Raw genomic sequence first — 57,479 nt, forward strand, 5'->3', positions numbered from 1 at the left:
TGTAACCCTCCCTGTTTTAGTGGCATTCTAAATTAGAGGTTTTCCTGTTTTCATGCCTTGCTAAATACTCCCAGGGAGTCAGATCATTCAGTGATTCATGAGGGCGTTCATCGTTGTACTCCCTCATCCAGTTTTCCGTCAGTTCCCGGACTTCACTCAGTGTTTTGAACACATACATGTCCAGAACTTCTGTCCGGTACGTCCGGTTAAAACGCTCGATATACGAGTTTTCTGTGGGCTTTCCTGGCCGAATGAACTCAAGTTCCACCTTGTTTTTTTCTGCCCATTCAGCCAAAGCGGTTGAGATAAACTCTGGCCCATTGTCCATTCGCAGTTTTCCGGGATAGCCTCTCCAGGCAATGATACGTTCGAGAACCCGTATCACCCGTGGAGCGGGCAGATTCAGGTCCACTTCAATCGCGAGTACTTCACGGTTGAAGTCATCCACGACATTGAATGTGCGAAAGCGTCTGCCACAGTTCAGTGAGTCACTCATAAAGTCGATAGACCAACAGCTGTTGACCCAGTCCGGGCATATCAGGGGCGCGGGCTCGCGCTTGGGTAAGCGTTTTTTGCCCTTGCGGCGCATGTTCAGTTTCAGAGAACAGTAAACACGATGAACCCGTTTATGGTTCCATGCATGCCCCCAACGCCTGAGCACGGCAAATACCTTGCCAAATCCGTATGCAGGATACCGCTCAGTTACTTCCTGAAGTTTGGCTATCACCTCATCATCCCGGTGAGGATCTGGCCGGTAGCGATATACCGAATCACTGATGCCAACTGCGCGGCAGGCCATTCTCAGGCTGGTTTGGAACTGTTTGCGAACATAATCGACCAGTTCCCGTTTAACCGCTGGCTTTAGAGCTTTTTTTCCAGAATGTCTTTGACAATGCGATGCTCAAGGCTGAGATCAGCAAACATCTGTTTGAGCCTTCGATTCTCATCTTCAAGCTCTTTCAGGCGTTTCACATCCGATGCTTCCATACCACCATACTTGGATTTCCAGTTGTAGTAAGTCGCATCAGAGATGCCATATTCACGGCAAACTTCATTGACCTTTCGGCCTGCTTCCACTTCCTTGAGGATCCTGACGATTTGTGTCTCTGTGTAGCGTGATTTCTTCATCATGCGTTCTCCGTTTGTTTCAGTGTAAACGGAAAAGCTCTAATTACTAGTGACCAGTTTTTTGGGGAGGGTTACACGATGATTGCTTTGATTTTGGGATCTTTGAGGAGTTGGTTTACGACGTAATGTGAGTCAACGCTGTTTTTTGTGTACTCTGCAACTAGCTTTGTGATTTGATTTTCAATTGTAGGGCACAAGCCATAAGCGATATCAAAGTCTTTGGTGATAGTGATCGTTTTCATTGTATTGCCTCGTGTTTAATCCTGCACTCCGGGTACATTTGAGGGTACATATACAAAAAAGGCTGAACGCCTAACAGGGTTCAGCCTTTTAAATTCAACTAGTTAGCTAACCGCTATTAGTTCATGCCGTATTTTTTCAGCTTCTTACGCAGAGTACCACGGTTGATGCCCATCATAGTTGCTGCGCGGGTCTGGTTGCCGCGGGTGTACTGCATGATGGTGTCTAGTAGTGGTTGTTCAACTTCAGCCAATACTAGTTCGTACAGGTCGTTGACTTCCTGGCCGTTTAGCTGAGCGAGGTAGTTCTTTAGAGACGCTTTTACAGAGTCACGTAGTGGCTTTTGAGTGATCTGGTCTTGTGAGGTCACTGTAGTTACTGTCAATGCTTCGGAAGTCAGATTTTGTTCGAACATATTCGGTCTAGCTCTTTCTGTAATTATGATGCAACGTTTTCAAAATAACCTTCGAGCGCATCAAGCTGCAGCGGAGCTGCATCGATAGCGTTGAAGGTACGGCGAAACTCACCGGCCTGATCCTGCTCTTTCAGGTACCATCCCACGTGTTTACGTGCGATACGTGGCCCCAGGTACTCTCCATAAAAGTCATGCAGAGCGCGAACGTGACCAAGCATAATGCCTTTGACTTCCTCAGTCGGAAGCTCAGGCATGGTGGTGCCGTTTTCCAAATAGTGACGGATTTCCTGGAAAATCCACGGACGCCCCTGGGCAGGGCGGCCAATCATTAAAGCGTCTGCACCGGTGTACTCCAGTACAAATTTGGCCTTCTCCGGGCTATCGATATCACCGTTAGCGATAACCGGAATAGAGATGGCCTCTTTTACCGCTTTAATGCTGTCATATTCTGCCTCACCTTTGTACATACAGGTGCGTGTACGCCCGTGAAGGGCCAGCGCCTGGATGCCGCAGTTTTCGGCCATTTTAGCGATAGCGACACAGTTCTTATTGTCTGTGTCCCAGCCTGTCCGGGTTTTCAAAGTCACAGGGACTTTAACCGCATCTACCACCGTGGTCAGAATCTTTTCGATAATGTCCGGGTATTGAAGCAGAGCGGAGCCGGCAAGCTTCTTATTCACTTTCTTGGCCGGGCAGCCCATGTTGATATCGATGATTTGCGCACCGTTCTCAACACTGTACTGAGCCGCTTCGGCCATCAGCCGGGGATCTGCGCCCGCAATCTGTACTGAGCGAATGCCCGATTCACCCTCGTGTACCATGCGTTGTTGGGACTTAGCCGTTTTCCACAGTTTGGGATTAGAGGACATCATTTCACTGACGGCCATACCCGCACCATAGCGGAGACACAACTCTCTAAATGGTCTATCGGTGACTCCCGCCATTGGGGCAACGATAAGGTTATTGTCCAGTTGATAGTTTCCGATTTTCAAAACAGCTTCACAGTTCTACACCAGCAAGGGCGCGCATTTTACGCATTTTTTCGCAAAGTGAAAAGCTTAATTTTTGAGCATTTACAATTTGTTTTTTAAATTGCCTGTTTTTCAGTCAATTAGCTCTGCACGCCCTTTTTTTGCTTGCTTTTATGCCGGTTTCTGGCCCGAAATCCGGCACCATTCCTGCATTTCGACAATCGGCTCAATCGCAAGTTCATCGCGGTAGTGGTTGGCAACGTCTTCCGCCTGGGTTTCCAGTACGCCGGACATCGCCAGCAGGCCGCCAGGCTTCACCAGACTCTTGATCACGCCGTTCAGGTCGCGCAGTGGGCCGGCCAGGATGTTGGCTACCACTACGTCGGCTTCCAGCGCTTCCGGCTGGTCCTGTGGCAGGTACAGCTCAAGCTGGTCAGCCACGCCGTTACGGGTCGCGTTATCGCGGGATGCCAGGATTGCCTGCGGATCGATGTCGATCCCGATCACTTTGGCCGCGCCAAGTTTGATCGCTGCGATCGCCAGGATGCCGGAGCCACAGCCGAAGTCGACTACGGTTTTGCCTTCCAGATCCAGACCTTCCAGCCACTCCAGACACAGAGAGGTAGTCGGGTGGGTGCCGGTACCAAACGCAAGACCTGGGTCAAGCATCACGTTGACCGCATCCGGTTCCGGGATGTCACGCCAGCTCGGGCATACCCACAGGCGCTCACCGAACTTCATTGGGTGGAAGTTTTCCATCCACTCGCGTTCCCAGTCTTTGTCTTCCAGCTGCTCTACTTTGTGGGCAAAGCCCTCTTCCAGCAGACCGCTGGACTTGATTTGTTCCACAATCCAGTTGGTATCCGCTTCAGCGTCATACAGCGCCACTACGTCTGTCTCACCCCACAGGCGGGTTTCACCCGGCAGTGGTTCGAAAACCGGCGTATCTTTGGCGTCAAGGAAGGTAACAGACAGTGCGCCGGTCTGTTCCATCAGTATGTCGCCGATCTGCTCTGCGTTGGTGTCGCTGGCGTTAAGTTTGATTTGAATCCAGGGCATGGATGCGCCCTCCTGGTTAGTGTAAATTTTGACGTGGAGTCTAGCCGATTTGGATAAAAAAAACACTCCGCAAAGGGAGTGTTTTTCAATTTGGTCAGAGCCGGGCTTAGTCGTGCATGCCCAGTTTCTTCTCCAGGTAGTGGATGTTGGCGCCACCGTGCTGGAAGTTCTCATCGTTCATGATCGCTTCCTGAAGCGGTACGTTGGTCTTAATACCTTCAACTACCAGCTCATCCAGTGCGTTCTTCATGCGTGCAATCGCTACGTCACGGTTCTCACCGTAAGTGATCAGCTTGGCGATCATTGAATCGTAGTGAGGTGGCACGCTGTAGCCGGTGTAGATGTGTGATTCCCAGCGAACGCCGTTACCGCCTGGCGCGTGGAAACGCTCGATCTTACCCGGACAAGGCAGGAAGCGCTCCGGGTCTTCTGCGTTGATACGACACTCAATGGCGTGGCCTTTGATTTTGATGTCGTCCTGGGTGTAAGAAAGCGGCTGACCAGCTGCAACGCGAAGCTGCTCTTTGATCAGGTCAACGCCGGTTACCATTTCGGTCACAGGGTGCTCTACCTGGATACGGGTGTTCATTTCGATGAAGTAGAACTCGCCGTTTTCGTACAGGAACTCAAAGGTACCTGCACCGCGGTAGCCGATTTCGATACATGCACGGGTACAGCGCTCACCGATGTACTTACGCATCTCTTCGGTGATGCCCGGAGCCGGTGCTTCTTCTACCACTTTCTGGTGGCGGCGCTGCATAGAACAGTCACGCTCACCCAGGTGGATAGCACCGCCCTGGCCGTCAGCGATAACCTGAACTTCAACGTGACGTGGGTTTTCCAGGAATTTCTCCATGTACACCATGTCGTTGTTGAACGCAGCTTTTGCTTCAGCGCGGGTCATTGCGATAGCTTCAACCAGGTCTGCTTCTGCGCGAACAACACGCATACCACGACCACCGCCGCCGCCTGATGCCTTGATGATCACCGGGTAGCCGATACGCTTGGCGTGTGCCTTGTTTTTCGCATCGTCGTCGTCCAGCGGGCCGTCAGAACCAGGTACACAAGGTACGCCGGCTTTCTTCATTGCGGTGATAGCCGATACTTTGTCACCCATCATGCGGATGGTTTCCGCTTTCGGGCCAACAAAGATAAAGCCGCTGCGCTCAACCTGCTCGGCAAAGTCTGCGTTTTCAGACAGGAAGCCGTAGCCCGGGTGAATCGCGATAGCGCCGGTTACTTCTGCCGCAGAGATGATGCGCGGGATGTTCAGGTAGCTGTCGATACTGCGCGCAGGACCGATACATACTGCTTCATCAGCCAGCAGTACGTGTTTCAGGTCACGGTCAGCGGTCGAGTGTACCGCAACAGTTTTAATGCCCAGTTCTTTACAGGCACGCAAAATACGCAGGGCGATTTCGCCCCGGTTTGCGATGACTACTTTATCTAACATAAGTCCGGGCCCCGATTATTCGATCACAACAAGAGGCTGGTCGAACTCTACCGGCTGGCCGTCTTCTACCAGGATTGCAGTTACAACGCCTGATTTGTCTGCTTCGATCTGGTTCATCATCTTCATCGCTTCTACGATGCACAGGGTGTCACCTGCGTTTACTGACTGACCAATTTCGATGAAAGATTTCGCATCCGGGCTTGGAGAGCGGTAGAAAGTACCAACCATAGGAGAAAGAACCTGGTGACCAGCTGGTACGGCAGGCGCTGCTTCTTCAGCAGCAGCCGGAGCTGCAGCAACAGGAGCCGCCGCTGGTGCAGGCGCTGCAACCGGAGCTGCTGCGTACTGTACAGGTGCTGCTACAGGAGCAGAGCCGTGACGGCTGATGCGTACCGACTCTTCACCTTCAGAGATTTCCAGCTCAGCAATGCCGGACTCTTCCACCAGTTCAATCAGCTTCTTAATTTTACGAATATCCATGTTAGCTTTCTCTTTTTATCTGTTGAATGACACGCCTGCACGGCAGGCTGTTCATAGCGATAGGTTACGCTTTTGAGCCCAGCTGATTGACCGCTGCGCTCAGTGCAAACTGGTAGCCCTGCGCGCCCAGACCGCAGATCACGCCGACCGCTTTATCTGACAGATAAGAGTGGTGGCGGAAAGGTTCACGGCTGTGCACGTTGGACAGATGTACTTCAATAAACGGAATCGCGACCCCAAGCAGCGCGTCACGGATGGCGACGCTGGTGTGGGTGAAAGCGGCCGGGTTGATGATGATAAAATCATAGCGGCCGTGTGCGGCATGAATCGCCTCAATCAGTTCATACTCACGATTGGACTGAAGATGCGCCAGCTCGATACCGAGCTCCTGCGCCTGGTTTTGCAGATTCGCGACAATTTCCGGCAGGCTTTGGCTGCCGTAGTGCCCCGGTTCACGCAGACCAAGCAGGTTCAGGTTAGGGCCGTTCAGTACCAGAATTCGTGATTTTGCTGACATCTTGGGCTTATCTTCCGTTAAATGGTGCGCATGTTGCGCCGATTCCGTTGGAGTGAGTCAGTGGCCTCATTTGGGCGCTTAAAACTGACCCGATACTCGAATTAACTGTCGATTATAGACAATTCAGCGCAAATGGCAGCATTTTACTGGTCTAATCTCACTGAAATTCCTGTCAGCAGCACGAGAATTGTGAGCCGGGTTGGGCTATGAGGGCAATTTTGTGGGAGAAAATCACAAAAGCCAGGACGAACCTGGCTTTTTGGTCAGTAATCTACTGTATGTCAGTTGGTTAACGCAGTTGCTGGTTCTCTTCGATGAGTTTATCTACCACACCCGGGTCGGCCAGGGTGGAGGTATCCCCAAGGTTGCCGGTGTCACCGGTGGCGATCTTGCGCAGGATACGGCGCATGATCTTGCCTGAACGGGTTTTGGGTAGAGAATCGGTCCAGTGCAGCACATCCGGGGTCGCTATCGGGCCAATCTCTTTGCGGACCCAGTCTTTGACCTCTTTGTGCAGTTCGGCACTCGGGATTTCGCCGTCATTTAAGGTGATGTAGGCATAAATCGCCTGACCTTTGATGTCATGCGGCACACCTACAATCGCTGCTTCGGCGATCTTGTCGAACGCCACCAGTGCGGACTCTATCTCGGCGGTACCCATACGGTGGCCGGAAACGTTGAGCACGTCATCCACCCGGCCGGTGATCCAGTAGTAACCGTCTTCGTCGCGGCGGGCGCCGTCACCGGTAAAGTACATACCGCGGAACGTGGAGAAGTAGGTCTGTTCGAAGCGTTCATGATCTCCGTAGACGGTACGCATCTGCCCCGGCCAGGAATCGAGGATCACCAGGTTGCCTTCGGTCGCTCCTTCCACAATGTTGCCCATGTTATCCACCAGCGCAGGCTGCACGCCGAAGAAAGGACGGGTCGCCGAGCCGGGTTTGAGCATGGTCGCGCCCGGCAGCGGGGTGATCAGTATGCCGCCGGTTTCGGTCTGCCACCAGGTATCTACGATAGGGCAGCGGCTGTCACCGATGGTTTTGTAGTACCACTCCCAGGCTTCCGGGTTAATTGGCTCGCCTACTGAGCCCATAATTCGCAGACTGGAACGTCTGGTGCCTTTGATGGCTTCGTCGCCTTTGGCCATCAGGGCGCGGATTGCAGTTGGAGCGGTGTAGAGAATCGAGACATTGTGTTTGTCGACCACTTCACTCATCCGGCTGGTATTCGGGTAGTTCGGCACGCCTTCAAACAGGATGGTTTTGGCGCCGTTGGAGAGCGGGCCGTAAACCAGGTAGGTGTGGCCGGTGATCCAGCCCACGTCTGCGGTACACCAGAAAGTTTCACCAGGCTGGTAGTCAAACACGTACTTAAAGGTCATGGTGGCGTACACCAGGTAGCCGCCGGTGGTGTGCAGTACGCCTTTTGGCTTACCGGTCGAGCCTGAGGTGTAGAGGATAAACAGCGGGTCTTCGGCTTTCATCTCTTCCGGCGGACAGTGGTCAGAAACCTGCGCCGTTGCCTCGTGCCACCAGACATCGCGGTGATCGTGCCAGTCGATATCGCCGCCGGTGCGTTTCAGCACCATCACTTTTTCGATGGTTTTCACTTCCGGGTTGGTCAGCGCCTCATCGACGTTTTTCTTCAGCGGAACCGCGCGCCCGCCGCGCACCCCTTCGTCTGCGGTGACCACCACTTTGGCATCCGAGTCGATAATACGCCCGGACAGGGCTTCGGGAGAGAAGCCGCCAAATACCACGGTATGCACCGCGCCGATTCGGGTACAGGCCAGCATGGCGATCGCTGCTTCCGGCACCATCGGCATATACAGACAGACCACGTCCCCTTTGTGTACCCCCTGCTCTTTGAGGGCATTGGAGAAGCGGCACACCTCCTGATGAAGCTGGTTAAAGGTGAGGGTTTTGTCGTCTGCCGGGTCATCGCCTTCCCAGATTATCGCCACCTCGTCGCCGCGCTCAGCCAAGTGGCGGTCGATACAGTTGGCAGAGACGTTCAGGGTACCGTCTTCAAACCAGCGGATATCCACATGGCCGGTATCAAAGGAGGTGTTTTTGACCTTAGTGTAAGGTTTTATCCAGTCGAGGATCTTGCCGTGCTCGCTCCAGAATCCTTCCGGATCGCGCACCGACTGCTGGTACATGCTCAGATAGGTATCGTTATCAGCGTGGGTTGAAGCCTGGATCTCCGGCCTGACGGAATAAACGTGACCTTCACTCATTGTTACTCTCCCTGTAGTTCTGACCGCCGCCGGCGCTCAAAAGAATGGTTTGTTACGCAATTGTTATATTACTTTCGGTCACAATCGCAGTTTGGGCAATTAGACTTTCGGATAACTGTTTGAAACCGGGCCGCCATCTGATGGATTTATCAGCTTTGGCCGTGCTTGAGGTGTTTAATCGCGCACGTAAGGGGAAGTGAGAGGGGGCAGGTCACCAAAGGTAAGCCTGACGTAGATAAGCGCCGCCGAGATGGCATCCTGCAGCGCGTCATGGCGCTCCTGTTCCGGCAGCTGCAGGTGTTTGCAGATCGCGTCCAGGCTGAGATCGAAGTAGGCGTTGGGCAGGTGGCGTTCGAGTTTCTGTTGATAAATCTGGCTCACTTCGATCAGCGGGTTGGGCAGGGGAAAGCCGAGCTGACGGCGGCAGGCGCGGTCTAAAATGGTCTTGTCGTAGCGGATGTGGTAGCCCACCACCGGCCGGTTACCGATGAACGCCAGCAGCGCTTCTATCGCCTCACGCTCATCCAGCCCCCCGGCCAGGTCCTGATGGCGGATCCGGTGGATCGTGACCGATCCCGAATCGAGCGACCCCGGCGCTTTCAGCCGGATATGGAAAGGATCACTGGTGATGATCCGGTTACCTGTGATCTTAGTCGCTGCTATTGTCACCAGCTCCGCACTGTGTGGATCCAGACTGGTGGTCTCACAATCCAGCGACACCAGTTCCCGGCTGTCAGGCGCATCAAACAGCGGCCGGTAGGGGCTGTGTTTGAGCTTGTGGCGCCACCAGAGGCGCTGAAACTTGTTCATATTTGGTTCTCTGTTTTTATTTTGGTCCTGGGTCCTGGGTCCTGGGTCCTGGGTCCTGGGTCCTGGATGCCCCGAGCCCAGCGCCCAGTGCCTTATATCTAGTCCCTTATCTGATAATGATACCCCAGCCACTGCTTAAACTTTTTCACTACGTGCAGGCTGTGGCGCAGGACGTCGCGCTCGGAGCGCTCCAGCGCGCGGATGTCGATGCGGTTGCTGTTCTGGTGCTCGGAGAGCTGCTGGTGGAGGCGCAGTTTGACGAACAGCTTCAGCGCTTCGCTGAGGTTGTCGGCGGTATCGCGTTCGAGGACTTTTTTTCTTACCAGCGCGTCGAGCCGGTCAAAGGTGTTTCGCTCATCCAGCGCGTAATCCAGGCTCAGTGCGCGTATCCCGTGGACGATGGGGAAAATGCCGCCCTGTTTGATCTCCAGTCCGTCTTTATCCGCTTTGACGTTGCCGAACAGGGTCAGGGGAGAAGAGAACTGCAGTGCCGGGCGGGTAAATTCAGCCAGGATCAGCTCCTGTCCGCTCATTTTCTCCAGCAGGTGCGCCCGCACGGGGTTCAGCAGCGATTTATTGCCCGCTACAGCGTGGGCATCGGCCATGATCGCCAGCTTCATCACCTGCTCAGGGCCCGCCTGCTCGACCCAGGCGGAGAGAGTGTTTTTCCACTGGGTCTGGTTTTTAACCCAGTCCGGATTGCTGACCATGACCTGACCCGGGCAGAGCGGGTAGCCGAGCTGCTGCAGGGTGTGGGTAAAGCGGGCCATTACTTCATCAACGCCGGGCCAGCTGACACCGTCTTTGAGGATAAGCGCGTTGTCCTGGTCGGTTTTAAGCACCTGCTCGCCGCGCCCTTCAGAGCCGAGCACCATCAGGCAGCAGTCCTGGCGGTGCTGCGGGGGGACTTCCAGCTCAAACGCTTTTTCGATGATCTGCTCATTGACGGCTGAAATCAGCTCCATGATGAAACGGGTGCGGATGCCATTGGAGACCAGGCTCTCGACCAGATTGCGCTGGCCATTGGCGGCGATTGCCAGCTCTTCGGTTGAGTCAGCACGGGCGATCGCCAGGGTCAGAACGTGGGAGTGGGTGGAAAAGCTCGACAGAATCTGAGTCATATCCAGCATGCCGACCGGCTGGCTGTCATCGCACACCATTACCCGTTTCATCCGGTGGCGGGTCATGCTGATCAGGGCGTTAAACAGAAAATCCTGCTCTTTAACGTAGTGAACCGGGTAGGTGGCGATCTCTCCCACCGGGGCGTTGAGCGGGTGGCCGTCGAGCATCACCGCGTGGAGCATATTGGTGCGGGTCACAATGCCATACGGCCACGGATGAGGATTTTCTGTCAGTCTGGGATCTGAGTCTGACAGGCGGATCAGCGCGCTGTCGGTCCCGAGCTCTTTCATCTGCCGGGTCACGCTGTCGATCGGCTCATCCGGGGTAAAGATCGCGACCGGGTGGTAGATGCCTTTATCGACTTTAGTCAGGATAAACTCGGCGAGATTTTTTTGCTGGTGGGCGGTCTCAAGCAACTGCTGGCGCTTTGCCAGGCTGGTATCAAAACAGGCGGCAAAGTCAGGGTTGGTATGGTACAGCTCCGAAAAAATCTCTTTGGGCAGCAGGTAGCAGAGGGTGTCTTCCAGCGCCTGATAGCGGTGTCGGCTCCTGCCTTCAAGCAGCGCCCGCACGTCAAACAGGTCATCCGGGGCGTAATGGGCGAATATTTCGTTGTCATCCGCCGAGCGTTCTTCTACGGCCCCCTTGATGATGATGTGCAGGCTGCCGGTTTCCCTGCCGGGCTCGATCAGGTTATCCCCGGCGCGGAAATAAGCCACATCCAGCGCGCTGCGCAGGCGGTGTTGCTGATCACGGGTGAGGCGGTCGAACGGGGCCGCCTGCATATTGAATTTGTCAGGCATAATGCGGAAGCCATAATCTCAGGGGGTATTATTAGTCTGGCAAACGAGACAAATCTGACCAGACGACTTTGGTCTAATACGGAAATAAACTTACCGCTTTCTACCCTTTTTCTGATGGGTAACCGCGGGCATAATGGCGCCAGTTTTTAACCGCTCAGGATCCGTTATGATTTCCCCGTCACCTTTTGGCTGGCTCTCCCAGTATTTTCTCGGTTACTTCTTTGCTTACGGTGTTTACCTGCCGTTCTGGGCGCTGTGGTTTGAAGACCAGGGCGTATCCGCGACCGATGTCGGTATGCTGATGGGTCTTGGCTTTGCCACCCGCTGTGTTGCTAACCTGGTGATCACCCCCCGCATTCACCGTATCGAACAGGTACTGCCGGCGCTGCGCTGGGCAACGGTGGCCTGTACCCTGTTTCTTGCTGCTCACCTTGGTGCCGGTGGTAATCTCTGGCTGCTGGCACTGGTGACTGTGCTGTTTAACCTCGCGTTTGGGCCGGTGGTACCGCTGTCGGATGCGATGGCCAACCACTACAGCAACCGTAAGATGCTCGACTACGGCAAGACCCGGTTATGGGGCTCGCTGGCGTTTATCGCCGGTTCAACCTGTGTGGGGTACCTGGCAGCGCAGTTTGGTGTCAGCATGATTGTTTATACTGCGCTGGCCGGTTTTGTATTCTCCATGCTGATGGTGATGCGTAACCCGGCGGTGATGCCGCAGCCGGAAGCGGACCACGAAGCGGAACGTCCAAAGCTGCTGAAGATGCTGATGGAAGGAGAAGTGCTGCGCTTTGTACTGCTGGTGGCGCTTATTCAGGGCAGCCACGCGGCGTACTACAGCTTCAGTGCCATCTACTGGAAAGAAGCCGGCCACGGGGAAGATATCATCGGCTTCCTGTGGAGCCTGGGCGTGGTGGCGGAAGTAGGGGTTTTTGCCCTCAGTGCCCGCCTGTTCAGCGGCTGGTCGCTGCGTAAGCTGTTTATGGCGGCTTCCTTTGGCGTGATGCTGCGCTGGGGGCTGACAGCTTCGACTACAGAAGTAGCAGCACTGGTGGTGGTTCAGGCCCTGCATGGCGTGACCTTTGCCATGGCGCATATTGCGGCCATCCGTTATATCCAGCAGCAGTGTGCCAGCCGTATGGTTGCCCTTCAGGCGATCTATAACGCCATTCCTCTGGGAGCTTTTATGGCACTGATGACCGCATTCAGTGGCTGGGGTTTCGAGCAGTGGGGTGCCAATGTCTTCTGGATCATGGCGGCGATGGGCGTGGTAACACTGTTTATTCGTCTTGAGTCACCGAAAGCTATGCCTGAGCCACAAATTCAGCGTTAAGGAATTGTGAACAAAAAAGCATCACCGCTAAAATGATAAGGCCAGCAATTTGCTGGTCTTTTTCATAAGGATTGCATGGAATGCAGGAGTGGATAGTGGTGCCGGTATCCCTGGCCTATCTCGGGGTACTGTTTCTGATCGCATGGTATGGAGACCGGCAGACCCGCTGGCTGGCGCGCTGGCGGCCATGGATTTACAGCCTCTCTATCGCGGTCTACTGCACTTCGTGGACCTTTTACGGCACTGTGGGCCAGGCGGCCAGCAACCCCTGGGCCTTTCTGCCTGTCTATATCGCTCCTGTACTGGTGTTTACCCTTGGCTGGCGGCTGCTGGCAAGGCTGATCGTCACCGCCCGGCGCGAACATATCACCTCTATCGCTGACTTTATCGCCGCCCGTTACGGTAAATCACAGGGGCTGGCTGTCACGGTGACCATTATCGCCGTTATCGGGATCCTGCCTTATATCGCGCTGCAGCTGCGCGGTATCACCATGGGGCTGGAGCTGGTCGCGCCGGATCTCGGCCGGGAGTTTGGCTACGGAGACAGTGAGATCTCCTGGTTTGTGGTGCTGGCACTGGCGGTGTTTACCATGCTGTTCGGCACCCGCCATATCGATAATACCGAGCACCACCGGGGCATGATGATGGCGATTGCGTTTGAGTCGCTGGTTAAGCTCGGCGCGTTTCTGGTGGTCGGGCTGTTTGTGGCGGGGCTGGTGATGGCAAGGCCGGAAATCAGCCTGTTGCAGGTCGCCGCAGATACGTATCAGTCTCCCAATCTGCCTTCCCTGACCATTCATATCCTGCTGACCATGACGGCCATCATCTGTCTGCCTCGGCAGTTTCATACCATGGTGGTGGAGAACGAACAGCCGAGAGACCTCCATACCGCACGCTGGCTGTTCCCGCTCTATCTGGCCCTGATGGGGCTGTTTGTACTGCCGATCGCCTGGGCAGGGCAGGGGCTGTTAAGTGGCCACCCGGCGGACAGTTTTGTGATCAGTCTGCCGCTGGCTGCCGGGGCAGACAGTATCGCACTGCTGGCGTTTGTCGGTGGTACCTCGGCTGCTTCGGGAATGGTGATCGTCTCGACCATAGCACTGGCGATCATGGTCTCTAATGACCTGGTACTGCCGCTGCTTTTGCGCCGGATAAAACTCAGCGGGCGCAGCCATATTCATTTTTCCGGGCTGCTGCTCAATATCCGCCGTGCGCTGATCCTGGTATTGCTGCTCGGGGCGTGGGGATTTTATCTGGTGCTTGGCGCCATTCCATCCCTGTCGGTGATTGGCCTGCTCTCCTTTGCGGCGGTGGCCCAGTTTGCCCCGGCGCTGATCGGCGGCATGTACTGGCGTACAGGTAACCGCAAGGGGGTCTATGTAGGGCTTCTGGCCGGTTTTACCCTCTGGCTGGTTACCCTGATGACCCAGACCGGCATGCTGGCCGGGGATGCGCAGTCTAACTTTCTGCTCTGGCTGGTGACCCCGCCCCTGTGGCTGGCCGAGTCTGGTCTGAGCGCTTCTGACTGGGGAATGGCACTCAGCCTGCTGGTCAATACCGCTTGTTACCTGCTGGTGTCGCTGCTGACCCGCGCCAGTCTGAGTGAACGGCTTCAGTCGGCGGCGTTTGTCGGAACGCCGCTGCCGGAAGGGGAAAACGTCAGCCTGTATCAGAGCCGGGTGACAGTTGCGGAACTGGAAATGCTGGCGTCGCGCTTTGTCGGCCGTCGCCGTGCGCGTAATGCGTTTCGTCAGTTCTGGCAGCAGCATGGCGGGGAGCTGATGCCCAATCAGCAGGCCAGCTCTGCTCTTATCCGCCATACCGAACGGGTGCTGGCCGGGGTGTTCGGCGCCTCGTCAGCCAGGCTGGTGCTGGGCTCGGCGCTGCAGGGGCGCAATATGCAGCTCGAAGAGGTGGCGACTATTGTCGATGAGGCTTCAGAGCTGTACGACTTCAGCCGTGGCCTGCTGCAGGGGGCGATTGAGCACATCAGCCAGGGGATCACCGTGGTGGACAAACAGCTGCGGCTGGTGGCCTGGAATCAGCGTTATCTGGAGCTGTTTGAGTTTCCACCCGGGCTTATTCAGGTCGGACGGCCGATAGCCGATGTGATCCGTCACAACGCGGCGATGGGGCTGTGCGGGCCGGGGGATGTGGACGAGCTGGTCCGGCGCCGGGTGGAGCACCTGGAGCGTGGCAGCCGCCATACCTCTTCGCGGGTCTATCCGGACGGGCGCTATATCGAAGTGCAGGGCAATCCCATGCCTGGCGGTGGCTTTGTGATGAGTTTTACCGATATCACTGCCTTTCAGCAGGCGCAGCAGGCGCTGAAAGAGGCCAATGAGAATCTGGAGAGCCGGGTTCAGGAGCGTACCCGCGAGCTGGAAAACCTCAACAAACGTCTTATTGCCGCGACACAGAACGCGGAAACCCAGTCTCACTCCAAAACCCGTTTCCTGGCGGCGGTCAGCCACGACCTGATGCAGCCGCTCAATGCGGCTCGTCTGTTTGCTTCTTCGCTGAGTGAAACCGCTGCCGATGACAACGCAAAGCGTCTGTCCGGTCATATCGAGAGTGCGCTGGGGGCGGCAGAGGACTTGATCGGCGACCTGCTCGATATATCCCGGCTGGAGTCGGGCCGGCTGGAAGCGCATGTGTACGCGTTTTCGCTCAATCAGGTGCTGGACAAACTCAGCGCTGAGTTCAGCGCGCTGGCCGGTCAGCAGCCGATTCAGTTCTCTATGGTGGCGAGCGACCTGCTGGTGGAGTCGGACCCCAAACTGCTGCGGCGGATCCTGCAAAACTTCCTGACCAATGCGTTCCGTTATAACCCCAAAGGTAAAGTGGTGCTGGGTGCGCGGCGGGTGAAAGGCCAGGTGCGTATCGAAGTGTGGGATAACGGCATTGGCATTGAGGAGTCAAAGCAGGCCGAAATTTTTGAAGAGTTTACCCGTGGGGATGCGGTCAGCACCGATCAGGGACTGGGCCTCGGGCTGGCGATAGCCAAAGGTATCGCCCGGGTTCTGGGGCATCAGATATCACTGCGCTCCTGGCCGGGGCAGGGAACGGTGTTCTCGCTGACCCTGCCGCGGGCAGAGAAGCCCGGCAGTGCGCCGCAGCCAAAACCGGAGCCGGCCGCTGGCGGTGATTTGCAGGGGATGCGGGTGCTGTGTGTCGACAACGAGCCGGACATTTTATTGGGAATGGAGACCCTGCTGGAGCGCTGGGGCTGCGAAGTGCGCCTTGCCGAAGACCTGGTGCAGAGCCTGAAAGCGCTGGAAGACGACTGGGCACCGGAAGTAATTTTCTCTGATTATCGTCTCGACCATGGCCGCACCGGTCTTGAGGTACTGCAGCAGTGTCGCCTGCGCCTGGGAGACAGTTTTGCCGGAGTGATCATCAGTGCCGACCGCAGCGATGAGATGCTCGATGCCATCCGCAGTAACGGCTTCAGCTTTATGCCCAAACCGGTAAAACCGCTTAAGCTGAGAGCGGTCCTGAACAGGTTTGGGTAGCTTTGGGTTACCCATGATCCAAATACCCCTTTCGCTGTACAGAAAAAGAGGTGTACGCCATTTTTCCACACACAACCCTCGTTCCCACGCTCCGCGTGGTAATGCATATCTGACTTCTGAACAGCTCCGGGCTAAAGGGTGTGTGATTGTGTTTTTGTGTTTATATTCAGGTGGTTATTGATTGTCTCTTTGCCCGGAGTTGAGTGAGGTCTGCATTCCCACGGGGGACCGTGGGAACGAGGGAACAGTGAGAACCTGGAAGGGGTTTTGACTATTGTGTACAGCTATCTCCAGGGAAGGTCACCTGTAACCCAAAAGCTCCCCGGGCTGTACAAAATGAAAAACCGGCGCGTTTGCGCCGGCTTTGTTCAGAGTGGATTAGTGGTCGTGGGCTGCGCCCGCGCCTTTTGGATAACGGATGGATTCCACCATCTCCTGTACATCGTCCGGTACCTCCGCAGTAAACTTGTTCACCACGATGGAGACCACAAAGTTCAGACACATACCCAGAGTACCGATGCCTTCCGGACTGATACCGAACCACCAGTTTTCAGGGCTGTTGGCTGCCGGGTTCACGAACTTGAAGTAGATGATGTACGCCGCGGTAAACAGGATGCCCGAAAGCATACCGGCAATGGCGCCCTCTTTGTTCATCTTCTTATAGAAGATCCCCAGGATAATGGCCGGGAAGAAAGAGGAGGCGGCCAGACCAAAGGCGAATGCCACTACCTGCGCGACAAAGCCCGGTGGATTGATGCCCAGATACCCGGCCCCGATGACAGCCAGCGCTGCACCTATCCGGGCGGCGAGCAGCTCCTGCCTGTCGGTCATATTGGGTCTGAAGCCTTTCTTGAGCAGGTCATGGGATATCGCGGTCGAGATCACCAGCAGCAGACCCGCCGCGGTTGAAAGCGCCGCTGCCAGGCCACCGGCCGCAAGCAGTGCCACAACCCAGTTTGGCAGTTTCGCCAGCTCAGGTGATGCCAGTACGATAATGTCGCGGTTGATCTTCATCTCGTTACGCGCGTCGCCGGAGTAGAACATCTTGCCGTCTCCGTTCTTATCATCCCACGCCACCAGACCGGTGCTCTCCCAGTTCTTATACCAGCCAGGTGCTTCGGTGGCGGCTACGCCCTGCATGTCCGGGCCGTTAATGGTATTGATCATATTCACCCGTGCGAACGCCGCGACCGCGGGAGCTGTGGTGTACAGGATGGCGATGAATACCAGCGCCCAGCCCGCAGAGATGCGCGCATCGGATACTTTAGGGACCGTAAAGAAGCGGATAATAACGTGTGGCAGTCCCGCTGTACCGACCATCAGGGCCGCACAGATAAAGAAGACATCGACCATACTCTTGGAGCCATCGGTATAGGCGGTAAAGCCGAGTTCCTGGGTGAGGCCGTCGAGCTTATCGAGCAGATAGGTATCGCTGCCCGCCATGGTTGAGCCAAAACCGAGCTGTGGAACCGGGTTACCCGTCATCATCAGTGAGGTAAAGATGGCCGGAACCATAAAGGCGAAAATCAGCACGCAGTACTGCGCCACCTGGGTGTAGGTGATGCCTTTCATGCCGCCCATTACCGCGTAAAAGAACACGATCGCCATACCGATAATGATGCCCATGTTGATGTCCACCTCCAGGAAGCGGGCGAACACCACACCAACCCCGCGCATCTGACCCGCCACATAAGTGAAGGAGACGAAGATGGCACAGAAGACCGCGACCATACGGGCGGTTTTGGAGTAGTAACGGTCACCGATAAAGTCCGGTACGGTGAACTTGCCGAACTTACGCAGGTACGGTGCCAGACAGAGCGCCAGCAGAACGTAACCGCCGGTCCAGCCCATCAGGTAAACCCCGCCATCGTAACCAATAAAGGAGATGATACCGGCCATGGAGATAAAGGATGCCGCTGACATCCAGTCCGCCGCGGTAGCCATACCGTTAGCGACCGGGTGAACACCACCACCGGCAACGTAGAACTCGCTGGTGGAGCCGGCGCGTGCCCAAATCGCGATACCGATATAGAGCGCAAAGGTCAGACCGACCAGAATAAATGTCCAGGTTTGAATATCCATTTCGTCAGCCTCTTACTCTTCGTGAACTTTGTATTTTTTGTCCAGCGCATTCATCCGCGCCACATAGACAAATATCAGTGCCACAAAGGTGTAGATCGACCCCTGCTGGGCAAACCAGAATCCGAGCTTAAAGCCCGCGAATGAAATGGTGTTGAGTGCGTCAACAAACAGGATGCCTGCCCCGTAGGAAACCAGGAACCAGATTGCCAGTAGTGTGCCCATCAGCCCCAGATTTTCCTTCCAGTAGGCCTGAGCTTGTTCAGTGGATTCGAACGCCATGTCCATCTCCTTGCGTTGTGCTTGGCTGTTGTTAATAAGATGTTGCGAGGTTAACCATAGCAGGGCAGGGGTGGGAAAGCTTTTCAACTTTAGTCGCGGCGTAAAAAACAAAAACCGGCTAAAAATCAGCCGGTTAGTAAATCGGGGCAGGATGCGGGTGATGTTAATTGATTGTTAAGTTAGCCTAAGGTCTAACATCCGGGCTGGTCTAGATATAAAAATCTTTGATCCCGGTAAGCAGATTTGTCACTGCGACTGCTGCCAGGATCAGGCCCATGACCCGGCTGATGATCGCCGCGCCGACGTTGCCGAGCCATTTCTGGATCCAGGCAGCGCTGAGCAGAAGCAGCAGGGTTATCAGCAGAACGCTGAGCATAACGCCGGCAGTAATTGCCTGATCAGTCAGTGAAAATCTGTGGTTATCGGTCAGCATGACGATAGCCATCATGGCGCCGGGCGATGCGATCGAGGGGATCGCCAGCGGATACACTGCGAGATCGGCCAGTTGCGAGCGGCTCACTTCTTCGCCCAGTTTCTGTTCCTGCTCTGGCTTGCTTTCGCCAAAGATCATCGTCAGGGCAAACAGCAGTAGTACCAGGCCTCCGGCAGCCTGAAACGCGGGCAGCGGGATCTGCATGGCTTCCAGCAGCAGTTGTCCGGCGACAAGGAAAAACAGCAGTACACCGGTTGAGATGGCGACGGCTTTGAGGGCCACCAGCCGGCGGTGTCTGGCATTAAGGTGCTGGGTTTGAGAGAGGTAGACCGGAACCGAGCCAACAGGGTCGATAACGGCCCACAGAACGACAAACTGGGTAATAATCAGGCTGAGCAACTGAGCGTCTCCTCTGGTTGGCGTGGTAGTTTAGCACGGCGCGGAAACTGCCCGGTTAACAGCAGGTTAAATATCCCCTTCCATCTGCTGCAGCAGGATCACTGCCTGAGTGCGGTTTTTCACTCCAAGTTTGCGGAAGATAGCGGTCATATGGGCTTTGATGGTGGCTTCCGAAACGTTGAGCTCATACGCGATCTGCTTGTTAAGCAGCCCGTCAGAGAGCATACCCAGTACCCGGTACTGCTGCGGGGTCAGGGCAGCGACCTTTTCTGCCAGTTGCTGGCTCTCTTCGCTTTCCACCAGCAGCTCTGCCGGAAAGAAAGGTTCACCGGCCAGCACCTGATTCAGCGCCGCAACCAGCTCACGCATGTCAGAAGATTTGGGGATAAAGCCAAATGCCCCGTGGTTTTTAACCTGGGTGACCACGCTGGCTTCTTCACTGGCGGAGATCACCACCACCGGCAGGTCAGGGTATTCGGCGCGCAGCTGAATAAGGCCGGACATGCCATTCGTGCCGGGCATTTTGAGATCCAAAAGCAGCAGATCCGGATCCGGATCTTTACGCAGCAGTTCCAGCAGGGCATCGAGAGAGTCTGCTTCGAGCAGGTTGGCACCACTGACCGCCATGTGCACCGACTGAAACAGGGCGTTGCGAAACAGCGGGTGGTCGTCTGCAATGATGATGGTGTAGCCGGAATCCATAATGTTATGCCTTATTTGTAAAGCTGTTAGCTAATTATTACCACCGGGATGGGCGGGCAACAACTAATACGCATGGATTTGCAGCTAAAGTGTGAAAGAGTCTGCTAATGATGGATGTGAAGTACAGAGGAGCCGGTTGGCTGTCGCCAGGCAAACTCTCCGCGCCAGGACGGCGCGGTGAAGCCCCATGGATGGGTTTATGCGTGTTTGCATGGCGGCTGCTGACCGGCGGACAGCAGGAATTGTTTAAAGGTTTTCAATATGCTCTGCAAAAGGCTCTGCAGGCATAAAACCGGTCAGGCGTTTGGCTTCCAGCCGGTTGCCGTCGGCATCCCAGAAGTCGATGGTCGGCAGGCCGAGTACACTGAGTGTGCTGAGCAGCTTGGTATCCTGCGGGCTGCTTTTGGTCACATCGGCCTGCAGCAGTACAAACTGATCCAGCTTCGCAGCAACGTCCGGCTGGTGGAAAGTGTATTTCTCGAACTCTTTACAGGCGACGCACCAGTCGGCGTAGAAATCCAGCATCACAGGTTTACCGGCGGCTTTGGCCGCGGCCAGTTGCTGGTTCAGCTCTTCAAGACTGCTGACCCGGATAAACTGACCTGGCTGGGCGGCTTCGGCCACGGCCTGTGGACGGAATACCTGGTCAAGCATTGGCTGGACAGACGCCAGCATCCCCAGCACAGCGATAATGCCGACCGTGGTCTGTTTCCAGCCGCCAAACGGCAGGCTGTTTTTGCTGTGGTAGAGCCAGCCAAAAGCCGTAATACCCAGCGCGCTCCACAGGGCCTGAGTCCAAATTTCCGGCAGGATACGCTCAAGCAGAAAGACAGGGGCGGCCAGCAGCACAAAACCAAACAGGATTTTGACTTTGTCCATCCAGCCACCGGCTTTTGGCAGTAGTTTGTTACCAAACACGGCTGCGCCGATCAGCGGGATACCCATGCCCAGCGCCAGTGCGTACAGGGCAACGCCACCGGTCAGCAGGTCACCGCTCTGGGCCACATACAGCAGGGCACCGGAAAGCGGCGCAGTGGTACACGGCGAGCACACCAGTCCGGAAATCGCGCCCATGGCAAAGACGCCTGCGCCCGAACCGCCCTGCTGGCGGTTACTCAGGCCACTGAGCCAGGTCTGCATACCGGCAGGCAGTTGCAGGGTATAGAGGCCAAACATCGACAGCGACAGCGCGATAAACAGCGCGCTCAGGCCGATAAGGACATAAGGGTGCTGCATCGCAGCCTGGAACTGCAGTCCGGCGGAGGCCACCACCAGTCCGAGCAGAGTGTAGGTCAGCGCCATGCCCTGAACATAGATAAAAGATAAGCCCTGCGCGCGGCGCTGACTGAGCTGACCGGAGCCAAGCACGATACTGGTCAGGATCGGGTACATTGGCAGTACGCACGGGGTAAAGGCCAGTCCCACACCTAATGCGAGAAACAGCAGCGGGGTCCACCAGTTATCGGCCAGGCTGGCTGCCAGTCCGGCGTGTTCTGTAACGGGTTTTTCTGAGGTCGTTTGGGCAGCCGGAGGCGTGGATGAGCCTACGCCGGTCAGCGCCGACAGCGGTACTTTTTTTACTTCCGGCGGGTAGCAGAATCCGGCTTTGGCGCAGCCCTGGTAGCGTACCGTGATTTCAGCATCCTGAGTCAGGGCTGGCAGGTCAACGGTCACCGTCAGAGGCTCGGTAAAGATCTTCACATCGCCGAAAAACTCATCGTGATAGTCCTGGCCGTCACGCATGGTGATGGCGCCAGGTTCAATGTCTTCTGAACTGATGCTGATCCTGTCCTGATAGAGGTAATACCCCGGCGTGATTTGCCAGCTCAGTTCGAGGGACTGAGCATTCTGAATAAAGTTAAACGCGAACGCCTGGTCAACAGGCAGAAACTGGCGGGTCTGCTCACCAAAACCGGCCGTGGGCGCCGGGTTAAAACTTTGCGCACTGACGGCAGAAGGCAGCATGCTGAAAAGCAGGCAGGAGAGCAGGGCAAAGCGGGAGAAAATCGGGGTCATGGTTCGTACTGGTAATCTTATCGGTTAACTATTCAGACCGGTGGGCCACCGGATTAGTTTCATCATATCGCCGCTTTTCAACGGGTGCAAAAAAGGGAGGCCGAAGCCTCCCTGGTTGTGATGTGCCGTCTGCTTACAGCAGAACACCTGACAGCAGCAGGCCGTAGGCGATACTGAAGCCCATGCTCAGCAGGCCCGGCAGCATAAAGCTGTGGTTAAAGATGTACTTACCAATCCGGGTAGTACCGGTGCGGTCGAAGTCAATCGAAGCGATGATTGGACCGTAGTTAGGAATGAAGAAGTAACCGTTAACCGCAACGAAGGTTGCGATGATGATCGCCGGTGGCAGGCCCAGGGTAATCGCAACCGGTACCAGTACTGCAGTGGTCGCACCCTGGCTGTTAACCATTACTGACAGGGCAAACAGAGCGATAGCGAAGGTCCATGGTGCTACTTCTACCAGGCCGGATACGGCTTCTTTCACCATATCTCCGTGACCACCGATCAGGGTGTCACCCAGCCATGCGATACCGAAGATAGCTACGATAGCACGCATACCGGCATGGAATACGGAGCCCTGGGTGATCGCGTAGCCATTTGGCTTACAGATCAGAATGATCAGGGCAGAGATTGACAGCATAACGATTTCGATGGTGTGAGCCATACCCATTGGTTTGCCGTCGAATGCCGGACGCAGGCTTGGGATTGCACCCATCAGTACCACAATCAGGGCACCAAACAGGAACAGACCAACAGACATTTTCGCCTGTGGGGTCACCACAACTTCATCCAGAGGCTTCTCTTCACCCAGTTCCATCTCTTTGATGAACTCAGGATCCTGAAGACGACGCTGATATTCAGGGTCATCTTTCAGCTCTTTACCCAGTTTGTTGACGATCAGACACGCACTTGCCAGACCGAAGAAGGTCGCCGGAATGGTTACCATCAGTACGTCTGCCAGGGTGATGCCCTGAGGTTCGAGGAAGGCTACCAGAGCAACTACAGCTGCCGCGATTGGGCTGGCAACGATAGCAAACTGAGAGGCGATAACTGCCATGCCCAGCGGACGCTCAGGACGGATACCACTGCGGCGGCTCACTTCTGCAATAACCGGCAGAACAGAGTATGCTACGTGTCCGGTACCGGCCATCATGGTGAAGAAGTAGGTGACCAGTGGCGCGATAAAGGTAATGTGGCGTGGATTTTTACGCAAAATGTTGGTCGCGATTTTGATCAGGTAATCAAGACCGCCTGACGCCTGCATAGCCGCAGCTGCTGCAACCACAGCCATGATCATCAGCATTACGTTGATAGGCGGACTGGTTGGCTGCAGTCCAAAAATAAAGCTCAGTATCGCAAGACCGATACCCCCCATAACCCCGAGTCCGATACCGCCAATTCGGGCACCGATCAGGATACATCCAAGCACGATGAGTAGTTCTACTGCAAACATGCAAGTCTCCTTGTATTGATAAAGTGAATAATTAAGGTGTAGATCTAAAAAAGGGCTCTGCCAGGCAGAACCCTTTTTGAATTAGTTAAAGCGTTTGGCTTTATACTTCGGATGCATCAGGTTCTCGGTAGAGAAGATGTCATCGAGCTCTTCTTCGGTCAGCAGACCGCGCTCCAGCACCACTTCGCGGACGCTCTTGCCGGTTTCGGCACAGATTTTACCCACGATGTCACCTTCGTGGTGACCGATGTAAGGGTTCAGGTAAGTGACGATGCCGATAGAACCGAACACGTAGCCTTCACACACTTCTTTGTTAACGGTGATGCCGTCGATGCACTTGTCGCGCAGGTTAACACACGCGTTCTTCAGGATTTCCAGAGATTCGAACATTGCCTGTGCGATTACCGGCTCCATTACGTTCAGCTGCAGCTGACCGCCTTCTGCGGCGAAGGAGATGGTGTTGTCGTTACCCAGAACTTTAAAGCACACCTGGTTTACCACTTCTGGTACAACCGGGTTTACTTTCGCCGGCATGATTGAAGAGCCAGCCTGCAGCTCAGGCAGGTTGATTTCGTTCAAACCCGCACGCGGACCAGAAGAAAGCAGACGCAGGTCGTTACAGATCTTCGACATCTTAACCGCCAGACGTTTCAGCGCACCGTGCACCATTACGTAAGCACCACAGTCAGAAGTCGCTTCGATCAGGTCTTCTGCCGGTACACACTCAAGGCCGGTCACATTCGCCAGGTGTTTCACTGCCAGACCCTGGTAGCCTTCCGCAGCGTTCAGGCCGGTACCGATAGCGGTCGCGCCCAGGTTTACTTCCAGCAGCAGTTTTGCGGTGTATTCCAGGTTACGCACTTCTTCGTTCAGGGTCACTTTCCATGCACGGAATTCCTGACCAACGGTCATAGGTACGGCGTCCTGAAGCTGGGTACGGCCCATTTTCAGAACTTCTGCAAATTCGTGTTCTTTGGCTTCGAACGCACCTTTCAGGTATTCAAGGGCTTCGATGGTCTTGCGAACGCTGTTGTAAACCGCGATACGGAAACCGGTCGGGTAAGCACAGTTGGTAGACTGGCTCTTGTTTACGTGGTCGTTCGGGTTACAGAACTCGTATTCACCTTTTTGCTTGCCCATCAGTTCAAGCGCCAGGTTAGCGATCACTTCGTTGGCGTTCATGTTGACCGAGGTGCCCGCGCCGCCCTGGAAGACGTCAGATGGGAACTGATCCATGCACTTTCCTGTGTCAAGGATCACGTCACATGCTTTAACGATGTGATTAGCGATATCAGACGGGATAACACCCAGCTCTTTGTTTGCCAGCGCAGCGGCCTTTTTGGTCATAACCATACCGCGTACAAACTCAGGTACGTCAGAGATGGTTGCATTTGAGATGTTAAAGTTCTCGATCGCGCGCAGGGTGTGGATGCCGTAGTAGGCATCGGCAGGAACATGACGTTGGCCCAGCAGGTCTTCTTCTATGCGGGTAGCTGCATTTTGAGTTGTTTGAGTAAGAGCTTCAGTCTTATTCATACTGGATTCCTTAGAATTAAATATTATTTATTAGCTGAATATGGGGCCAAATTCGTTAACAGGAATCCATTCTCTAGACTTTTTGGCTGTAAAACCTCTCCGGGTTTTCAGTCGCTCATCATATATCACTGGTCGCTTAATAATAGTAGCTGGATCACCTTTTCAGTTAATTTGTACAAATATTTACGGCGGAATCATATCCCGATCACGATGGGATTTTTGACGACAAAGTTTGTCGTTTCTGATGGGAAGCAATACACTGGCCAAAGAGACCAAGGAGGAGATGTGTTTCCGATTTTATTACTGCTTTTTATTGCCGTTCCCATGATTGAAATCGCCCTGTTTATTCAGGTTGGGGGCGTGCTTGGCTTCTGGCCAACCATGATTCTGGTGTTGATAACCGCGTTTGTCGGTGCATCACTGGTTCGCAGCCAGGGTATTCAGACCCTGATTTCGGTTCAGCGCCGTCTGCAGCAGGGTGAGATCCCGGCTCAGCAGATCGTTGAAGGGGTGATGCTGGCGGTGTCCGGCGTACTGCTGCTGACTCCGGGCTTTATGACCGACGCCATGGGTATGCTGGTACTGCTTCCGGCCCCGCGAGCCTGGCTGGCAAAACAACTGATGACCAAAGTGACGGTTCAGAACATGCACCGCACCGGCTTTCACTCCCATACGCACTTTGAGCAGGGCAACCCATTTGAGCGTGACAACCAGTCACAAAATGGTGGCTCGACGTTTGAAGGGGAGTATGAGAGGAAAGATGACGATCATAATGATCGGGACAGACTGAACTGATTTTCAGGCTCTGGGCCCTTGGCCCTGGGGGAGTGCGCTGAGGCAGGGGAGCCCTTGCTGATTAAAATGCGCACTCTGAGTGTTTTGAGTGTGTTTATCCTGGAACCAGGGATCTCTTCATTCACTACTGACTAAAGCTTGCTTTTGCAGGCATTCTCACCAAAGCTTTGCAGCGCCCAGCGCCCAGCGCCCAGCGCCCAGCGCCCAGCGCCCAGCGCCCAGCGCCCAGCGCCCTATACCGCCCCCTCAAACCCCAGCTGTCTCCACGCCTCATACGCAATAATCGCTACCGCATTCGACAGGTTCAGGCTGCGGGCGTCGGGCATCATTGGGATGCGGATGCGCTGGTTCATTGGCAGGCTTTCGATAAGGTCTGCGGGCAGGCCGCGGGTTTCCGGGCCGAACAGCAGTACGTCGCCGTCTTTATATTGGGCGTCGGTATGGTGGCCGGTGGTTTTGGTGGTGCAGGCGAACAGGCGGTAATCCTGACCGCGCTCTTCCAGATACTTTACAAACGTGCCGAAGTCTTTATGGCGCTTTACCCGGGCCAGGTCGTGATAGTCGAGACCGGCACGGCGCACTTTCTTCTCTTCCAAGTCAAATCCCAGTGGTTCAATCAGATGCAGGTTAGCACCACAATTGGCGCACAGGCGGATGATATTGCCGGTGTTCGGCGCGATTTCCGGTTCGTAGAGGGCGATATCTAACATGGTCTTTACCCGGGTGATGAAAAGTGTCCGGCAGTATAGGGGGAAAAGGCCTGGCCCCGCAACTTATACCAATTCCATCAATTATCTGAACATCCTGGCTGGTCCAAATGCCCATTAACCGTGTCAGAAATCGTATCCCTGGTCCCCGCCAGGCATAAGATTTCTTCCTTGCTACTGAGCATTTGTCCTGCGCCAATACTGAACACATAACTAATGGAACTGGTATTACGGAGCCATAGAGTCACAGAACCATAGAACCGCTTTTACAATGGCAGCTTAAGGATGACTTTCAGTCCACCCAGCTCTGAACGGCTGGCTTCAATGCTGCCGTTATGCTGGCGTACAGCGCTTTCGGTGATCGCAAGGCCCAGACCGGTGCCGCCGGAATGGCGGTCACGGGCGGTCGAAACCCGGTAGAAAGGACGGAAAATATCGCCCAGCTCGTCATCCGGCACCCCATCGCCATCATCTTCGACCAGGATCTGCAGTCCTTCCAGCTGGCGGGTGATCTGTACCCTGATCTGTGAGTGACTGTAGTGGATAGCGTTGCGCACGATGTTCTCGACTGCACTCATCAGCAGGTTAGGATTACCGGTGACAGAAAGCTCAGGCAGTGGCAAATAGCTCAGTGATTTTTCTCTCTGCTGCGCCTCAAACTGGGCGTCCTGGAGCAACTCTTCCCACAGTTCCGCCACACTCAGGGTTTCCCGGGTCTGGTGGCTGTTGACCTGCATGCGTGACAGTTCCAGCAGTTCGCTGATCATTTTCTCCAGTCTTTCTGCTTCGGTGTCGATCCTGCTCAGCTCATCGCTCTCTCCCTGTTTGCGGGTCGCCAGCGCGTTGGCCATTCTCAGCCGGGTCAGCGGTGAGCGCAGTTCGTGGGAAATGTCAGACAGCAGCCGCTGCTGGCCGCTGACCATCTGATTCACCGCTGCCACCATTTGGTTAAAGCTGGCCCCGGCCTGGCGGAATTCGCTGGTGCCTTTTTCAAGCTCCGGATCGGTGGCAAATTCTCCCTGTGACACCCGTTTGGCGGCTTTTTCCAGCCGGCGGGCCGGCTTGGTCAGCGCCCAGGCGAGCCAGAGCAGCAGTGGGGTAGAGACCGCCATCACCACCAGCAGCAGCTGAAATGGCCGGTCCAGCAGCTGGAGCAGAAACGGCGGGGTTTGCTCCCATTTCACCGCGCTGAACATCAGTAGCTCTGTGTTGGCAATGGTGACCGGGAATGGCCCGGCCAGCATGACCCGGCCGTAGAGCTTTTGTTGTGGCTTGCCGGTTAAATCCAGGTCACTGATAAAGTTCTGCAGTATCCGTCTTTGCCTTCCGCGCTCATTGCTGACCAGATTGCCCTCCGGATCGGTAAGGTAAAACTGAGGCTTGCCAGGCTGGTGGTCGCGATTTTCTGCCCGTTTTAATATCTGCTGGAGATCTCTGGCATCAGCAAACCGGCGCTCCAGGTGTTCTGTCAGCTCCTGAACCCGTTCGATATGGTTCTCGGTCACCTGGTGGGGCTGGCGCGGGTCGAAACGCGGGATCGCCAGTACGGCGATCAGCACCAGCAGCATGGTCAGCCAGAAAATGGCAAAGATGCGGCCGTACAGGCTGGAGATGGTCGGCAGGCGCATTATTCGGCCTCCACCAGCATATAGCCGCGTCCGCGCAGGGTTTTAATACGTGGTTTGTCATCCGGCCGCAGCGGCAGTTTCTTACGCAGGTTGGAGACGTGCATATCGATCGCGCGGTCAAACGGCGCCAGACGTTTTCCGAGCACCTCCAGGCTGAGCTGTTCTTTGGTCAGCACTTCGCCCGGGCTGGTAACAAAATGCTGCAGCAGGGCGAGCTCGGTGGTGGTCAGGTCGAGCAGGGTTTCTCCGCAGTATGCCTCCTGTTTACCCGGGTGTACCCGGATGTCCTGATAGGTTAGGGTGTCGGAGTTTTTGGCACCATTCCCCCTGTCAGAGCCGGTGCGGCGCAGTATTGCCCGGATCCTGGCAAGCAGCTCACGATCTGAGAACGGCTTGGGCAGGTAGTCATCCGCACCCAGTTCCAGGCCGATCACCCGGTCGATCTCTTCGCCTTTGGCGGTCAGCATCAGTACCGGTGTCTGCCAGTTTTCCCGCAGCTGTTTCAGCATTTCCATGCCATTGAGTCTTGGCATCATGATATCGAGCAGGATCAGGTCGGTCTGTTCATTGACAGCTTCAAGGCCGGCAAAGCCATCGTTGGCTTCGCTGACAGTAAAACCTTCAAAACTCAGAATATCTTTTAGCAGACCGGTCAGTTCGGTATCGTCATCAACGATCAGGATGTTGGCCATAATGCACCTTTAATAACGCTTTGTGTTCCTGTTAATCATACTTGCGCAGACGGGCAAATCTGCGCTCTTTACGATTCTTTACGCTTCCTAAACACCACTTTACACTCAGGTTTGTAATCTACACTCAACCGCTGTGAAAACAGCAGGACTACATCACAGACATTTGAGGAATTGATTATGAAACTGGCTAAAAAAATGATTATCGCTGCTGCTGTTCTTCCAATCGCGCTGGGCTCTGCAAGTGCCTTTGCTTTCGGCGGTAAAGGTGGCGGCCATAAAGGCGGCAACGACTTTGGCGGCAAGTGTGGCGGCTTTGACGGTAAAATCATGCGTCAGCTGGACCTGACCGATGAGCAGCACACCGAACTGCGCAAGATGCGTGAACAGGCACGCGAAGACCGTCAGGGTCAGCGTGGTGAAGGCTTTGCAGACATGCAGGCGCACCGTGAGAAAATGCAGTCCCTGATGCTGGCAGAGAACTTTGATAAAGCGGCCGCCCAGGAGCTGGCGAACGAAATGGTGGCTAAGCAGGCAGAGAAACGTGTTCAGCGCATGGAGAAACAGCATCAGATGCTGAGCGTGCTGACTCCTGAGCAGAAAACCAAACTGGCTGAGCTGCAGAATGAGCAGGCGGCGAAGTGTCAGCAGCGCTTTGAGCAGCGCCAGCAGTAATACTTAAAAGTATTTCTTAAAATTGATTCACGATCAGCAGCCTGCGGGCTGCTTTTTTTGTCCCCATGGTCCCGCTCACCGTTTATACTTGGCTGCACCATGCCTGAATTTTTTACGGATATGAAAAGCGAATACTCCCGTCTTGTAACCATGGCCGCCTGGCTGGCCACCGGAACTGCTACCATGTTGCTGGTGGTGAAAGTGATCACCTGGTGGATGACCGGCTCGGTCAGTCTGCTGGCTTCCCTGATCGACTCTTTTCTTGATATCGCGGCCTCCGGGGTTAACCTGCTGGCGCTGCGTTACGCCCTGCAACCGGCCGACAAGGACCATACCTTTGGTCACGGCAAAGCCGAATCGCTGGCGGCGCTGGCTCAGGCGATGTTTATCTCCGGCTCGGCGGTATTTCTTATTCTGAACGGGGTAGACCGTTTCTTCCGCCCGCACGAACTACAAACCCCGGAGCTGGGTATCTACGTCAGTATGTTTGCCATTGTGGTGACCGGTGCGCTGGTCAGCTTCCAGAAGTACGTGGTGCGCCGGACCGGCAGCCAGGCGATTGCGGCGGACTCGCTGCATTACCAGTCTGACCTTTACATGAACGTGGCGATCATGGTCGCGCTGGGGCTGACCTGGTATGGTCTGACTCAGGCCGATGCGGTATTCGCGGTGGGGATTGGCCTGTTTATTCTCTACAGCGCGGTCAAAATGGTTAAAGAAGCGGTGCAGTCCCTGCTTGACCGCAGGCTGCCGGATGAAGAGCTGGAAGAGATCCGTACCCTGAGTCTGGACGTGGAAGGAGTGCTGGGGGTGCATCAGCTGCGTACCCGGATGTCGGGACCGGTCCGTTTTATTCAGCTGCACCTTGAACTGGCAGATACCATCCCGCTGATTGAGGCCCACCGGATTTCCGATCAGGTTGAAGACGCACTTTTGGCGCGCTTCCCCCATGCGGATGTGCTGATTCATCAGGATCCGTTATCGGTGGTTCTGACCACCTCCCGCGAGCAGGATCAGAAGCCCGACTGGGAAGAGTAACCCCAGAGCAGGGCTGACTTTATGCAGGCCGGCGCGAAAGAGTAAACAATTCGCTATCTTTTGTTAAAATGACATAAACTCTATTTGATAGTGATATGAATCAACAAAGTTTGCAGGCATAATTGTAATACTCTTTCAGAAGTAAGAAAGTTTCAACCCAGTGGTGTATTGGTGTGAGCGAAGTGAAGGATGCACCGCTGGAACATAAAAAGATTTCGCCATGAATGGCATAAAAATTGATGTTTTGATTCCCAATTATTAGAGGGTGACCATGATTAAGAAGATTGGTGTTTTGACAAGTGGCGGTGACGCACCTGGTATGAACGCAGCGGTACGTGGCGTTGTGCGCACGGCACTTTCAGAAGGTCTGGAAGTTTACGGTATCTACGACGGCTACCTGGGTCTTTACGAAGACCGTATCGAGAAGCTGGATCGTTCAAGCGTATCAGACGTGATCAACCGCGGCGGTACTTTCCTGGGCTCTGCCCGCTTCCCTGAGTTCAAAGAAGTGGAAGTACGCGAGAAAGCGATTGAAAACCTGAAGAAACACGGCATCGAAGCCCTGGTTGTAATCGGTGGTGACGGCTCTTACATGGGCGCTAAGAAACTGACTGAGATGGGTTACCCATGTATCGGTCTGCCAGGCACTATCGATAACGATATCGCCGGTACTGACTACACCATCGGTTACCTGACTGCACTGAACACGGTTATCGATGCGATCGACCGTCTGCGTGACACCTCTTCTTCTCACCAGCGTATCTCTATCGTTGAGATCATGGGCCGTCACTGTGGTGACCTGACCCTGATGTCTGCGATTGCAGGTGGTTGTGAGTACATCATTACTCCGGAAACCGGCCTGAACAAAGAGGAGCTGGTCGACAGCCTGCAGGAAGGCATCGCGAAAGGTAAGAAGCATGCAATCATCGCTCTGACTGAGCTGATGATGGACGCAAACGATCTGGCGAAAGAGATCGAAGCGTCTACCGGCCGTGAAACCCGCGCGACCGTACTGGGTCACATCCAGCGTGGTGGTCGTCCGACTGCGTTTGACCGCGTTCTGGCATCCCGCATGGGTAACTACGCGGTTCACCTGCTGCAGGAAGGTCAGGGTGGCCGCTGTGTAGGTATCGTGAAAGAGCAGCTGGTTCACCACGATATCATCGACTGCATCGAGAACATGAAGCGCCCGGCGCGTGATGACCTGTTCCAGGTAGCGAAAGAGCTGTTCTAAGCCCTGAGTAAATTTTTAAAAACCGCTGAATATTCAGCGGTTTTTTTATACCTGCAGTTTTCCGTTATCAGACTGCGGGCACAAAAAAGGCCGGTATAAACCGGCCTTTCAGATTTTTAAGCGTTTAAATTACGCTTTTGCTTCAGCTGCTGCTTTAGCGATAGCTGCGAAGCTTTTCGCGTCCAGAGCTGCGCCGCCAACCAGTGCGCCGTCGATGTCTGGCTGTGCGAAGTATGCTGCTGCGTTTTCTGGCTTAACAGAACCGCCGTACTGGATCACAACGTTTTTCGCTACTTCTTCGTTCTGCTCAGCGATGTGAGCACGGATAGCCGCGTGGATGCGCTGTGCATCTTCAGCAGTTGCAGCTTTACCGGTACCGATAGCCCAGATTGGCTCGTATGCGATGATTGCGCCGTTCAGAGCTTCAACGCCCTGAGTTTTGATTACTGCGTCGATTTGACGGGCACATACTGCAACAGTTTCGCCAGCTTCGTTCTGAGCTTCAGATTCACCGATACAAAGAACAGGAGTCAGGCCGTTCTCTTTCAGGAATGCGAATTTCTTAGCTACGAACTCGTCAGACTCAGCGTGGTATTCACGACGCTCAGAGTGACCGATGATGATGTGGCTTGCGCCGAAGTCTTTCAGCATTTCCGGAGACATGTCGCCTGTGTATGCGCCGCTGTTGTTCACGTCAGTGTTCTGTGCGCCAAGGATGATTTTGCTGTCGCCTTCTTTGATCAGACGCTCAGCCAGGTCGATGTACAGTGCTGGTGGAGCTACTGCTACGTCTACACCGCTTACGCCTTCAAGTTCAGCGTTAAGTCCGTTTAACAGCTCAGTAACCATTGCTTTGCTGCCGTTCAGTTTCCAGTTACCCATAACTACAGGATGACGCATAGGATATTCTCCAGTTAATAACGATTAATGTAAAAAACTTCCGTTGATGCGAAAGAATATAACAGATTAATAAGCCAAATACATGACTCGTATCATGTCTTTTACGCTTCTTGTGTAAAGGTCAGACTAGATCATGAAACTCCGGGTTACAAACCGGTACCAGCTAAAGGCGGAGTCCGTGATCAAACAGGCAATTTATCCGTTCTGCCGTCGGTTTCAGCAGGGTTTTGCGCTAAGGTTAAACGCCCAACGCTGGATCTTGTTGTCAAGGAGAGAGAGATGCCTAATCTGGTTATGGAATACCCGAACTCAGTTGAGCAAAAGGTCAATATACAGGGGCTGCTTGAGGATCTGCACCAGGCGGTGCTCGAAAGTGGCCTGTTTGATGTGGCTTCTGTGAAATCCCGGGCGCTGCGCTGCCATCACTGGCTGGTGGGAGAGCGGGGAGACAGCGTTGAGTTTATTCATGTTAGTTTTGAGCTTTTATCCGGTCGCAGCGAAGAGCAGAAGCGGGAGTTATCCCGTCAGCTGATGGCGGTACTGCAGGATCAGGCAGCCCTGGTGCACAGCCTGACGGTGGATATCCGCGACATGGATAAAGCCTGTTTTCAGAGAGTGCTCAATTGAGCCAGGATTTTAAAGATGTCGATTAAAACGCTGTTATTTTCTTTTCAGGGCCGGGTTGGCCGTAAGGTTTTCTGGATCTGGAACATTGCTTATTACGCCTGTGTGATGGGCCTGTCGGTTGGGATTGCCAAACTGTTTCCTGCCTTTGCCGGCATTATTACCGTTATTCTGCTCAGCCTGCTGCTGGTGCCGGATCTGGCGATCACCGCTAAACGCTGGCATGACCGGGGTAAGTCGAGCTGGTTCCTGTTGTGCAATATTCCGCTGATCCTGGGCCGGGTGATGGTACCGCCGGGTATGCCGGGCGCAGAAATGGGTCAGCCTGATATGGTGCAGGTGGTGGTTTCACTGGTGGCGCTGGTATGTGGGGCGTGGATCTTTGTTCAGTGTGGTTTGCTGAAAGGAGATGAGGCGGACAACCGTTACGGTCCGCCACAGGTCTGATTGTTTCTGAGTTTAGTTACTTCTGGGCCGGAAAGGGATCACGGTGGCATCCTGTTCCGGCTCAACATCTCCCTCCAGGGCGCAGCGGAAGCGGCCCATCTGAGCGGACAGCTCGTTCATCAGGGTGACATTGGTATGTACCGGGTTCTTGCATGAGCTGATCACCCTCTCGATGTGGGTCTGCTGGGCTCTGAGCCTTGGCTGCATCTCCACTGAAGCGTAAGTGATCATCTCTTCACACATCTGCTGACGAAACTCGTCAAAAGCGGCCGGATCGTTCTCAGCCAGTTCAACCAGCTCATCAAATGGTGGCAAGGTTTGATCGTATTGCGCATGTGCCATAGGCCCTCCCCGCAAAAATCTCCTGAACTTCACTGTAAGCATAATTCATAATTTGCTCAATAATTGACCGATCTCAATATTGTCTTAAAAATGAAACGTGCCATCAGGTGAGTATTGGCGGGGGGGAGAAAGTGGAAGTTGCTCATAACTGTATGAGCAATATCAGGAATTATTCTCCCTGTGTGGGACGGATCTGATAACAGCAGCGGCGCTGGCCTTTTACGATGTGTTCCTGGCGCTCGATTTCGGCCTGTTCACCGAGCAGGCGGCGGAAGATGTTCAGCTCTGACTGGCACAGACTTGGGCTGCGCTCTGCGGCTTTACAGATAGGGCAGTGGTTTTCCACCAGAAGGTAGTCCGAGCCGCTCTGGCTCAGTTCAGCCATGTAGCCTTCGCTGTCGCGCAGGGCGCGGATGGCTTCGAGTTTGTCTTCCAGGCTGTGGCAGTCTTTAAGGGCCTGCTGGTAGTTTTGAAAGGTTTTGATTTCCCGTTCCCGGGCGACTTTTTCCAGCGCTTCGTTACCGTAGAGTTGTTCCACTGCATCGAGGACATGGATAGCCAGATCGCCGTGGCGGTCGGTAAAGCAGGCGTGGCCTTTGGCGGTCAGGCGCCAGTGACGGGTAGGGCGGCCGACTTTAACCCGGATATCTTCAAATGCCAGCAGGCCATCGTCTTCCAGACTCTGCAGGTGCTGACGTGCACCCATGGTGGTCATGGCCAGATCATCGGCCAGCTTTTTAGCGGTCAGTGGCCCTTCGCGTTTGATTTTGTCCAGAATTCGGTCGGTGGTTTTCATACTTCCCCTGCCTGCCGGTGCGTCACTGCTTCATTTATTCGTCTCTTTATTATTATGAAGTATGGATTTAATAAAGCAAATTATTGATAAAAACCAGGCTGCCGGGCAATAAAAAACGCGGCCGGAGCCGCGTTTGGGGTAAAGCGTCTTCTGTGTGGAATTACAGAATGATGTCGCGTACTTCCGGGTCTTTACGCTCAAGGTAGTGGGTCGACTTGATGCGGCGGATGGTGCGGCAGCGGCCACGGATCAGCAGGGTTTCTGTGGTGGCAATATTGCCCTGACGACTGATGCCTTCCAGCAGGTCACCTTTGGTGATACCGGTTGCCGAGAAAACAACGTTATCGCTGCGGGCCATGTCTTCCATCTTCAGAACCAGACCGGCTTCAACGCCCATCTCTGCGCAGCGTGACAGCTCCAGATCGCCCATCTTACGGTTCTCTTCGGTGTCGCCTTTTACTTCGTGGCGTGGCAGCAGACGGCCGTGCATGTCGCCGTCCAGTGCGCGGATAACCGCAGCAGACACCACACCTTCCGGCGCGCCGCCGATGCAGTACATCATGTCGACTTCACTGTCAGGCATACAGGTCAGGATAGACGCTGCTACGTCACCGTCCGGCACAGCAAATACGCGTACGCCCATTGCCTGCATCTCTGCGATCACAGCGTCGTGACGTGGCTTGGCCAGGGTGATCACTGTCAGGGTATCCAGAGATTTACCCAGCGCTTTTGCGGTATTTTCCAGGTTCTCTTTCAGTGGTTTGTTCAGGTCGATAATGCCTTTGGCACCCGGACCAACAACCAGCTTTTCCATGTACATGTCCGGCGCTTTCAGGAAGCTGCCTTTCTCGCCTGCGGCCAGTACGGCCAGTGCGTTAGACTGGCCCATAGCCGTCATGCGGGTACCTTCGATCGGGTCTACCGCGATGTCTACTGCATCGCCGCCACGGCCAACGTTTTCGCCGATGTACAGCATAGGCGCGTCATCGATTTCGCCTTCGCCGATCACGATTTCGCCTTCAATGTCAGTTTTGTTCAGCAGTGAACGCATCACCTCAACGGCAGCGCCGTCAGCGGCGTTTTTATCTCCACGTCCTAACCATTTGTATCCTGCTAGTGCTGCACCTTCTGTTACCCGTGAAAATGCCATCGCCAAATCGCGTTTCATGCTGACTCCAAAAAACTTTTGAAAGAGGAATTTCGATATCTGTACCTGTGCTTTATCTGCGCTTTTCCCGTCGTTTCGGGGCTCAATAAACACACAGCGCGGCGATTCTATCACAGTTTGGAGTAAACGTTTGCTTTTTTGCCGGCTGGCGGAGTTTCCTCTGGTAAACCCTTGTCCGGACTGGGTTGATGCCGCCGAGAGTGGACTGATTTGTCAAAATTTGCTCAAAATCGCAGTTTTTTTAACCAAATAGACAGCTGAGGCAAACTTTGGGCGTGAGTCCGGCGGGCTTGCTGAGTAGAATGGATAGCAATCAGTGACGCTGACCCGCAGCTCGGTCCGGAGTGTTCCGGTCAGCAGGCAGCAGTCACATCAACCGAATCAAACAGACAGGTGGCGCGAATGTCATTAGAAGTACTAGAAAAACTGGAAGCAAAAGTTCAAACCGCAGTTGACACCATTGCCCTGCTGCAAATGGAAGTGGAAGAGCTGAAAGAGCAGAACGAGCAGCTGGCGAACGAAGCGAACGAGCTTAAGGGTAACCGCGAAGAGCTGGAGCAGCAGAACCAGCGCATGCGCGAAGAACACACTGCATGGCAGGAGCGTATCCGCAACCTGCTGGGCAAAATGGATGAAGTTGAGTAATCATCCGTCGGAAATAAAAAAGGGAGCATCTGCTCCCTTTTTTTAATCTTCTGAATACTCTTCTTCGTCGTCTTCAGGCTCTTCATCTGCTTCGGCATCGAGCGGCTCCTGAGACAGAATAATGCCGGTGTTGTCGGCATACAGATAATCTTCCGGCAGGAAGGTCACGCCGCCAAAGTTCACCGCTACATCCACTTCACCGATCTCCTGGGAAGCGGCACCGACCGGGATGGACGCCAGCGCCTGAATGCCGACGTTCATGTCTTCCAGTTCGTCGACTTCGCGTACGCAGCCATAAACCACAATGCCTTCCCACTCGTTTTCTTCGGCCAGGGAAGCCAGTTCGGCGTCGATCAGAGCACGGCGCAGGGAACCCCCACCATCGATCAGCAGTACGCGCCCCTGTCCGTCCTGTTCAAGGACAGAGCGGATCAGGCCGTTGTCTTCGAAGCACTTCACCGTGGTCAGCTGACCGGCAAATGAGGCACTGCCGCCAAAATTGCTGAACATGGGTTCGACAACATCCACCTGGTCCAGGTAAATGTCACATAACGCTGAGGTGTTGTATTCCATACGCATCATCTTCTTTTGCAAGGTTCTTTTTCGAGTATATAACGCCGGTAAGTCATTGCAATGACAAGGCGCAATTATGTCATCAGAGTTTGACCGGTGATCACGATTGAGAACAGCAAGTTAGTCACCAGCGCGCACTTGACTATGACCGGCATCATAGGCGCCAGCTCCACCGGGCGGTTTGCCGCCATGACCGCGTGGCCGTGTTTAAACAGCAGGGTGAGGGCCAGCAGCATCAGCAGGGCCCAGCCTGAGAGCGCCTGTCCCAGCATCAGGTACAGGACAAATGACAGGCCACCGCCACCAAGCAGCAGCAGGTGATAGAGCTTGGCTTTGTCTGCGCCGAGGCGAACCGCCATGGTACGTTTGCCGCACTCACGGTCATTATCGATGTCGCGCATGTTGTTGATATTCAGCACCGCAACTGCCAGAAGACCGCAGCCGAGCGCGGGCAGGAAGATGTCAGCGCTGATGGAACCTGTGTGCAAAAAGTAGGTGCCGGCTACGCCCAGCAGGCCAAAGAACAGAAACACCGACAGGTCGCCCAGGCCGACATAACCATAAGGCCGGCTGCCGACGGTGTAAGCGATGGCGCTGATGATCGCCAGTACGCCGAGCAGCATAAAGGCGATGATGCTGCCAGGTGTCTGCAGGGCATAAAAAATCAGCCCGAGGCCGGAGACGGCGGTCAGAATGATATTGATGATGATGGCTTTACGCATCTCTTTGACGCTGACTGCACCGGACTGTATCGCCCGGGTTGGGCCGAGGCGCTGATCGTTATCGGTGCCTTTGAGGGCATCGCCGTAGTCGTTGGCCAGGTTGGAGAGGATCTGCAGCAAAATGGCGGTGACCAGCGACAGCAGCATTACCTGCCAGGAAAACCGGCCGCTGAGCAGTGCAAGGCTGCTGCCGGTGGTGATTGAGGCAATCGCCAGTGGCAGGGTTTTGGGCCTGGCGGCGTCGAGCCAGATAGCAAGGGATTGGTTCATAATGTGTAACAGTAAAGCTGACCGGGGTAAATTTTTGTGGCGACAGTATAACCAAAAAAAGCGCTCAGCCTGTATTGGGAGAGTAATAATTGATAATAAAAAAATGCCCGCCGGGTGGCGGGCACTGCAGTAACCGGAGTGATTACAGGATAAAGCGGCTCAGGTCTTCGTCTTCGACGAACTCACCCAGTTTGTCTGTCACGTACTGAGCGTCGATGGTGATGGTCTCATCACCCGGGTGCTCAGTCGCTTCAAACGACAGCTCTTCCATCAGACGCTCCATTACAGTGTGCAGACGACGGGCACCGATGTTCTCGGTGGTTTCGTTAACCTGCCATGCTGCGTCGGCGATCTTCTTAATACCGTCTTCGCTGAAGTCGATGCTCAGGTCTTCGGTTGCCATCAGGGCTTTGTACTGCTCGGTCAGTGACGCTTTCGGCTCGGTCAGGATGCGGCGGAAGTCATCGCTGGTCAGGGCTTCCAGTTCAACGCGGATCGGCAGACGGCCCTGCAGTTCAGGGATCAGGTCTGACGGGCTGGCCACCTGGAATGCGCCGGATGCGATAAACAGGATATGGTCGGTTTTCACCATGCCGTGCTTGGTCGAGACTGTGCTGCCTTCGATAAGCGGCAGCAGGTCACGCTGGACACCCTCACGGGATACGTCCGGGCCAGAGGTTTCGCCACGCTTGCAGATCTTGTCGATCTCATCGATAAATACGATGCCGTGGTTTTCCACGTTGTAGATCGCCTGCTCTTTCAGCTCTTCCGGGTTGACCAGTTTCGCCGCTTCTTCTTCGATCAGCGCCTTGAAGGCATCTTTGATCTTCATCTTGCGGCTCTTCTTGGTGTCGCCGGACAGATTCTGGAACATGGACTGAAGCTGGTTGGTCATCTCTTCCATGCCAGGAGGCGCCATGATCTCCACACCCATCTGAGGCGCAGCTACGTCGATGTCGATCTCTTTGTCGTCCAGTTTGCCTTCGCGCAGTTTCTTGCGGAAGATCTGGCGGGTATTTGAAGTATCTTCCTGGGCTTCGTTCTGGCCCCAGGCATCACGCGGTGGCGGCAGCAGCGCATCCAGTACGCGCTCTTCTGCTCGTTCTTCTGCGCGGAACTTCACTTTTTCCATTGCCTGCTGGTGTGTCATCTTCACTGCTACATCGGTCAGGTCGCGGATAATGGTTTCCACTTCTTTACCCACATAGCCCACTTCGGTGAATTTGGTCGCTTCGACTTTCATAAATGGCGCGTTGGCCAGTTTCGCCAGGCGGCGGGCAATTTCGGTTTTACCGACACCGGTCGGACCGATCATCAGGATGTTTTTCGGGGTCACTTCGACGCGCAGGCTCTCTTCGAGCTGCATACGACGCCAGCGGTTACGCAGCGCGATCGCAACCGCGCGCTTCGCTTTGTCCTGACCAATGATATGACGGTTGAGTTCGTGAACAATTTCACGTGGGGTCATTTCAGACATATTGAATTCCTTTGGTTACTCGGCTGCGATTTCAAGCTCTTCCACCGTGTGGTGGTGGTTGGTGAAGACACAGATGTCTCCGGCGATCTTAAGCGACTTCTCTGCAATTTCGCGTGCGTCCAGTTCGGTGTTCTCCAGCAGGGCGGTAGCCGCTGCCTGGGCGAAGTTACCGCCTGAGCCGATAGCGATCAGGTCGTTTTCCGGCTGAACCACGTCACCGTTACCGGTAATGATCAGAGAAGCGGTTTCATCGGCAACCGCCAGCAGGGCTTCGAGTTTGCGCAGCGCACGGTCAGAGCGCCAGTCTTTGGCCAGCTCAACCGCAGCTTTGGTCAGATGACCCTGGTGCATTTGCAGCTTGCTTTCAAAACGTTCGAACAGGGTAAAGGCGTCAGCGGTGCCACCGGCAAAACCAGCCAGTACTTTGTTGTTGTACAGGCGGCGCACTTTTTTGGCGTTGCCTTTCATTACTGTGTTTCCAAGAGAAACCTGGCCATCGCCCGCGATGACAACTTTATTATTCCGGCGTACTGATACGATTGTAGTCACGTTATTTACCTTTTAATTCGCCTGTCGATTAGTGGTTATATGTGGCTGCCGGGTATTTTTTCAAGGGGGAAGGGAAAAATTGACCCGGGGAGGCGGGGATAAAAAAGCCCCCGGCCGGATAGACCGCCGGGGGCTCTGAATTCTACTGATCTTTCCAGATCGCGCACGGTTCGATTTTGGCGCGCTGCAGTTTGTGCTTGTCGCGCTCAGCTTCACGCTTGCGCTCGTATGGCCCCAGCACCACCCGGTACCAGCTGCTGTCTTCCTTTTTGCGGATATGACTGCTGATCCCCTGGAAAGCGATCATGGCTTTGCGCTCTTCTGCCTGTGAACGCTTTTTGTATGCGCCGCACTGCATGATGTATGGCACATCCGAGATTGCCATCTCTTTGGCTTCGACGTGAACTTCCCGCTGGGGCAGGGTTTCAACGTACTCCCACTTCTCCTCAGGAGGGGGCGGGATCGGTTTTGATGGCTTCGGCTTTGGTTTGGGTTTGCTCTGAACCTGCGGCTGAGGCGGCTCAGGGTCCTGGCTTAAGGTATACAGGCCATAACCAAAGGCCCCGGTCAGCAGCAGTGCAAGCAAACCCGCTTTCCACGGCTTTTTCTTCGGCGTTGATCGCCGGGCCGGTTTTTTCTGTCCCCGGCCTCTTCTCACGTAATCTTTATTCGCCACGTTACTATGCTTGAGTTAAATGAAAAACGCCTGACATGGTAATCCAGGATCAGGCGTCACTTCCAGTGATGTGAGTCAAATGGGGAAGCCAATTGGCATTTTTTCCCCGTTTGAGGATTAGCTTCGGGGGGGCATGGCGCTGTTGCGTATCACCAGGGTGGTTTCAAGCAGGCGCGAGCCGGCGTGCACGTCACGCCCTTTGAGGATCTCCAGCAGCATCATCATCGCCTGGCGGCCGATTTCATATCTCGGCTGGGAGATGGTGGTCAGCGGCGGATCGCAGTACTGGGCAAACTGAATATCGTCAAAGCCGACGAATGAGATGTCCTGCGGGACTTTATAGCCCATTTGCTTGGCTTTCTGAATTGCACCGATAGCCATGATGTCGTTGTGGCAGAACACTGCGGTTGGCGGCTCTGGCAGTGACATCAGGGCGGTGATCGCCTCTTCCCCGGTTTCAAAGGTAAAGTCACCTTCAAACAGGTAGTCCGGATTCATGGCGATACCAGCGCGGCGCAGTGCCTGCTGATAGCCCTGATTGCGGAAGTGGCACAACTGGGTCTCTTTCGGGCCGCTTATCTGGGCCACGCGGCGGTGTCCCATCTGAGTCAGGTAGTTGACTGCTTCAAATGAGGAAGTGAGGTTGTCGATATGGACGGTCGGCAGCTCCAGCTCCGGGGCAAATTCGCACGCCATCACCAGTGGAGGCAGGTTTTTCTGCTCGGGCTTGCTCACGTCGAATGGCAACTGGGTGCCAAGCAGCAGCATACCGTCGGCCTGCTTGGTGAATACCAGGTTGACCAGCGAGCTCTCGCGTTTGGGTTGCTGGGCGCTGTTGCCAAGCAGAACCAGATAACCGTGTTCAGCAGCGGCGTCTTCGATACCGCGGATGATCTCACTGAAATAGGCATCACAGATGTCAGGCACTATGGTGACGATGGTTTTGGATTCATTGCGGCGAAGATTACGTGCCAGAGAGTTTGGTGAGTAGCCGGCTTCGAGTACCGCATCTTCAACTCTCTTCCTGGTTGAAGATGAGACTTTCTCCGGGTTCATCAGAGCCCGTGAGACGGTCGCCGTGGATACGCCAGCAAGCTGAGCAACATCCTTCATTGTCGCCATAGATTTTCCTCGTGGTCATTCATGGCTTAGCCGATTTGCCTTACTGACTAAGCAGGATAATGAAAAAGTAACTGGCCAAAGTTGGCACAAAAAATTTATAAATAATTGTTATTTCACAGGTCGTATAATCCGCCCTTGCGTTTATTTTATGTTCAAAGCGCTGAACGATTTACGGGCGGTTTAACAAAACTTACATCTGTAATGTGAACATTGTCACATCAAAACCAATCGGTTGGCAAATGCCGTTGCTCAGCTCATGTCCTGCGGTTCGATATCTATCGACCAGCGTACTTTTTTGGCGTTGGGCAGCAGGTCAATCACCGGTCTGGCGCTGTAGAGCAGTTTCTGCATTTGGGCACGCCCTGGTACCTGAAGCAGCAGCTGCCAGCGGTATTTGCCGGCGCGGCGTGCCAGTGGTGCCGGCATGGGGCCGAGAACCAGGCAGTTCTGGTCAAACAGGGGGTGGGCCTCCAGGGTCTGACGGACCTGGGTGAGGAACTGTTCGGTCACTTCGCTGTTATTGGACTCGGCGCGCAGCAGGGTCAGGTGAGCAAATGGCGGCAGCTGGGCCACACGGCGCTCAGAAAGCGCCACATCGGCAAAGTGGTCATAGTCTTTATACAGCAGCGCCTGCAGCAGGCTGTGCTCCGGGTGGTGGGTTTGCAGGATCACTTCGCCAGGCTTGCTGGCGCGTCCGGCGCGTCCTGCCACCTGGGTAAACAGCTGGGCAAGCCGTTCAGAGGAGCGGAAGTCACTGCTGTAGAGTGATGAGTCCACGTCGATCAGCGCCACCAGGGTGACGTCCGGAAAGTGGTGGCCTTTGGCCAGCATCTGGGTGCCGATCAGGATCTGATACTCACCGTCCCGGATTGATTTCAGCGCGCTCTCCAGACTGCCTTTGCGCCGGGTGCTGTCGCGGTCGATGCGCAGGGTTTTGTATTCAGGGAACAGCTCGCTGAGGTGGTTTTCAAGCTGCTCCGTACCCACGCCAACTGAGACCAGTTGGGTTGAACCACACTGCTGACACTGGTGCACCACAGGGTACTGGGATCCACAGTGATGGCAGCGCATTTCGCGGCTGTTCTGGTGAAAGGTGTAGTAGGCATCGCAGCGCTTACACTCAGCCAGCCAGCCACACTCGTGACACATCAGCGCCGGTGAATAACCACGGCGGTTGAGAAACAGCATCACCTGGTTACCTGCGTTGAGGTGTTTGCGCATCTCGGCGATAAGCGGGGCTGAGAGGCCGCTTTCCAGGTAGAGTCCCTTGATGTCCAGCACCTTGTTGGTCGCCGGCTTGGCATTGCCTGCCCGCTGACTGAGGTGCAGGTGATGATACTTACCACTGCGCGCATTGTGCAGGGTCTCCAGTGCCGGGGTGGCGGAGCCCAGAACTACCGGGATACCTTCTTTATGGGCACGCATGATTGCTACATCCCGGGCGTGATAACGCAGGCTGTCCTGTTGTTTGTAGGAGCTGTCGTGCTCTTCGTCGACGATGATGATGCCGAGCTTATCAAACGGGGTCATCAGGGCGCTGCGGGTACCGATCACGATACCAGCGCGGCGGTCGCGGGCGGCGAGCCAGGCGTTGAGGCGCTCGGTGTCATTGAGTCCGGAGTGCACCACCTCCACCGGTACGGCAAAGCGTCTGCGGAAGCGGTTGATGGTTTGCGGTGTCAGGCCGATCTCCGGCACCAGTACCAGCGCCTGCTCACCCCGCTCAAGCACCGGTTTGATCATGTTGAGGTACACTTCGGTCTTGCCCGAGCCGGTCACGCCCTGAAGCAGATAACAGGAAAAATGGCGCTGACTGTTGACCGCCGCGATGGCGACCGACTGCTCCTGGTTGAGCCGGGGCTTGTCAGCATCGGTTTCCACCGACTCCGGCCATGGGGCCGCTTTGGGCAGGGTCTGTTTTTGTTCCGCCCAGCCTTTTTCCTGCAGTGCTTTGAGTACCTGAGTGGTGATCTCTTCTTCTGCAAATTTCTCTGCCGCGACCGGCCCGTGTTGCAGCAGGTGCATGGCGCGGGCCTGTTTGACCGCCCGGCCAAATCCCTGCATCAGCTGATCGCGTCCGGCCGGGGTGATGTGCCAGCTGACCTGAGGCGTCAGCGCGGCAGGCTTGCCTTTGCGCAGCAGCGCCGGCATGGCATTGGCCAGGGTGTCACCGAGCGGGTGCTGATAAAACTGAGCGCACCAGTTTAAGAGCTCATACAGCGGGGTGGGCCAGAGCGGTGCGTTGTCGAGTACTTCTTTAACCGGTTTGAGCTGGTTAAAAGGGTAGTCGGAGTGGTCAGTCAGACCGGTGATGATGCCGACCAGGGCCTGGCGGCCAAATGAGACCGATACCCGTCCGCCCACCACGGGGCTCTGGCCCGGGGCTATCCGGTAGTCAAAACGCTTGTCGAGCGGGACGGGCAGGGCAACCTGGACGATGGTCGGGGACATAAACAACACTAAATAAAAGCAGAAAAAGTGGCGTCATTGTAGCAACGAATGCCGGGGAGCAAAAACAGCGGCTGACCAGCTCAGCGCAACTGATAAAAAAATGGACAAAAAAGTATCAAATTGGTTGATCCGCTGCACACTATTCATTACTATACTGCGCCTTGAACGACGCAACCTGCGTCACTGATTTGTAAATTACGTGTGGTGTCCGGCTCAGATTCGGATAGCGACACGGCCCAATTGAGGTTATCCCTATGAAAACTGGTATCCACCCAGAATACAAAGCTGTTAAAGCAACTTGTTCTTGTGGCAACTCTTTCGAGTTCAACTCAACTCTGACTAAAGAGTCTATCCACTTGGACGTATGTGACAAGTGTCACCCATTCTACACTGGTAAGCAGCGTATCGTTGACACCGGTGGCCGTGTTGACCGCTTCAACAAGCGTTTCGGTGCACTGTCTAGCAAGAAGTAATTCTGCTGAACGAATTCAAAAAGGACGCCCAGGCGTCCTTTTTTCGTATCTGATATTCCCTCTCTCCTTTCTGTCTGCGCATTGTTTGAACTGCGCCTGAATCCTTCCGGCTCCTCTTTCGTTTGAATCACAATTCAGGGCTATGGTTGTTGACTTTTTATCTGGGCACCCGGTCTGACATCCGGTATTATACAGCGCTCGTGTAACCTTTTCGTAACCTCACACAGCAGGATCCTGTCATCATGTCCGAAGACAACAGCCAAAATGATTTCCGCCAACAGGCACTGGACTACCACGCATTTCCGACCGCAGGCAAAATTGGTGTCGAGCTGACCAAGCCAGCCAATACCGCCGAAGACCTGGCACTGGCCTACAGCCCGGGTGTGGCTGAGCCGGTACGCGAGATCGCGCAGAATGCTGATAACGTTTATAAGTACACCGCGAAAGGAAACATGGTGGCGGTGATCTCTAACGGTACCGCGATTCTGGGTCTGGGTAATCTGGGCCCGCTGGCATCCAAACCGGTTATGGAAGGCAAAGCGCTGCTGTTCAAGCGCTTTGCAGGACTGGATTCGATTGATATCGAAGTGAAACACCGCACTATCGAAGAGTTTGTCGATACCGTAGCGAACATCGCCGATACTTTTGGTGGTATTAACCTGGAAGACATCAAAGCACCTGACTGCTTTGAGATTGAGCGCCAGCTTATTGAACGCTGTGACGTACCGGTTTTCCACGATGATCAGCACGGCACCGCGATTGTAACCGCAGCAGGTATGCTGAACGCGATTGAACTGCAGGGTAAAGAGCTGTCTGAATCGACCATCGTGTGTCTGGGCGCAGGCGCAGCCGCCGTGGCCTGTATGGAGCTGCTGATCAAATGTGGTGCGCAGCGTGAGAAGATCTACATGCTGGACCGCAAAGGCGTGATCCACACCCGCCGCGATGATCTGAATGAGTACAAGAAGCTGTTCGCCAATAATACTGACAAGCGTACCCTGGAAGATGTGATCGAAGGTGCCGACCTGTTCCTCGGTGTATCCGGCCCGAATTTGCTTCCTCCGGAAGCGCTGAAGCTGATGGCTGACAAGCCGGTGGTCTTCGCCTGTTCAAACCCGGATCCTGAGATCAAGCCTGAGCTGGCACACGAAGTCCGTGATGACCTGATCATGGGTACCGGCCGTTCGGACTACCCGAACCAGGTAAACAACGTTATTTGTTTCCCGTTTATTTTCCGTGGCGCACTGGATGTACGTGCCAGTGAGATCAACGATGAAATGAAACTGGCCGCGGTCGATGCGATCCGCCAGCTGGCCAAAGAGCCGGTACCGGCAGAAGTACTGACTGCCGCCGGTGTTGATGCGCTGGAATTTGGTTCGGGCTACATCATCCCGAAACCGATGGACCCGCGCCTGCTGCCACGCGTCGCCAAAGCGGTCGCCCAGGCGGCTGTTGATTCAGGCGTTGCCCGAATCGAAATGCCGGAAAATTATATGGCGTAATAAAAAAAGGTGCCCGGGTGGCACCTTTTTTTATGGTTGCGTGGTACGTGGTACGTGGTACGTGGTACGTGGTACGGAAAGCGGAACCTGTACCATTATCAGGCACACATAATGTTCAGCGCATTCCCCGCGTCCCCCGAAGCGAAGCGCCCGCGAACCGCGCACCAAGAGTTACTTACTCCTCATCAAACGCTTCGAACGCAATGCCCATTTCCGTCATCAGTGCTTTTACTTCTGCCGGGATGTCGTCAGGGCGGTCTTTACGCAGATCTTCATCGGTCGGCAGGGGCTGGCCGGTGTATGCGTGCAGGAACGCTTCACACAGCAGCTCGCTGTTGGTGGCGTGGCGCAGGTTATTGACCTGGCGGCGGGTGCGCTCGTCGGTCAGTATCTTCAACACTTTCAGTGGGATAGATACCGTAATTTTCTTAACTTGCTCGCTCTTCTTACCATGCTCGGCGTAAGGGCTAATGTATTCGCCGTTCCAGTCTGCCATTGCGCACCTTTAATTATGCTTGTCGTAGATATGAGACCGGGTCGGCCATAAGGCGGCTCAATCTCTGAATAGGGGGTGATTTTAGCGACTTTTACCGCCACAAGCAAAGACATATAGACGTCCAGAAGTGTTGACGTCCAGTTTTGTGACCGGTACAGTGTTGGATAACGCGACTGACCGCGAGAAAGTATTACGCCGTATGTTGTCCGGCAGCCATTACTGGTATAACAGATAACAATGAACATGGAAAGGAAGACCAGTCTTATGAGTGAGCGTAAGCCAGCAACCATTGCTGTCCGCACCGGCATAGAGGAAGACAGCCAGTATCATGCCGTTGTTCCCCCGATTTATCTGTCCACCAATTACGGTTTTCCCGCCTTTGGTGACGTCCCCAAGTATGACTACACCCGTTCAGGTAACCCTAACCGCTCTCAGCTGGAGCGGGCGCTGGCCGGGCTCGAATCCGGCGAAGGAGCGGTGATCACCAATACCGGTACCGCTGCGATCAACCTGTGGGTGACCAGTCAGCTTGGTCCGGATGACCTGATTGTTGCTCCTCACGACTGCTATGGCGGCACATACCGTTTACTCAATACCCGCGCCCTGAAAGGGGACTTCAAAGTTGCTTTTGTGGACCAGTCTGATCAGCAGGCACTGGCCGGCGCACTGGCGAAAAAGCCAAAACTGGTGCTGCTTGAAACCCCGTCCAACCCGCTGGTGCGGGTCGTGGACATTGCTCATGTGTGTGAGCTGGCCCATGACGCAGGCGCGCTGGTGGCGGTCGATAATACTTTTCTGACACCCGTGTATCAAAAGCCGCTGGAGCTGGGTGCGGATTTCGTCATTCATTCCACCACCAAGTACATCAACGGTCACTCGGATGTGATCGGCGGGGTGGTGATCTGCCGCTCGGCGCAGCAGGCTGAAGAGCTGGCCTGGTGGGGCAACTGCCTCGGCGCGACCGGTACTCCGTTTGACAGCTATATGACCCTGCGCGGCCTGCGCACCCTTGGAGCGCGGATGCGCCAGCACGAAGAGAACGCCAATCTGATCCTGGCGTACCTGCAGGGCGAAGCGCTGGTGGGAACCCTGTATCACCCGAGTCTGCCGGACCATCCTGGCCATGAGATCGCAAAGCGTCAGCAGAGCGGTTTTGGCTCGATGCTGAGCTTTGAGTTTGCCGGTGACCAGCCGCAGCTGGAGTGTTTTGTCGGTGCGCTGAAACTCTTCTCGCTGGCAGAGTCGCTCGGCGGAGTGGAGAGTCTTATCTGTCACCCAAGCTCGATGACGCACAGGGCGATGAGCGATGAAGCTCAGCTGGAAGCAGGTGTGACCACCAGACTGCTGCGCCTGTCGGTCGGCCTGGAAGACAGTGATGATCTGATCGCAGACCTGAAGCAGGCATTTGAACAGGCCAGGGAGGCAAACTGATGAGTGAACTGAGACAGCTGCACAAATTTGGCGGCAGCAGCCTGGCGGATGCTGAGTGTTATCAGCGGGTGGTTGGGATCCTGCGTGAATACTCACGTCCGGACGACCTGGTGGTGGTATCGGCTGCCGGCAGTACCACCAACAAGCTGCTGGCCTGGCTGGCTGCGCTGGATAAAGACGGCCGGGTAGCGCATGAACACCTGCAGGCGCTGCGTCAGTTCCAGACCGGGCTGGTGGAGTCACTGCTCAATGAGGCGTATGCGGAACCTTTGCTGGTCCAGCTGGCTCAGGAGTTCAGCGCACTGGGTGAGCTGACCGCTCCGCTGACGGAAGCGCAGAAAGCGGCCGCTCTGGGTCACGGTGAAGTCTGGTCGGCCCGTTTGCTGGCTGCATTGTTGTGTCAGTCGGACCTGGAGTCTGCCTGGCTCGATTCGCGCGATTTTCTGCGCGCAGAAGCCGGTGCCCAGCCAGAAGTGGACCGGGCGCGCTCCTGGCCGCTGATCAAAGCCTCACTTGCCCAGCATTCACACCGCCGGCTGGTGATCACCGGCTTTATGGCCCGTAATGAAAGCGGGGAGACGGTGCTGCTGGGCCGGAACGGCTCTGACTATTCGGCCACTGTTATCGGCGCGCTGGCAGAAGCGGGCCGGGTTACCATCTGGAGTGATGTGGCCGGGGTATTCAGTGCGGACCCGCGTAAAGTGGAAGATGCCTGCCTGTTACCGCTGCTGCGCCTGGATGAAGCCAGTGAACTGGCGCGCCTCGCTGCACCGGTACTGCACAGCCGTACCCTGCAGCCGGTCGCCCAGAGCGCGATGGATCTGCATTTGCGCTGCAGCTATCAGCCAGAGTCCGGTTCGACCCGTATTGAGCGGGTACTGGCGTCTGGTCGCGGTGCGAAAATTATTACCTCCCTGGATGAAGTGCTGCTGCTTCAGCTGCGCTTTGCCCACGGACACGATTTTGAGCGACAGCAGCAGGAAGTGCTGGCCTCGCTGACCCGGGCTCAGATCCAGCCGCTGGCGTTTGAAGCCCAGGCGGATCAGGGTTGCCTGCTGCTGGCCTATACCGCTGAAGTAGCGGGTGAGGCGCTGCGCTATTTGCAGGATCTCAGTATCGAAGGCGAACTGAGACTTAAAGAGGGCTACTCGCTGGTGGCTGCCGTTGGAGCCGGGGTGACCAGTAACCCGAATCACTGCTACGGCTTCTATCAGCAGCTGAAAAACGCGCCAGTGGAGTTTATCCACGAAGCAGATTCAGGGCTGAGTCTGGTCGCGGTACTGCGCCGGGTGGATACCGATCCTCTGCTGACAGGTATTCATACCCAGCTGTTCCAGGCGCAGAAGCGTGTGGCGCTGGCGCTGTGTGGTAAGGGTAATATCGGCTCGGCCTGGGTAAGTCTGCTGGCTGAGCAGAAAAGCGAGCTGGCCAAACGCCACGGCATGAGCTTTGACCTGGTGGCGGTGATCGACAGCCAGACCTGCTGGATTGATCTGGACGGCATCGAGGTGTCCGAAGTGAACACCCGTTTTGACGATGAGGCCGCGCCGTACAGTGAAGGCGAATGGCTGGAACGATTGTCTGATCAGTCACGTTACGATGAAGTCATCGTACTGGACGTGACCGCCAGCCACGAGCTGGCAGAGTGTTACCCGCAGATCGCTGAGCATGGTTTTCACCTGATTTCGGCCAACAAGGTCGCCGGCTCTGCGCCGCAGCACTTCTACCACCAGGTACAGGATGCGTTTGGCAAGACCGGCCGTCACTGGCTGTACAATGCGACTGTAGGGGCAGGCCTGCCAATTAACCATACGGTGCGCGACCTGCGTGAAAGCGGTGATGAGATCCTGGCGCTGTCGGGGATCTTCTCCGGTACGCTCTCCTGGCTGTTTCAGCAGTTTGACGGCAGCGTACCGTTTGCTGACCTGGTGGATCTCGCCTGGCAGCAGGGGCTGACTGAGCCCGATCCGCGCAGTGACCTCGATGGCTCGGATGTGATGCGCAAGCTGGTGATTCTGGCGCGTGAGTCCGGCTTTGATATTGAGCCGACTCAGGTAAAAGTGGAATCCCTGGTTCCTGAACCCCTGGCCGGGCTGAGTCTGGATGATTTTCTGGATAAGGGCCATCTGCTGAGTGAGCTGCTGGCAGAGCGGCTGGAGAAAGCCCAGCGTGACGGTAAAGTGCTGCGTTATGTGGCTCGCCTTGAGCGGGATGGCAAAGCCACCGTAGGGGTTGAGGCGCTCAATCCTGAACATCCGCTGGCAAACCTGCTGCCGTGTGACAATATCTTTGCCATTGAGAGTAAGTGGTACAAGGATAACCCGCTGGTGATCCGCGGTCCGGGTGCCGGGCGGGAAGTGACCGCCGGGGCACTTCAGTCTGACCTCAACCGTCTGGCAGCTATGCTGTAAAGATGAAGATGAGTTGAGCTCACTCCCAACATGAGGAACTTTCATGTTGGGAGTATTGACTTCAATTCTGATCCAAGAGATATTTTGGACATATAGACGTCTAAATGATTATTGACGCAGGGATAATAACAGGCCGCAAGGCGGCACAGGGAGAAGTGGTATGGGTTACACACACGCGAGCCATCTGGACGCTCTGAATCAGAACATTGCTGAGCTGTCGGACGACATCAACGTATCGTTTGAGTTCTTTCCGCCGAGTTCTGAAAAGATGGAACAGACCCTGTGGAACTCGGTCCACCGTCTGAAAACACTGCAGCCGAAATTTGTATCGGTCACCTACGGCGCCAACTCTGGCGAACGCGACCGTACTCACTCCATCATCAAGGAAATCAAAGCGCAGACCGGCCTGGTCGCTGCACCGCACCTGACCTGTATCGATGCCAGTCGTCAGGAGCTGATTGATATCGCCGAGGACTACTGGGCAAACGGGATTGAAAGTATCGTCGCTCTGCGTGGTGATATTCCACCGGGTGGTGGTCATCCGGAGATGTATGCTTCGGATCTGGTTGAGCTGCTGAAATCGCGCCATGATTTTGATATTTCAGTGGCGGCGTTTCCGGAAGTACACCCGGAAGCCAAAAGCGCCCAGGCGGATCTGCTCAACCTGAAACGTAAAGTCGACGCTGGTGCCAGCCGCGCTATTACTCAGTTCTTTTTTGATGTGGAGTCTTACCTGCGTTTTCGTGACCGCTGCGTAGCGGCCGGGATCGACGTGGAGATCGTACCGGGCATTCTGCCGGTGTCGAACTTTAAGCAGGCTTCGCGTTTTGCCGGGATCAACAATGTGAAAATTCCGGGCTGGATGAGCAAACAGTTTGAAGGCCTGGATGATGACCCGCTGACCCGTCAGATCGTTGGTTCCAGTCAGGCGATTGATATGGTACGCGTGCTGAGCCGTGAGGGCGTGAAGGATTTCCACTTCTATACCCTCAACCGGGCAGAAATGACTTACGCGCTGTGCCACACTCTGGGCGTTCGTCCACAGCAGGGCGCATAAACGGATATATTGCGAATACAAAAAGGGAAGCCGTAATGGCTTCCCTTTCTCTTACCCCTTCTGCACGTCTGGCTTACGCCATAGCTTCTAACTCTGTCAGGACTTCTTCTGCCCATACAATCCATGCTTCACGAAGCAGCAGGTTGCGGCGCAGGGTCAGTCGCTCCAGGCGAGCCTGCTTGTCCAGCGTTTGTGGCTGGGCATAGTACAGGTTTTCGATTTCCTGGTAGTGGTTGATCAGCTGACGGGACTCTTCGATCAGGCCTTTCATCTGCTCGATGAATGACGCAGATTCTTCTACGGAACAAGCCATCAGCTTGGCTGAGAACTCGTCGCGTACCGTCGGGTGTGCAGTTGGTTGTTCGAACCACTCGCCCAGTGCCTGGCGGCCAGCGTCAGTAATGGAGTAGACCTTGCGGTCCGGTTTACCTTCCTGTGGCTCTAATACACATGTGACAAGTTGGTTCTGAGCCATTTTGTTCAGCTCGCGGTAAACTTGCTGATGGCTCGCTTTCCAGAAATAGCCAATACTGTATGAGAACTCTTTAGTGATGTCGTAGCCTGTAGCATCTCGTGTGCTCAAAACAGTAAGGATTACGTGCGGTAATGACATGTCTTCAATCCAATGGTCAATCAAAACTCAAATTCGTTGCCGGACACCTAATCGTGCTTCTGAGTCACTATTTAGTCAGTGTGTTCGGCAAACTCCCGCGTAAAAACACGGCGGGTTCTGTCACCAATTAAGCCATTATGTCACCTAGAGGGAGGGCGGGTGTCTTGTATTAGCCTGACACTTGTTTTGTCGCCCCCGAATGCTGCTGCGGATTGTTATTAGTCGGATTTACAGCGGGCGTAAAGCATATCAATAATAATAAGCATAAAGTAGAATAGAGGGACAAAATTTCCTAAAAAACTGACAAAATTCTCAATATGCTACTACGGTAAAATAAAAAGCCGCATAAAGCGGCTTTTTGTCTCACTTGCAGGATTAATCGCTGCTTAACCGGTGTTTCGCATACCGGCTGCGATACCTGCAATGGTCACCATCAGGGCTTCTTCCAGCTCAGCTGACGGAGTTTCGCTCTGGCGGGTACGGTAGAGCAGCTCAGCCTGAAGCAGGTTCAGTGGCTCAACGTAGATATTACGCAGGCGGATGGACTCAAGACCCCACGGGTCGTGCTGCATCAGGTTTTCTGCGTTCTCTACATTCAGTACCGCTTTGATGTCGGTTTCCAGCTGGGCACGCAGTTTGTCGCCCAGCGGCCACAATGACTTGTCAGCCAGTTTCTGATCGTACAGGCGGGAGATCTCAGCGTTGCACTTGGAGTAGACCATTTCCAGCATACCCAGGCGGGTAGAGAAGAACGGCCACTCACGGCACATTTGCTCCAGCAGCGCCTGATGGCCCTTGTCGACGGAGTACTGGATCGCTTCACCGGCACCCAGCCAGGCTGGCAGTACCAGACGGTTCTGGCTCCAGGAGAAGATCCACGGGATAGCACGCAGGCTTTCCACGCCGCCTTTCGGGTTACGCTTGGCCGGACGTGAGCCCAGAGGCAGTTTGCCCAGCTCCAGTTCCGGTGTGGCGCTGCGGAAGTAAGGTACGAAGTCTTCTTCACCACGGACCACATTGCGGTACGCTTCACAGGAGACTTCAGACAGTACGTCCATCAGGTCGCGCCAGTCCTGCTGTGGTTCCGGTGGTGGCAGCAGGTTCGCTTCCAGGATCGCGCTGGCGTACATGTTAAAGCTGTTCACCGCCACTTCCGGCAGACCCAGTTTAAAGCGGATCATCTCGCCCTGCTCGGTTACGCGCAGGCCGCCTTTGAGGCTCTTCGGTGGCTGAGACAGCAGCGCCGCGTGCGCAGGTGCGCCACCACGACCAATGGTACCGCCGCGGCCGTGGAACAGGGTCAGCTCGATATCGGTTTCTTCAGATACCTGAACCAGGGCTTCCATCGCACGGTACTGAGCCCAGCCTGCCGCCATAACACCGGCGTCTTTGGCGGAATCTGAGTAACCGATCATGACCATCTGGTGGTTCTGGATAAAGCCACGGTAGAGGTCAATAGACAGCAGCTGACGGACCACGTCCTCTGCGTTGTTCAAATCTTCCAGGGTTTCAAACAGCGGGCACACATCCATGCGGTACGGGCAGCCGGCTTCCTGCAGCAGCAGGTGAACGGCCAGTACGTCGGAGGCGGTGCGCGCCATGGAAATCACGTAAGCGCCAAACGCTTCACGTGGCTGGGAGGCGATCACTTTACAGGTGTCGATCACTTCCTGAACTGCTTCAGATGGTTGCCAGTCCAGTGGCAGAAGCGGGCGTTTTGAGCTCAGCTCATTCACCAGGAAGGAAATTTTGTCCTGCTCGCTCCACTGATCGTAGTCGCCGATACCCAGATAACGGGTCAGCTCAGACAGTACGTCAGAGTGACGGGTACTTTCCTGGCGGATATCCAGGCGTACCAGGTGAACACCAAACGCTTTAATGCGGCGCAGGGTATCGAGCAGGGAACCATCGGCAATTGAGCCCATGCCACACTCGTGCAGTGACTGGTAACAGGCATACAGCGGATCCCACAGCTGATCAGCGCTTTTCAGGGTTGCCTTGTTCGGAACCTCGGTCGCGTTGATCTTGGCATCAAGAACTTCGATGGTGTCAGTCAGCAGGGTGCGCAGGCGCTTGAGGATAGCGCGGTACGGTTCGTGCTCATCACCGGCCAGGGCGCGTACTTCATCGTTGCATTTGGTCATCGACAGTTCGCTGACCAGTTCCTGAATGTCACCAAGGTAGAGGTCTGCCGCTTTCCAGCGTGACAGGCGCAGTACTTCCTGCGTAACTGAGTGGGTGACAAACGGGTTACCGTCGCGGTCACCGCCCATCCAGGATGAGAAGTGTACCGGGCGGGCGTCGATAGGCAGGCCTTCACCCAGGTGGCTCTCAACGCGCTCATCGAGTTCGCGCAGGAACTCCGGCACAGCTTCCCACAGTGAGTTTTCAACTACTGCGTAGCCCCATTTGGCTTCATCGAGCGGGGTCGGGCGCTGCTGGCGGATAACGTCGGAATGCCACATCTGGGCAACCAGCTGATCCAGGCGGCGTTCGGTTTTATGGCGCTCTTTGTTTGAGAGATCAGAGAGTTCCAGCTTGGAAAGACACTTATTGATCTTAACCAGCTTGTTGATCATGGTACGACGGGTGATTTCCGTCGGGTGGGCGGTCAGAACCAGCTCAATGTTGAGATCCTGTACTGCTCGCGCAACATCCGGTTTGGAGATGTTGTTCTGATTCAGTTTGGCAAACAGGGTATTGATAGCGTCTGGTTCACAGACATGAGCGTCACAGTGACGTGAAATAGTGTGGTACTGCTCAGCAATATTGGTGAGATTCAGAAACTGGTTAAACGCCCGTGCGACCGGGGTGAGTTCATTGTCGCTGAGGTTTTCAATTTCTTTGTTCAGGCGCGTCCTGTCGTCCTGATTACCACCGCGAGCTGATTTAGACAGCTGGCGAATCGTCTCGACTTTATCCAGAATGGCATCGCCGTGTGCTTCCTGAATGGTCTGGCCCAGGATCTGGCCCAGCATACGCACATTGCTTTTCAGCGCGGCATATTTCTCGTTCATTCTTCCCGCCTCGTAATAAAATTACATCCGTTGTTTCGTCCTAAGGAAACAATCTAGCGAAAAAATTCGGCCTGAGTCAAATAAAGTCCGGGGTATTTATAATTAATCCGCCTCATTTTGATACTGGTCATTTTATGTGCTGGGCATGTTTCGAGACTGTGAAAATAAATTACATTTTCTGCCATAAAGGTGACAAACCGCCTACATATCAGGCGGTTGTCATAAGAAAAGAGTCAGAAGCAGTAACGCTGAATGGCCCGTTTGAGCAGGCTGATAGTGGGGTCAATAAACTCAAAGGCCAGGTATTCATCCGGCTGGTGCGCCTGGTCGATGGAACCCGGGCCGAGCACCAGAGTCGGGCAGAGCTGCTGCAGGAACGGCGCTTCGGTGCAGTAGTTGACGGTCTCGGAAGCCGAGCCGGAGAGCTCTTCCATCTGATGGATAAACGGATGGTTATGCTGACACTCGTAGCCCGGGATCGGATCGTGCAGTGAACGGATACTGACTTTACCCGGCCAGCGGGCTTCAACATCTTTAAGGGCGTCGCGCAACAGGTCTTCCAGCCCGTCCAGGCTCATGCCCGGCAGCGGGCGGACGTCATAGTGCAGCTCGCAGCAGCCGCAGATCCGGTTTGGGCTGTCACCGCCGTGGATATGCCCCAGGTTCAGGGTCGGGGACGGGATCTCAAAGCCCGGGTGGCGCCACTCTTTGATCAGCCTGTCGCGAAGCTGCATCATGGCAAACAGCACTTCGTGCATGATTTCGATGGCGTTAACCCCCAGCGCCGGATTGGAAGAGTGGCCGGATTTGCCGGTCACCCGGATGGCGTTGGCCACGTGGCCTTTGTGAGCGCGGACCGGCACCAGGCTGGTGGGCTCGCCAATCAGACACTGGTCCGGGGTAAACGGGCTGTTTTCGGTGAAATAGCGCGCGCCGGACATGGTGGTCTCTTCATCACAAGTCGCCAGAATCCAGAGCGGTTTTTTCTGGTCCTGCCAGCGGGTCTCTTTCACCGCTTCGAGAATAAAAGCAAAGAAGCCTTTCATATCTGCGGTGCCAAGTCCGTAAAAACGGTTGTTGGCTTCGGTCAGGGCGTGCGGGTCGAAGTTCCAGCGGCCTTCGTCAAATGGCACGGTATCGCTGTGTCCGGCCAGCAGCAGCCCGCCGTCGCCTTCTCCCATACGGGCAATCAGGTTGTGTTTGTTGTCCGCCACCTGCTGGATCTGGACAGCAAATCCAAGCGTTTCCAGCCAGCCGGCCAGTTTGGCGATCACTTCGGTATTGCCCTGGTCCCAGCCAGGGTCACTTGAGCTGATGGACGGGGTTGCGATCAGCTCGTGATAGGTCTGTTTAAATCCGGGTATTTGCATTGATTGTCACTTCCACTGTTGACAGCGTATCCATAAGAGGATAAAACACATATTAAATCACATTTAATGAATAAAAACTCAATCTGACGCGATAGTAAAGTATTTATAGTCATTTTGAGTCGCATGACGGACGTGTTGAGATGTTGAAAACCATAATTATCGGTGCAAGCGGTTATACCGGTGCAGAGCTGGCGCAGCTGGTTCACAAACACCCACAGCTCAAGCTAACAGGTTTGTATGTATCCGCCAACAGCGTTGATGCAAACAAATCCCTGAGCTCGCTGCACGGTCACCTGACCGGGGTGGTGGAGATGCCGGTACAGCCCCTGACTGACCCTGCCGCCGTTGCCAGAGAAGCCGACGTGGTGTTTCTGGCGACGGCGCATCAGGTCAGCCATGACCTGGCGCCGGTATTTATGGAGCAGGGCTGCCGGGTGTTTGACCTGTCCGGTGCCTACCGGGTGACCGGGGATGCTTTCTACCGCGATTACTATGGTTTTGAACATCAGCACCCTTACTGGCTGGAGAAAGCGGTCTATGGTCTGGCGGAGTGGAACGCCGCAGAGATCGCAGAGGCAGAGCTGGTGGCGGTACCT

At 55.0% G+C, this 57,479-nt stretch carries 50 protein-coding genes (1 of these 50 running past the window's edge); 15 read left to right on the forward strand and 35 right to left on the reverse strand.

What is annotated here, in order from left to right; translation table 11 throughout:
- Window positions 1–16: 16 nt before the first annotated feature.
- From ACVB80_RS21125 to ACVB80_RS21170, 10 genes are all read right to left on the reverse strand, one after another.
- A protein-coding gene (locus ACVB80_RS21125) for an IS3 family transposase (RefSeq protein WP_481081072.1) occupies window positions 17–1,128 on the reverse strand; the annotation gives its coding sequence in 2 pieces (ribosomal slippage) (window positions 17–876 and window positions 876–1,128; 1,113 coding nt in all).
- Window positions 1,129–1,486: 358 nt separating this feature from the next.
- Window positions 1,487–1,783, reverse strand: coding sequence for a DNA-binding transcriptional regulator Fis (gene fis / locus ACVB80_RS21130; RefSeq protein WP_002542007.1), 297 nt, complete (start codon window positions 1,781–1,783; stop codon window positions 1,487–1,489).
- 23 nt (window positions 1,784–1,806) lie between these two features.
- Window positions 1,807–2,775, reverse strand: a complete 969-nt coding sequence (dusB, locus tag ACVB80_RS21135) for a tRNA dihydrouridine synthase DusB (RefSeq protein ID WP_481083268.1) — start codon at window positions 2,773–2,775, stop codon at window positions 1,807–1,809.
- 150 nt (window positions 2,776–2,925) lie between these two features.
- Window positions 2,926–3,813 (reverse strand): 50S ribosomal protein L11 methyltransferase, encoded by an 888-nt coding sequence (prmA, locus tag ACVB80_RS21140; RefSeq protein ID WP_481083269.1) that lies wholly within the window; start codon window positions 3,811–3,813, stop codon window positions 2,926–2,928.
- Between the two features lie 106 nt (window positions 3,814–3,919).
- Window positions 3,920–5,266 (reverse strand): acetyl-CoA carboxylase biotin carboxylase subunit, encoded by a 1,347-nt coding sequence (accC, locus tag ACVB80_RS21145; RefSeq protein WP_481083270.1) that lies wholly within the window; start codon window positions 5,264–5,266, stop codon window positions 3,920–3,922.
- Between the two features lie 15 nt (window positions 5,267–5,281).
- Complete coding sequence (gene accB, locus ACVB80_RS21150; protein WP_481083271.1) at window positions 5,282–5,746, reverse strand: acetyl-CoA carboxylase biotin carboxyl carrier protein; 465 nt, start codon at window positions 5,744–5,746, stop codon at window positions 5,282–5,284.
- A 64-nt stretch (window positions 5,747–5,810) separates the two neighbouring features.
- Window positions 5,811–6,263, reverse strand: coding sequence for a type II 3-dehydroquinate dehydratase (gene aroQ, locus ACVB80_RS21155; RefSeq protein ID WP_481083272.1), 453 nt, complete (start codon window positions 6,261–6,263; stop codon window positions 5,811–5,813).
- 289 nt (window positions 6,264–6,552) lie between these two features.
- Window positions 6,553–8,502, reverse strand: a complete 1,950-nt coding sequence (gene acs / locus ACVB80_RS21160; RefSeq protein WP_481083273.1) for an acetate--CoA ligase — start codon at window positions 8,500–8,502, stop codon at window positions 6,553–6,555.
- A gap of 174 nt (window positions 8,503–8,676) precedes the next feature.
- Window positions 8,677–9,312, reverse strand: a complete 636-nt coding sequence (locus tag ACVB80_RS21165; protein ID WP_481083274.1) for a 3'-5' exonuclease — start codon at window positions 9,310–9,312, stop codon at window positions 8,677–8,679.
- A 98-nt stretch (window positions 9,313–9,410) separates the two neighbouring features.
- On the reverse strand, window positions 9,411–11,237 hold the full coding sequence (locus tag ACVB80_RS21170) for a DUF294 nucleotidyltransferase-like domain-containing protein (RefSeq protein ID WP_481083275.1): 1,827 nt from the start codon (window positions 11,235–11,237) through the stop codon (window positions 9,411–9,413).
- A gap of 166 nt (window positions 11,238–11,403) precedes the next feature.
- Here ACVB80_RS21170 and ACVB80_RS21175 point away from each other — a divergent pair, with 166 nt between their 5' ends.
- Window positions 11,404–12,570 carry a 3-phenylpropionate MFS transporter gene (locus tag ACVB80_RS21175; RefSeq protein WP_481083276.1) on the forward strand — a complete coding sequence of 389 codons (1,167 nt, stop codon included), beginning with the start codon at window positions 11,404–11,406 and terminating at the stop codon, window positions 12,568–12,570.
- 80 nt (window positions 12,571–12,650) lie between these two features.
- Window positions 12,651–16,085, forward strand: coding sequence for a hybrid sensor histidine kinase/response regulator (locus ACVB80_RS21180; RefSeq protein WP_481083277.1), 3,435 nt, complete (start codon window positions 12,651–12,653; stop codon window positions 16,083–16,085).
- Window positions 16,086–16,463: 378 nt separating this feature from the next.
- On the opposite strand, the gene ACVB80_RS21185 is transcribed toward ACVB80_RS21180, so the two are convergent.
- The 7 genes from ACVB80_RS21185 to aspA form a co-directional block, all read right to left on the reverse strand.
- Entirely contained in the window at window positions 16,464–18,167 is a 1,704-nt protein-coding gene (locus ACVB80_RS21185) for a sodium:solute symporter family protein (RefSeq protein WP_481083278.1), read from the reverse strand.
- 12 nt (window positions 18,168–18,179) lie between these two features.
- Window positions 18,180–18,446, reverse strand: a complete 267-nt coding sequence (locus ACVB80_RS21190; protein ID WP_481083279.1) for a DUF4212 domain-containing protein — start codon at window positions 18,444–18,446, stop codon at window positions 18,180–18,182.
- Between the two features lie 208 nt (window positions 18,447–18,654).
- A complete protein-coding gene (locus tag ACVB80_RS21195) occupies window positions 18,655–19,278 on the reverse strand; it encodes a MarC family protein (protein ID WP_481083280.1) in 624 nt (207 codons plus the stop codon).
- 66 nt (window positions 19,279–19,344) lie between these two features.
- Window positions 19,345–19,980, reverse strand: a complete 636-nt coding sequence (locus tag ACVB80_RS21200) for a response regulator transcription factor (protein ID WP_481083281.1) — start codon at window positions 19,978–19,980, stop codon at window positions 19,345–19,347.
- Between the two features lie 246 nt (window positions 19,981–20,226).
- Window positions 20,227–21,996 carry a protein-disulfide reductase DsbD gene (locus ACVB80_RS21205; protein WP_481083282.1) on the reverse strand — a complete coding sequence of 590 codons (1,770 nt, stop codon included), beginning with the start codon at window positions 21,994–21,996 and terminating at the stop codon, window positions 20,227–20,229.
- 133 nt (window positions 21,997–22,129) lie between these two features.
- Window positions 22,130–23,449 carry an anaerobic C4-dicarboxylate transporter family protein gene (locus ACVB80_RS21210; RefSeq protein WP_481083283.1) on the reverse strand — a complete coding sequence of 440 codons (1,320 nt, stop codon included), beginning with the start codon at window positions 23,447–23,449 and terminating at the stop codon, window positions 22,130–22,132.
- 81 nt (window positions 23,450–23,530) lie between these two features.
- Window positions 23,531–24,985, reverse strand: a complete 1,455-nt coding sequence (gene aspA, locus ACVB80_RS21215) for an aspartate ammonia-lyase (RefSeq protein ID WP_481083284.1) — start codon at window positions 24,983–24,985, stop codon at window positions 23,531–23,533.
- A gap of 285 nt (window positions 24,986–25,270) precedes the next feature.
- Between aspA and ACVB80_RS21220 the strand changes: the two genes are divergently transcribed.
- A complete protein-coding gene (locus tag ACVB80_RS21220; protein ID WP_481083285.1) occupies window positions 25,271–25,780 on the forward strand; it encodes an FxsA family protein in 510 nt (169 codons plus the stop codon).
- A 233-nt stretch (window positions 25,781–26,013) separates the two neighbouring features.
- Here ACVB80_RS21220 and trmL read toward each other — a convergent pair whose 3' ends face one another.
- The 3 genes from trmL to ACVB80_RS21235 form a co-directional block, all read right to left on the reverse strand.
- Window positions 26,014–26,490, reverse strand: a complete 477-nt coding sequence (gene trmL / locus ACVB80_RS21225) for a tRNA (uridine(34)/cytosine(34)/5-carboxymethylaminomethyluridine(34)-2'-O)-methyltransferase TrmL (protein WP_481083286.1) — start codon at window positions 26,488–26,490, stop codon at window positions 26,014–26,016.
- A gap of 263 nt (window positions 26,491–26,753) precedes the next feature.
- Window positions 26,754–28,115 carry an envelope stress sensor histidine kinase CpxA gene (cpxA, locus tag ACVB80_RS21230; protein WP_481083287.1) on the reverse strand — a complete coding sequence of 454 codons (1,362 nt, stop codon included), beginning with the start codon at window positions 28,113–28,115 and terminating at the stop codon, window positions 26,754–26,756.
- Window positions 28,115–28,807, reverse strand: coding sequence for a response regulator (locus ACVB80_RS21235; protein WP_481083288.1), 693 nt, complete (start codon window positions 28,805–28,807; stop codon window positions 28,115–28,117). The genes cpxA and ACVB80_RS21235 overlap by 1 nt, the downstream gene beginning before the upstream one ends.
- A gap of 177 nt (window positions 28,808–28,984) precedes the next feature.
- Between ACVB80_RS21235 and ACVB80_RS21240 the strand changes: the two genes are divergently transcribed.
- The 3 genes from ACVB80_RS21240 to pfkA all read left to right on the forward strand — a co-directional run bounded on the left by ACVB80_RS21240 (window position 28,985) and on the right by pfkA (window position 31,751).
- Entirely contained in the window at window positions 28,985–29,479 is a 495-nt protein-coding gene (locus ACVB80_RS21240; RefSeq protein ID WP_481083289.1) for a CpxP family protein, read from the forward strand.
- A 120-nt stretch (window positions 29,480–29,599) separates the two neighbouring features.
- On the forward strand, window positions 29,600–30,517 hold the full coding sequence (gene fieF, locus ACVB80_RS21245) for a CDF family cation-efflux transporter FieF (protein WP_481083290.1): 918 nt from the start codon (window positions 29,600–29,602) through the stop codon (window positions 30,515–30,517).
- Between the two features lie 271 nt (window positions 30,518–30,788).
- Window positions 30,789–31,751: a 6-phosphofructokinase gene (gene pfkA / locus ACVB80_RS21250; RefSeq protein WP_481083291.1), complete on the forward strand. Its 963-nt coding sequence runs from the start codon at window positions 30,789–30,791 to the stop codon at window positions 31,749–31,751.
- Window positions 31,752–31,880: 129 nt separating this feature from the next.
- Here pfkA and tpiA read toward each other — a convergent pair whose 3' ends face one another.
- Window positions 31,881–32,651, reverse strand: a complete 771-nt coding sequence (gene tpiA / locus ACVB80_RS21255; protein ID WP_481083292.1) for a triose-phosphate isomerase — start codon at window positions 32,649–32,651, stop codon at window positions 31,881–31,883.
- Between the two features lie 279 nt (window positions 32,652–32,930).
- On the opposite strand from tpiA, the gene ACVB80_RS21260 reads away from it, so the two are divergent.
- Together ACVB80_RS21260 and ACVB80_RS21265 are read left to right on the forward strand one after the other, a co-directional pair.
- Window positions 32,931–33,278 (forward strand): 5-carboxymethyl-2-hydroxymuconate Delta-isomerase, encoded by a 348-nt coding sequence (locus tag ACVB80_RS21260; protein ID WP_481083293.1) that lies wholly within the window; start codon window positions 32,931–32,933, stop codon window positions 33,276–33,278.
- Window positions 33,279–33,293: 15 nt separating this feature from the next.
- Entirely contained in the window at window positions 33,294–33,722 is a 429-nt protein-coding gene (locus ACVB80_RS21265; protein ID WP_481083294.1) for a DUF805 domain-containing protein, read from the forward strand.
- Window positions 33,723–33,734: 12 nt separating this feature from the next.
- On the opposite strand, the gene ACVB80_RS21270 is transcribed toward ACVB80_RS21265, so the two are convergent.
- The 3 genes from ACVB80_RS21270 to glpX all read right to left on the reverse strand — a co-directional run bounded on the left by ACVB80_RS21270 (window position 33,735) and on the right by glpX (window position 36,028).
- Window positions 33,735–34,064, reverse strand: coding sequence for a DUF3135 domain-containing protein (locus ACVB80_RS21270; RefSeq protein ID WP_481083295.1), 330 nt, complete (start codon window positions 34,062–34,064; stop codon window positions 33,735–33,737).
- Between the two features lie 169 nt (window positions 34,065–34,233).
- Window positions 34,234–34,860, reverse strand: a complete 627-nt coding sequence (locus tag ACVB80_RS21275; RefSeq protein ID WP_481083296.1) for a helix-turn-helix transcriptional regulator — start codon at window positions 34,858–34,860, stop codon at window positions 34,234–34,236.
- Between the two features lie 160 nt (window positions 34,861–35,020).
- The gene (gene glpX / locus ACVB80_RS21280) at window positions 35,021–36,028 is read right to left on the reverse strand and encodes a class II fructose-bisphosphatase (protein WP_481083297.1); all 1,008 of its coding nucleotides are present in this window, start codon (window positions 36,026–36,028) and stop codon (window positions 35,021–35,023) included.
- Between the two features lie 402 nt (window positions 36,029–36,430).
- Here glpX and zapB point away from each other — a divergent pair, with 402 nt between their 5' ends.
- The gene (gene zapB / locus ACVB80_RS21285; RefSeq protein WP_481083298.1) at window positions 36,431–36,673 is read left to right on the forward strand and encodes a cell division protein ZapB; all 243 of its coding nucleotides are present in this window, start codon (window positions 36,431–36,433) and stop codon (window positions 36,671–36,673) included.
- Window positions 36,674–36,715: 42 nt separating this feature from the next.
- Here zapB and rraA read toward each other — a convergent pair whose 3' ends face one another.
- From rraA to priA, 7 genes are all read right to left on the reverse strand, one after another.
- Window positions 36,716–37,246, reverse strand: a complete 531-nt coding sequence (rraA, locus tag ACVB80_RS21290) for a ribonuclease E activity regulator RraA (protein ID WP_481083299.1) — start codon at window positions 37,244–37,246, stop codon at window positions 36,716–36,718.
- 74 nt (window positions 37,247–37,320) lie between these two features.
- A complete protein-coding gene (locus tag ACVB80_RS21295) occupies window positions 37,321–38,238 on the reverse strand; it encodes a 1,4-dihydroxy-2-naphthoate polyprenyltransferase (protein ID WP_481083300.1) in 918 nt (305 codons plus the stop codon).
- 142 nt (window positions 38,239–38,380) lie between these two features.
- Complete coding sequence (hslU, locus tag ACVB80_RS21300; protein WP_481083301.1) at window positions 38,381–39,715, reverse strand: HslU--HslV peptidase ATPase subunit; 1,335 nt, start codon at window positions 39,713–39,715, stop codon at window positions 38,381–38,383.
- A 15-nt stretch (window positions 39,716–39,730) separates the two neighbouring features.
- Window positions 39,731–40,264 (reverse strand): ATP-dependent protease subunit HslV, encoded by a 534-nt coding sequence (gene hslV, locus ACVB80_RS21305; protein ID WP_481083302.1) that lies wholly within the window; start codon window positions 40,262–40,264, stop codon window positions 39,731–39,733.
- 142 nt (window positions 40,265–40,406) lie between these two features.
- Window positions 40,407–40,940: an SPOR domain-containing protein gene (locus ACVB80_RS21310; protein WP_481083303.1), complete on the reverse strand. Its 534-nt coding sequence runs from the start codon at window positions 40,938–40,940 to the stop codon at window positions 40,407–40,409.
- A 117-nt stretch (window positions 40,941–41,057) separates the two neighbouring features.
- A complete protein-coding gene (cytR, locus tag ACVB80_RS21315) occupies window positions 41,058–42,062 on the reverse strand; it encodes a DNA-binding transcriptional regulator CytR (RefSeq protein ID WP_481083304.1) in 1,005 nt (334 codons plus the stop codon).
- A gap of 249 nt (window positions 42,063–42,311) precedes the next feature.
- Window positions 42,312–44,513, reverse strand: coding sequence for a primosomal protein N' (gene priA, locus ACVB80_RS21320; protein ID WP_481083305.1), 2,202 nt, complete (start codon window positions 44,511–44,513; stop codon window positions 42,312–42,314).
- Between the two features lie 254 nt (window positions 44,514–44,767).
- Here priA and rpmE point away from each other — a divergent pair, with 254 nt between their 5' ends.
- A complete protein-coding gene (gene rpmE / locus ACVB80_RS21325) occupies window positions 44,768–44,986 on the forward strand; it encodes a 50S ribosomal protein L31 (protein ID WP_164649474.1) in 219 nt (72 codons plus the stop codon).
- Window positions 44,987–45,228: 242 nt separating this feature from the next.
- Window positions 45,229–46,488, forward strand: a complete 1,260-nt coding sequence (locus tag ACVB80_RS21330; protein ID WP_481083306.1) for a malic enzyme-like NAD(P)-binding protein — start codon at window positions 45,229–45,231, stop codon at window positions 46,486–46,488.
- Window positions 46,489–46,663: 175 nt separating this feature from the next.
- On the opposite strand, the gene metJ is transcribed toward ACVB80_RS21330, so the two are convergent.
- Window positions 46,664–46,984, reverse strand: coding sequence for a met regulon transcriptional regulator MetJ (gene metJ / locus ACVB80_RS21335; RefSeq protein WP_481083307.1), 321 nt, complete (start codon window positions 46,982–46,984; stop codon window positions 46,664–46,666).
- Between the two features lie 264 nt (window positions 46,985–47,248).
- On the opposite strand from metJ, the gene ACVB80_RS21340 reads away from it, so the two are divergent.
- The 3 genes from ACVB80_RS21340 (at window position 47,249) to metF (ending at window position 51,883) form a co-directional block, all read left to right on the forward strand.
- Window positions 47,249–48,415, forward strand: a complete 1,167-nt coding sequence (locus tag ACVB80_RS21340; protein ID WP_481083308.1) for an O-succinylhomoserine (thiol)-lyase — start codon at window positions 47,249–47,251, stop codon at window positions 48,413–48,415.
- Complete coding sequence (locus tag ACVB80_RS21345) at window positions 48,415–50,826, forward strand: bifunctional aspartate kinase/homoserine dehydrogenase II (protein ID WP_481083309.1); 2,412 nt, start codon at window positions 48,415–48,417, stop codon at window positions 50,824–50,826. Before ACVB80_RS21340 ends, ACVB80_RS21345 begins: the two co-directional genes overlap by 1 nt.
- A gap of 160 nt (window positions 50,827–50,986) precedes the next feature.
- A complete protein-coding gene (gene metF, locus ACVB80_RS21350; RefSeq protein ID WP_481083310.1) occupies window positions 50,987–51,883 on the forward strand; it encodes a methylenetetrahydrofolate reductase in 897 nt (298 codons plus the stop codon).
- Window positions 51,884–51,956: 73 nt separating this feature from the next.
- On the opposite strand, the gene ACVB80_RS21355 is transcribed toward metF, so the two are convergent.
- The 3 genes from ACVB80_RS21355 to argE all read right to left on the reverse strand — a co-directional run bounded on the left by ACVB80_RS21355 (window position 51,957) and on the right by argE (window position 56,883).
- A complete protein-coding gene (locus ACVB80_RS21355) occupies window positions 51,957–52,496 on the reverse strand; it encodes a PadR family transcriptional regulator (RefSeq protein WP_481083311.1) in 540 nt (179 codons plus the stop codon).
- 386 nt (window positions 52,497–52,882) lie between these two features.
- Entirely contained in the window at window positions 52,883–55,513 is a 2,631-nt protein-coding gene (gene ppc / locus ACVB80_RS21360; RefSeq protein WP_481083312.1) for a phosphoenolpyruvate carboxylase, read from the reverse strand.
- A gap of 233 nt (window positions 55,514–55,746) precedes the next feature.
- On the reverse strand, window positions 55,747–56,883 hold the full coding sequence (argE, locus tag ACVB80_RS21365) for an acetylornithine deacetylase (RefSeq protein ID WP_481083313.1): 1,137 nt from the start codon (window positions 56,881–56,883) through the stop codon (window positions 55,747–55,749).
- 140 nt (window positions 56,884–57,023) lie between these two features.
- On the opposite strand from argE, the gene argC reads away from it, so the two are divergent.
- Window positions 57,024–57,479 carry the start of an N-acetyl-gamma-glutamyl-phosphate reductase gene (gene argC / locus ACVB80_RS21370; RefSeq protein WP_481083314.1) on the forward strand. Its footprint extends 549 nt past the window's final position, so the window shows 456 of its 1,005 coding nt (coding positions 1–456); it begins with the start codon at window positions 57,024–57,026; its stop codon lies off the right edge, out of view.

This window comes from Vibrio sp. 9-16B-A1 (assembly GCF_056726165.1).

What these genes read in the sequence shown, in the direction of transcription:
- ACVB80_RS21340 (WP_481083308.1), top strand. Translation starts at nt 47,249, where the DNA reads ATGAGTGAGCGTAAGCCAGCAACCATTGCTGTCCGCACCGGCATAGAG.
- tpiA (WP_481083292.1), bottom strand. Translation starts at nt 32,651, where the DNA reads ATGCGTCATCCTGTAGTTATGGGTAACTGGAAACTGAACGGCAGCAAA.
- ACVB80_RS21260 (WP_481083293.1), top strand. Translation starts at nt 32,931, where the DNA reads ATGCCTAATCTGGTTATGGAATACCCGAACTCAGTTGAGCAAAAGGTC.
- hslU (WP_481083301.1), bottom strand. Translation starts at nt 39,715, where the DNA reads ATGTCTGAAATGACCCCACGTGAAATTGTTCACGAACTCAACCGTCAT.
- accB (WP_481083271.1), bottom strand. Translation starts at nt 5,746, where the DNA reads ATGGATATTCGTAAAATTAAGAAGCTGATTGAACTGGTGGAAGAGTCC.
- glpX (WP_481083297.1), bottom strand. Translation starts at nt 36,028, where the DNA reads ATGAAACGCGATTTGGCGATGGCATTTTCACGGGTAACAGAAGGTGCA.
- pfkA (WP_481083291.1), top strand. Translation starts at nt 30,789, where the DNA reads ATGATTAAGAAGATTGGTGTTTTGACAAGTGGCGGTGACGCACCTGGT.
- zapB (WP_481083298.1), top strand. Translation starts at nt 36,431, where the DNA reads ATGTCATTAGAAGTACTAGAAAAACTGGAAGCAAAAGTTCAAACCGCA.
- fieF (WP_481083290.1), top strand. Translation starts at nt 29,600, where the DNA reads ATGAAAAGCGAATACTCCCGTCTTGTAACCATGGCCGCCTGGCTGGCC.
- cpxA (WP_481083287.1), bottom strand. Translation starts at nt 28,115, where the DNA reads ATGCGCCTGCCGACCATCTCCAGCCTGTACGGCCGCATCTTTGCCATT.
- ACVB80_RS21190 (WP_481083279.1), bottom strand. Translation starts at nt 18,446, where the DNA reads ATGGCGTTCGAATCCACTGAACAAGCTCAGGCCTACTGGAAGGAAAAT.
- ACVB80_RS21165 (WP_481083274.1), bottom strand. Translation starts at nt 9,312, where the DNA reads ATGAACAAGTTTCAGCGCCTCTGGTGGCGCCACAAGCTCAAACACAGC.
- ppc (WP_481083312.1), bottom strand. Translation starts at nt 55,513, where the DNA reads ATGAACGAGAAATATGCCGCGCTGAAAAGCAATGTGCGTATGCTGGGC.
- ACVB80_RS21210 (WP_481083283.1), bottom strand. Translation starts at nt 23,449, where the DNA reads ATGTTTGCAGTAGAACTACTCATCGTGCTTGGATGTATCCTGATCGGT.
- rpmE (WP_164649474.1), top strand. Translation starts at nt 44,768, where the DNA reads ATGAAAACTGGTATCCACCCAGAATACAAAGCTGTTAAAGCAACTTGT.
- accC (WP_481083270.1), bottom strand. Translation starts at nt 5,266, where the DNA reads ATGTTAGATAAAGTAGTCATCGCAAACCGGGGCGAAATCGCCCTGCGT.
- ACVB80_RS21205 (WP_481083282.1), bottom strand. Translation starts at nt 21,996, where the DNA reads ATGACCCCGATTTTCTCCCGCTTTGCCCTGCTCTCCTGCCTGCTTTTC.
- aspA (WP_481083284.1), bottom strand. Translation starts at nt 24,985, where the DNA reads ATGAATAAGACTGAAGCTCTTACTCAAACAACTCAAAATGCAGCTACC.
- ACVB80_RS21330 (WP_481083306.1), top strand. Translation starts at nt 45,229, where the DNA reads ATGTCCGAAGACAACAGCCAAAATGATTTCCGCCAACAGGCACTGGAC.
- priA (WP_481083305.1), bottom strand. Translation starts at nt 44,513, where the DNA reads ATGTCCCCGACCATCGTCCAGGTTGCCCTGCCCGTCCCGCTCGACAAG.
- ACVB80_RS21175 (WP_481083276.1), top strand. Translation starts at nt 11,404, where the DNA reads ATGATTTCCCCGTCACCTTTTGGCTGGCTCTCCCAGTATTTTCTCGGT.
- trmL (WP_481083286.1), bottom strand. Translation starts at nt 26,490, where the DNA reads ATGTTAGATATCGCCCTCTACGAACCGGAAATCGCGCCGAACACCGGC.
- prmA (WP_481083269.1), bottom strand. Translation starts at nt 3,813, where the DNA reads ATGCCCTGGATTCAAATCAAACTTAACGCCAGCGACACCAACGCAGAG.
- ACVB80_RS21345 (WP_481083309.1), top strand. Translation starts at nt 48,415, where the DNA reads ATGAGTGAACTGAGACAGCTGCACAAATTTGGCGGCAGCAGCCTGGCG.
- cytR (WP_481083304.1), bottom strand. Translation starts at nt 42,062, where the DNA reads ATGGCGACAATGAAGGATGTTGCTCAGCTTGCTGGCGTATCCACGGCG.
- ACVB80_RS21275 (WP_481083296.1), bottom strand. Translation starts at nt 34,860, where the DNA reads ATGAAAACCACCGACCGAATTCTGGACAAAATCAAACGCGAAGGGCCA.
- metJ (WP_481083307.1), bottom strand. Translation starts at nt 46,984, where the DNA reads ATGGCAGACTGGAACGGCGAATACATTAGCCCTTACGCCGAGCATGGT.
- rraA (WP_481083299.1), bottom strand. Translation starts at nt 37,246, where the DNA reads ATGGAATACAACACCTCAGCGTTATGTGACATTTACCTGGACCAGGTG.
- ACVB80_RS21295 (WP_481083300.1), bottom strand. Translation starts at nt 38,238, where the DNA reads ATGAACCAATCCCTTGCTATCTGGCTCGACGCCGCCAGGCCCAAAACC.
- ACVB80_RS21355 (WP_481083311.1), bottom strand. Translation starts at nt 52,496, where the DNA reads ATGTCATTACCGCACGTAATCCTTACTGTTTTGAGCACACGAGATGCT.
- fis (WP_002542007.1), bottom strand. Translation starts at nt 1,783, where the DNA reads ATGTTCGAACAAAATCTGACTTCCGAAGCATTGACAGTAACTACAGTG.
- metF (WP_481083310.1), top strand. Translation starts at nt 50,987, where the DNA reads ATGGGTTACACACACGCGAGCCATCTGGACGCTCTGAATCAGAACATT.
- ACVB80_RS21270 (WP_481083295.1), bottom strand. Translation starts at nt 34,064, where the DNA reads ATGGCACATGCGCAATACGATCAAACCTTGCCACCATTTGATGAGCTG.
- ACVB80_RS21170 (WP_481083275.1), bottom strand. Translation starts at nt 11,237, where the DNA reads ATGCCTGACAAATTCAATATGCAGGCGGCCCCGTTCGACCGCCTCACC.
- ACVB80_RS21240 (WP_481083289.1), top strand. Translation starts at nt 28,985, where the DNA reads ATGAAACTGGCTAAAAAAATGATTATCGCTGCTGCTGTTCTTCCAATC.
- acs (WP_481083273.1), bottom strand. Translation starts at nt 8,502, where the DNA reads ATGAGTGAAGGTCACGTTTATTCCGTCAGGCCGGAGATCCAGGCTTCA.
- ACVB80_RS21180 (WP_481083277.1), top strand. Translation starts at nt 12,651, where the DNA reads ATGCAGGAGTGGATAGTGGTGCCGGTATCCCTGGCCTATCTCGGGGTA.
- ACVB80_RS21185 (WP_481083278.1), bottom strand. Translation starts at nt 18,167, where the DNA reads ATGGATATTCAAACCTGGACATTTATTCTGGTCGGTCTGACCTTTGCG.
- ACVB80_RS21265 (WP_481083294.1), top strand. Translation starts at nt 33,294, where the DNA reads ATGTCGATTAAAACGCTGTTATTTTCTTTTCAGGGCCGGGTTGGCCGT.
- argE (WP_481083313.1), bottom strand. Translation starts at nt 56,883, where the DNA reads ATGCAAATACCCGGATTTAAACAGACCTATCACGAGCTGATCGCAACC.
- ACVB80_RS21235 (WP_481083288.1), bottom strand. Translation starts at nt 28,807, where the DNA reads ATGGCCAACATCCTGATCGTTGATGACGATACCGAACTGACCGGTCTG.
- aroQ (WP_481083272.1), bottom strand. Translation starts at nt 6,263, where the DNA reads ATGTCAGCAAAATCACGAATTCTGGTACTGAACGGCCCTAACCTGAAC.
- ACVB80_RS21200 (WP_481083281.1), bottom strand. Translation starts at nt 19,980, where the DNA reads ATGGATTCCGGCTACACCATCATCATTGCAGACGACCACCCGCTGTTT.